Raw genomic sequence first — 57,671 nt, 5'->3', positions numbered from 1 at the left:
GACGCCGCCGCCCCCGCCCGGCCCCATGCCCGCCCACGCTTCCCCCCGCTCCCCGCCGGCTCCGCTTCCCGCGTCGTGCGCCGCCTTCCCGCGTCGCGCGCCGGCTCCCCCTGCGTACGCTACGACGACGCCCGGCGCGGTGATCCGGTTCCCCCGGCGGGCGGGCGGCCGGGGACCGCGCCGACCCGCGCGAGGACCAGGACGGTGTCGTCGGTGGCCGTGTCGGGCAGCAGATGGGCGAGGATCCGGTCGGCGCCCTCCTCCAGCGAGCCGAGCGGCGCCCGCAGTTGTTCGCACAATGCCTCGATGCCGGTGTCGATGTCCTGGCCCCGGGCCTCGACGAGCCCGTCGGTGTACAGGGCCACGGTGGCGCCCTCGGGGATCTCGACCTCGACCGACCGGTACGGGACGCCGCCCACCCCGAGCGGGACCCCGAGCACGTCGCCGACGGCGTGCACGGTTCCGTCCCGGTGGCGTACGAGCGGCGGCGGGTGGCCCGCGTTGGCGATGCGGGCGCGCCCGGTGTGGGGGTCGTACAGGAGGTACAGGAAGGTCGCCCACTCGATGCCGGCCTCCTCGGCGCAGGCGTCGAGCTCTTCGAGCAGGGCCACGGGCTCGGCGGTGTGCCGGGCGAGGGTCTTCGCGGTGATCCGCAGCCGCCCCATCGCGGCGGCCGCGGGCACGCCGTGTCCCATCACGTCGCCGACCACGAGCGCCACCCGGCCGTCGGGCAGGGCGATCGCGTCGTACCAGTCGCCGCCGACCTCCGTACCGCGACTGCCGGGCAGGTAGCGGTGGCTGATGTCCACGTAGGGGCCCGCCGCGGGGGCGCTGGGCAGCAGGGCCCGCTGGAGGGTGAGCGCGATGTCCTGGACCTTGCCGTACAGCCGGGCGTTGTCCAGGCACAGGGCGGCCCGGGAGGCCAGTTCACCGGCGAGTGCGAGGTCCTCGTCCCCGAAGGCCGGGCGGGCGGCGGACCGGCCGAACATGGCGATGCCCTGCACGGTGCCGCGGGCGATGAGCGGTGCCATGAGGATGCAGGTCAGGCCGCTGTCCAGCAGCAGTTGCGCACGCTCCTGGTGGACGATGGTCCGGGTCGCGAACTCATGGTCGACCGTGAAGCAGAGCGGACGGCCCGTGCTCAGCATCTGGTGGGTGTGGGAGCCCGGCGGGTACGTGACCTCCCGCAGACCGCTCACGAGCTCGACGGCGGGCTCGGGAAGGGTGGTGCCGGAGGCGATCCGGCGGGTGGTCACCGGCAGTTCCGGGTCGAACGCCTCGGTCTCGTCCATCCACTCCACCAGCTCCACGACGGAGGCGTCGCAGAACTCGGGGACCACCGCGCCGACCAGCTCGCGCGCGGTGGTGTTCAGGTCCAGGGTCGTGCCGATGCTCGCGGCCGCCCGGTCGAGCAGGGCCAAGCGCCGGCGGGCCGCCGTCGCCTCCAGGATGGCCTGCTCGCGTTCGGTGACGTCCAGGAGCAGGCCGCCCACGCCGCGACGGGTGTCGCCCGCGCCGGTGAGCGGGAAGAAGCTGACCGAGCGCACCTGGTCGCGGTCGGGGTGGCCCGGTGTGCGCAGGCCCACCAGGGTGCCGATCACGGTCCGGCCCTCATCGGCCACGGAACGCAGCATGCGCTGGTACTCCCCGCCGTCCGAGGTGATCATGACGTCGGCCATCCGGCGCCCCAGGTGCTCGGTGAGCGGGACTCCGTCCATGTCGGCCAGGGCCTGGTTGAGGTGGACGTAGCGCAGCTCCTCGTCCAGCATGACCAGGCCGATCGGGCAGGTTTCGAAGAGGGAGTCGAGGAAGGAGAGGTTGGTCTTCACCCGGTCGAGTTCGTCGCCCCGGCTCGCCAGCCCGATGACCACGGTGGCGCCCGTGGCCCCGGTCATCGGGAAGACTCGGAAGCCGCAGTCGAACACGGAGCCGTCCCGGTGCAGCGCGGGCATTCGTACGCGCCAGTAGCCGAGGGTCCGGGCGCGCTCGGTGAGGTGGGCGGCCCCGCCCGGGGCCTCTGCGCGGGCGGCGCCCGAGGAGGGCTCGGGAAAGAGGGCGGCCGCGGGGCGGGCCAGGATCGATGCGGCCCCGTGGCCGAAGAGGCTCTGCGCGCCGGGGCCCCAGTAGCAGATCCGGTCCTCGTCGTCGATGCCGAAGACGGCCACCACCACGTGTTCCAGCAGGGACCCCGGTTCGGACCTGATCGGGCCGGGGTCGTCCGTACCCCCCAGCCGGTCCGATGGCATCGGCGGGCCCCCTTCTGCGCGCCACTCGCGCGCGTGCGCGGCTGACCGGCGCCCGCACGGCGGACACGGGCTGCCTCCTCAATTCTGCCCGCCCTCGGGGCGCAGGACATCACGGAGCCGGACGGGATCCGCCCGCTCACCCGGGGTGACGGGTTGCCCTCCGTATCACCGAAGGGCAGGTCGGAGCGGGTTTCCCGGTCCGGGCCGGAGATGGGCAACGGGAAACCCGTCGACCCCCGGAGGCCGCCGGGGAAGGCTGAAGACGTCAGCGAGACGGGGCGGCGGGCCGGTACGGCCGGCCCACGCTCCGACGTCAACACAAGGACTCACCCAACAGGGGGACACGATGCGCAAGATGATCCGCGGCGCCGCCGCGCTCGCCACCGCCGCGGCGGCCTTCGTCGCACTGAGCGGCTCGGCCGACGCCAGGCCCGCCGACGACTGGGCCGGCTGCCCCTACGGGGCGGTCTGCATCTACCCGCAGGACCAGAACCCGGCCGTCAAGCCGACCCACGTCTTCACCAGCTACGGAGCCCATAACCTCAGCAACCAGTACGGCAACCACTGGGTCCTCAACAACCAGTACGGCGGGGCCACCGCGAGCCTGTGCACGGGCTCGGGCGGCGCGGGCTGCGGCGCCCCCATCGCCCAGCAGCGGGGTGTCTACGCCAACCTGACGCCGATCAACTCCATCACGCTCAACCGCCCGTAAGCGGGCCGGTGTTCACGGCCTTCCGGGTCCGCCGCTCCCCCGGCGGCCCCGGCGGGCCGGTGTGGCGCGCGCTTCGCGCCACACCGGCCGGACGCGCCCCGCCCCCTCCGACCTCCGCGGTAGCCTGGGACGTTCCATCTCACAACCTGGGCGCGCTGTGCCATGGGGGATGCCGTGGGGGACCCGGACCGCGGACGCGACACCGATCACCACAACGATCACCACGCCGATCACCACGCCGATCGAGAGCCCGATCCGCTCGGAGCGGCCGCGGTCGCCGCCGGCGCCGCGGCGTTTCCGGCCCAGTTGCGCCGACTGCGGGTGCAGCGCGGTCTGTCGCTGGCCGATCTGGCCCGCCGCACGCACTACAGCAAGGGCTATCTGAGCAAGATCGAGACCGGCGCCAAGCGCGTCACCCACGATGTCGCGCTGCGCTGCGACCGGGTGCTGGAAGCCGGGGGCACGCTCCTCCAACTGGTTCCGGAGGCCGAGGTGCCGAAGTCCCGTACCGCGGCGGCCGGCGGGCCGGCCGGGCCCGCCGGGCCGGCGCAGTCGCCCGGCGAGTGCCCCTACCGCGGGCTCGCCGCGTTCACCTCGCGCGACGCGGGCTGGTTCTTCGGCCGCGACCGCGTGACCGCGGCCCTGATCGAGCGGGTCTTCGACCGCATCGGCGCCGGCCCGCTGGTACTCGTCGGCCGGTCGGGCGCCGGAAAGTCCTCCCTGCTCAGCGCGGGTCTCGTACCGGCCCTGCGGCGCACCGGCGGCTTCCCGATGGCGGGCGCCGACGGGTGGCCTGTCGTACGGTTCACCCCGACCGCGCACCCCCTCCGGGAGCTCCTGGACTCCACCGCCAAGGTGCTGGGAGGCGATCTGGGAATCACCGTACGGGAACTGCGCGAGCGGCCGCGGCGCCTGCTGGAAGTCGTCCGGGGTCCGGCGGACGGCTCCCCCGACGGGGCCGGGGAGACCGGGCAGACCGGGCAGACCGGCGAGGGAAGGCCGGCCTCCGTGCGGCCGGTGGTGCTCGTCGACCAGTTCGAGGAACTCTTCACGCTCTGCTCCGACGAGGACGAGCGGCGCGGCTTCGTCCACGTCCTGTGCGCCCTGGCCACGGCGGAACCGGGGACGACGGCGCCCGCCCCGGCCGTCGTGGTGCTCGGCGTACGGGCCGACTTCACCGGCAGCTGTCTGGACCTGCCCGAGCTGGCCGCGGCCTTCACCGACGGGCTGTTCGTCCTGCCCCCCATGTCCGTCGCCGAACTGCGCGAGTCGATCACCCGCCCCGCCGAGCTCGCCGGACTCACCCTCGAACCGGGCCTGGTCCAGCTGCTGCTGCGCGACGCGGGCCTGCGGGAGGGTCCCGCGACGGCCGCCGACGCCCCGGCGGCCGGACCCGGTGACACGCCGTCGGGTGCGCTGCCGCTGGTCTCGCACGCGCTCATGGCCACCTGGCAGCGGCGCTCCGGATCCACCCTGACCGTGGCGGGGTACGAGGACTCCGGAGGCATCCAGGGGGCCGTCGCGCACACCGCCGAGAGCGTGTTCGCCCGTCTGTACCCCGAGGAGCAGCGGACGATCCGCCGCGTCCTGGTGGCGCTGGTCCACGTCGCCGAGGGGACGGGGGCCACGCGGCGGCGCACGTCCCGGGCCGAGCTGATGGGGCAGCTCGCCGGCGCGGACCGGGCCGCAGCGGCCCTCGACGCGTTCGTCCGGGCCCGGCTGATCACGATGGACAGCGACACCGTCGAGATCACCCACGAGGCCCTGCTGCACGCCTGGCCGCGGCTGCGCGGCTGGATCCACGCCGACCGGGACGGGCTGCTGGTCCACCGGCAGCTGTCCCGCGCCGCCGAGGAATGGGAGCGCGAGGGGCACGATCCGTCCGTGCTGTACCGCGGGAGCCGGCTGGACGCCGCCGCCGCCTGGGCCGGGGAACTCGACGGCAGGAGCCGGCTCGGTCCGCGGGAGACGGCCTTCCTGAGCGCGAGCCGCGCCGCGCAGGACGTGCGGCGGGCACAGGCACTGCGCCAGGTCCGGCTCCGGCAGCGGATGACGGCCCTGCTCGGGGTCCTGCTGGTGCTGGCCCTGACCGCCGGGGCCGTCGCGTACCAGCAGCGGTCGGCCGCGCTCCGCCAGGAGCGCACCGCCCGCGCGCAGGCCCTCGCCGTCCGCTCCACCTCCCTCGCCGCCGGTCAGCCCGAGGCCTCGATGCGGCTCGCGGAGGAGGCGTACCGCACGGAGGCGGACCCCGAGGCGCGGGGCGCGCTGCTGAGCACGCAGTCCCAGCCCTTCCTCGCCCGGCTCGGCGGGCACCGGGGGCCGGTCAACGCGGTGGCGTTCGCCCCGGCCAACGGGCTGCTGGCGAGCGCCGGTTCCGACGGGCAGGTGCTGCTGCGGCGGGTCGCGGACCGGCGTACGACGGCCACGCTGACCATGCCGGGCCAGGTGCGCGCGATCGCGTTCGGGCCGGGCGGCCGGACCCTCGCGGCGACCTCCTCCGAGGGTCCGGTCCGGGTGTGGGACACGGACGGGCACGTCGTCGCGGTGCTCCCGGCGCGGACGGCGGACGCCCGGGCCGTGGCCTTCGCGCCCGACGGGCGCACGCTCGCCGTCGCGGGCACCGACGGGACGGTCCGGCTGTGCGATCCCGCCGGCGACGGGTCGGCCGTGCGCGAGATGACCGGCCATACGGGGAAGGTCAACGGCCTCGCCTACGCGCCGGACGGCCGGACACTGGTGTCGGCGGGCGCCGACCAGACCGTACGGCTGTGGGATCCGGTGGCGGCCCGTCAGATCGCCGTCCTCTCCGGGCACACCGCCGAAGTGCTCGCGGTGGCCTTCGCGCCGGACGGGCGGACGGTGGCCTCCGGGGGCGTCGACCGGACCCTGCGGCTGTGGGACGTGGCCGAGCTCCGCACGACGATGGCGCTGACGGGTCACACCGACGACGTCAACGCGGTCGCCTACACCCCGGACGGCACCACGGTCGTCAGCGCGGGCGGCGACGGCACCACCCGGCTGTGGGACGTGCGCGGCGGCCGGGCGGTCGCCACGCTCGCCGGGCACACCGACTACGTGCTCGGGGTCGCGGTGGACTCCGGCGGCACGATGCTGGCCACCGCCGCCTTCGACCAGTCGGTGGTGCTCTGGGACCTGCGCGGTCCGGTGCTGACCGCGCGCCCGTTCACGGAGATCTGGCAGGCCGCGTACAGCCCGGACGGCAGGCTGCTGGCCACCGCGGACGGCGATCACACGGTGCTGCTGTGGGAGGTGGCGGGGCGGCGGGTGGTCGCCTCGCTCGCCGGCCACACCGAGACGGTGTTCTCGGTGGCCTTCTCCCCGGACGGGCGGCTGCTGGCCTCGGCGGGCTCGGACGGGACGGTCCGGCTCTGGGACGTGGCCTCCCGTACGGCGCTGGGCACGCTCACCGGGCACGGCGGGATCGTGTACGCGGTGGCCTTCTCCCCCGACGGCCGGCTGCTGGCCTCGGCCGGCTCCGATCGGACGGTCCGGCTCTGGGACGTGGCCTCCCGAACGCCGCTGGGCACGCTGAGCGGTCATACGGACTTCGCGAACGACGTGGCGTTCAGCCCGGACGGGCGGACGCTGGCCAGCGCCGGCGACGATCTGACCGTACGTCTGTGGGACGTGCCCGGGCGGCGGCCGCTGGCCACGCTCACCGGCCACGCGGGCGCGGTCCGGGCGGTCGCCTTCAGCCCCGACGGGCGCACGCTGGCCAGCAGCGGCAACGACGGCACCGTACGCCTGTGGGACGCCCGGCGGCCGGGGTCGGGGGCCGAGGCCGTGCTGTCGGGCCACACCGGCTCCGTGCGCGCCATCGCCTTCTCCCCCGACGGACGGTGGCTGGCCAGCAGCGGCAACGACCGTACGGTGCGGCTCTGGGAGGTGGCCGGACGGCGGCCGTGGGCCGCCCTGACGGGACACACCAGCGCGGTGTGGGGCGTGGTCTTCTCGCCCGACGGGCGGACGGTGGCGAGCAGCAGCAACGACGGCACGGTGCGGCTGTGGAACCCCGACCCGGGGGCCCGGCTGGCGGAGATCTGCCGGCTGCGCGCGGGCACCGAGTGGCTGAAAACCGCTCCTGACTGCGGGTTCTGAGGCAGCAGGTGCACGTACCGGACCAGCGGGGCACGTACGATCGCAGCCCGCGGACTTGACCGCCCCGCGGCGGCGAGTTCGCGACTGCGACTTTGAAACCCGTCTTCCCGTCTCGTAGTTGAGGAACCACGTGCGCCTGCCTCTCGACCGACGCCTGTCTCTCAGTGCCGCCCTGCTCGCCGTCGTGGCCGGCGTGGTGCCGGCGACCGCCGCCCAGGCGGCCGCGAGCCCGTTCGCCGCCCCGGCGGCGGCGCCCACCACCGCCGCGCCCGCCCCGGCGCCCGACATGGAGGCCGTGACGCAGGCGTTGAAGAACACCCTCGCGGTCGGGGCTCCCGGCGCGATGGTCCGCATCACCGGCTCCGGTGCGCCGCTGACCAGCGCGGTCGGCGTCCAGGACCGGACGACGGGGGCGGCCATGGATGTGAACGGCCGCTTCCGGATCGGCAGCGTCACCAAGACGTTCTCCAGCGTCGTCCTGCTCCAGCTGGTGGACGAGGGCAAGATCAGCCTGGACGCCCCGGTCAACCAGTACCTGCCCGGCCTGCTTCCGGACGACCGGATCACGGTCCGCCACCTGATGACCCACCGCAGTGGCTTGTCGGACTACACGAACGCCATGTTCGACAAGACCGTGCCCGGCTTCGAGGCCGTCCGGAACAAGGTGTTCACCTACCAGGAGCTGGTCGCCCTCTCGCTGCGCGAGCCGCGCACGACCGAGCCGGGCGTCTCGTACCAGTACTCCAACACCAACTTCGTGGTCGTCGGCATGCTCATCGAGAAGGCCACCGGGCACGGCGTGGCCAAGGAGTACGAGAAGCGCATCATCAAGCCGCTGAAGCTGAAGAACACCTCGTACGTCCACCCCTCGACGGAGATCAAGGGCGCGCACCTGCACGGCTACCTGCACCCGGACGAGGCGGGGGCGCCGCTCGTCGACTCCACCGAACAGACGGTGTCCTGGGCCCAGTCCGCCGGTGCGATGATCTCGAACACGGCGGATCTGAACACCTTCACGTCGGCTCTGCTCGGGGGCAGGCTGCTGAAGCCGCGCACCCTGGACGCCATGCTCACCATGACCCCGACGGACGCCGCGAACAGCCGCTTCTACGGCCTGGGCCTGCGCCGCTACGACCTGTCGTGCGGTACCTCGGTGTACGGGCACACCGGCACGGTGCAGGGCTTCTACACGTACGCCTTCACCACCCGCGACGGCAAGCGCAGCCTGGCGGCGGTGGCGAACACCTCGAACAAGGGCGCGGCGAACACGGCCCTCGGCGGCACGCTCGAAGGCGCGTTCTGCGGGAAGAAGACCCCGGCGGCTGGCCCGGCGGCCGCGCCCTCGCAGCGCGGCTTCGCTCTGCTGCCGGCGCTGACCGCGGCCCCGGCCGAGCAGGACCTGCCGGAGCGCGGCTCGCGCTGACGGGTGCCGGAGGTGCCGCCGGGCCGGACCCCGTGGTCCGGCCCGGCGGCACCTCCCGTTTCAGGCCGTGACCCGGATCTTGGACTGGCCGTGGCCGAGGCGCTCCCAGTCCTCCATGAACCGGGCCTTCAGCCCGTGCCGGGCCGCGAGGTCGACGAGGGTGCGGGTGCGGTAGTAGAAGTCCTCCCGCAGGACCTGGTGTTCGGTGCCCTCGGTCCGGTCGAAGGTGAAGTCGAAGAAGCCGCCCGGGGCCAGGATCCGGCCGACGTGGGCGAAGCACTCCTCGATGATCTCGATCGGCGAGTGGGAGAACACGCTGTGGGCGTGCACGACGTCGAAGTACGCGTCGGGCAGGAAGTCGAGCGTGAGGTCCTGGGTGAGCGTGAGGTGCGGCAGCTTGTCCTGGAGCTGTTGGCGGGCCAGTGTCTGCTTGGCGGATATGAGGATGTCCGGCGAGATGTCGATCCCGTAGTAGTGGCCGGGTTCGAGGTGCTCGATGAACCGCCAGCCGGCGCGCAGGTTGCCGCAGCCGATGTCCAGCATCGTGTGGTGCGGGGCGAGACCGTGCTCCACCAGGTACTCGAACTGCATCTTGCCGAGGGCCAGCCAGCGGTCGTGGGTCTGGCTGCCGACGGCGGCCTCGGGATTGCGGGCGGTGTCGGAGGCCATGACCGCCCGGTAGTAGCCCACGTGGTCGGGGTGCTTGAGCCGGAGCCAGCTGTCGCGGGCGGCGCGGCGGACGTACGGGCCGATGCGCGCGGGGTTGCGCGCCGCGTAGCGGACCTTGTGGGCCAGGGTGGTGCGGTTGGCGATGAGGTTCTTCTTGGTTGCCATGGGAGGTTCCTCGGGAAGAAGCGGTGGGGTGGACCGGGTGGGCGCGCTCAGCCGAGGCGGCGGCCGCGCAGCCGGACGGTGGTCAGCGTGACGAGGGCCAGGGCGAGGAGCAGGTAGACCGTGGTGTCGATCGCCTGGAAGGTCCAGAAGTCGGAGCTGGGGTACACCTTGTGCACCCGGCCCGTGAAGCCGTGCTCGTCCATGCACGCGCGCAGCCGCTCGCCCGAGAACAGGCAGTTCTCCAGGGGGTGCTGGGCCCCGTCGGGCGTGAGGTAGCGGTATCCCGCCGACCAGGCGCTGCCGATGAGCTGCTTGGGCTGCGTTCCGGGGGTGATCCGGTCGACGGGGGTGACGAAGTCCCGGCGGAAGAAGGTCAGTACGGCGGCCACGGCAAGGACGGCGGCGAGGGTCACGCCCATCGCGGGCAGCGTGCGGCGGACCAGCAGGCCGATCGCGGTGCCGGCGGCCAGGGCGAACAGGGCGGCGGCGACCGCCGAGGGGCCGGAGGCGTTGAGGATGTACGGATCGTGCCAGTACACCCCGTCGTACATGTTGGCGATCGGCGCCCACCACCAGGCGAGGAGTCCGGCGACGGCGGTGGAGACGGCGACGGCGCAGAGCGCGGCCAGGCCGAAGCGGGCTGCGAACCAGCCGCGGACGCCGGTGTCCTGGGTGAGGACGACCTTGATGGTGCCGCTCTCCAGCTCGCGGCCGATGAGCGGGGCTCCCCAGAACATGCCGATGGCGGCCGGGAGGGCCAGGCCGATGGCGCCCAGGAGGCGGATGCCGCCGCCGGCCTGCGACATGGCGGCGTAGGTCTGGGGCGGGCATTCGCCGTTCCAGCCCTTGCACTGCGAGAGGTCGTAGCCGCTGATGGCCTCCATCAGGTCGGCGCGCCGCAGGGCGACCCAGACCGTGAGGGCCGCCACGAGGAGGGCTCCGGCGAGGACGAGCAGGCGCTGCTGGCGCCAGGCGAGCCACAGGGTGCCCGTCATGCCGCGGCCTCCGCCCCGTGTGCGGCGCTGCGGGGGCCGGAGCGCAGGTGGGCGAGCAGGAGCTCTTCGAGGGAGGGCGTCGCGGTGATCCAGCGTTCGTCGACGCCCGAGGGCAGGGGGCTGCCCGGTGCGTTGCGCAGGAGCGCGGTCAGCTGGCGGCCGGTGGTGGTGGCGTGGACGACGGCGCCGCGGTCCGCGCCCCGCGGCAGCCCGTCCGGGGTGCCGGGGTCGGCGCGGCCGGTCAGGCGGGTGTGCGCCTCGCGCAGGTCCTGGGCGTCACCGGCGAGCCGGATCCGGCCGTCTCGCAGGAGCAGGACGTGGTCGCAGACGTTCTCCAGCTCGGGCAGGACGTGCGAGGAGATCACGACGGTGATCCCGCGGTCGGCGGCCTCGGCCATCAGCAGCCCCATCACCTCGTGGCGCACCAGCGGGTCGAGGTCGGCGAGCGGCTCGTCCAGCAGGAGCAGGTCGGCCTGTTTCCCGAGGGCCAGGGCCAGTGCGACGCGCGTGCGCTTGCCTCCGGAGAGGGTGCCGATCCGGGACTTCGGCGGGATCCCGCCCTCACCGACGATGCGTTCGGCCTTGGCCTGGTCCCAGTGGCGGGGGCTGAGCCTGCGCCCCACGGAGAGCATCTCGGCGACGGTGAACTGCGGGTAGAGCGGCTTGTCCTGGCTGACGAAGGCCGTTCGGGCGCGGGCGGCCCGGGAGCCGGGAAGGGCTCCGAAGACCCGTATCTCCCCGGTGGTGGGCCGCAGCAGGCCGGTCGCGAGGTGGAACAGCGTGCTCTTGCCGGCTCCGTTGGGGCCGACGAGCGCGGAGATCCGGCCCGCCGGGATTTCGAAATCGCAGTCGTGCAGGGCCTGGTTCCCCCGGAACCGCTGCCCTATCGCGGTTGCCCGGAGCGCCGGTCGGGCGGTCGGGTCGTTCACGTGGTGTCCTCTCGTGACGGTCGTTGCGTGCCGGGCCCCGCCGACCCCGCCGGTCTCGGCGGCCGCGCCGCCGCCTGCGCCAGCGCCGCCTCGACGAGCGCGAGGACGTCCTCGCGCCCCAGCCCGGCGGCGTGCGCGCGGGTCACCCAGTCGACGAGGTCGGCGCGCAGCGGCGAATCGGCGGCGGCTTCGGGGCGGGAGAGCGAGCGGGTGACGAACGTGCCCTGTCCCGGGCGGGGTTCGACGAGCCCCTCGCGCTCCAGCTCCCGGTAGGCCTTCAGCACCGTGTTGGGGTTGATCGCGGTGGCCTCCACCACGGCCCTGGCTGTCGGCAGCCGGTCCCCCGGTTCCAGGACGCCCAGTCGCAGCGCCTGTTTCACCTGGCTGACGAGCTGCAGGTACGTGGCGACACCGCTGTGCCGGTCCACCTGAAACTCGATCATGCGCCTGCCTCATTCCACTAATGTGTTAGTGGAATAGTGCGGCGAGGGATCACGGTCCGTCAAATCGCGGACGGCGGAAGCGGCGAGAACCCGGAGGGCCGCCCCTATCCGGTCAAGTGGTCCGCAGCCGGGGCGGGAGACGGGGCGGGGTGCTCGGACCCGATGTCGGCGGGCGGCCGAGGGCGGCGGTCAGGTCGCGGATGCGGTCGGTGAAGTCCGGGTCGGGCAGCGGGAGTTCGAGGTCGTCATCGACGTAGCTGACCGCGGCCGAGACGTACTCCATGACGGCCCGGACGGTGCCCGTGCCGCGCCCCGCCCCGGCCCCGCCGGGGCGCAGTGCCCGCAGGACGCGCAGGGTGGTGGGCAGGCTCGCGTCGGCGGCGAGATCGCGCTCCGCGCCGTCGAAGACCACCGTGGACGTGTCCGGTCCGTCCGGGGGAGCCGGTCCGTCCGGGGGAGCCGAAGCGTCCGCCGCCCGTGCCGCGGCGGCCGGCGCCGTCTGGCGCCGCCACCAGACGGCCTCGTGGTCCTCCCCGAGCGCGAGGTGGTGGAGGTAGAGGCAGTACGAGGCGATCGAGTCCCCGGCGCCGGCGGCGTACTGCCACCAGAAACGGGCGGAGTCCTCGGCGTCGGTGAGCAGCAGGATGCAGCCCAGCACGCGCGCCCCGGAGGGCTGGGGCAGTTTGTGCGTGAGGAAGTCCCCGAGCGCGGCGACCGCGGTGCCCGTGACGGCCGTCTCGCACAGGGCCCGCAGGTCGCGGGCGGCTCCCCGCATGTCCCTGCGCGGTTCGCCGGACGCCGCCGCGCCGGGCGCCCCGGCGATCGCCCCGCGCCGTGGTGCGCCGCCGGTGTCCGCGATGTCGGCCGGCGCGTGCGAGACGGGGTGGAGGCGGGCGCGGGCCAGCAGCTGGTCAATCGTCGAGGTCACCGGAGACCTCCTCCTCGGTGGTCGTGTCCGGGTACAGGGCGGCGCGCAGATTGCGGGTGGCGTGTCGCGCCGTGGAGCGTACGGAGGCCGGGGAGACGCCCAGTTCGTCCGCCGCCCGGGCCTCCTCCAGGCCGCACAGGTGGAGCAGGACGATGACGTCGCGCTGCACGGGCGGCAGGCCCCCGACGGCCCGGAACAGGGCCATGGACTCCTCGACCTGCCCGACCGGGTCGGGGGCGAAGTCGAGGGCGACCGTGTCGAAGGCGGCCTCGACGAGGGAGGGCCGGCCGTTCTCCTTCGGGGCGCGTTCGAGCACGGTCCGGCGCAGCATCGGCCATGCGAACCGCTCGGGGTTCTCGCTGGCGAGCGCGTCGTGCCACAGCATCAGCAGGAGCGTGAACACGTCGTCGACGGCCTTCTCGACCAGGCCGTCCCGGCGCAGGAACGCCGAGGCGTAGCGGGTGTAGTGCGGCCGGTGCATCTGCTGGAAGGCCCGGAAGTCCAGCGGGGCCGAGGCGTTCGCGGTGCGGTGGCGGGCCCCGCCCTCGTGGAGGCAGTCCTTGATCCACGAGGTGCGCTTGCCGAGGTCCTGAGCCGCGATCACCCAGCTCAGCCGCATCGAGTCGTACGGCAGGCGGGGCCGCCCCAGCGCCAGGAGCACCGTACGGACGAACACCCAGCGCGGGTAGCGTCCTACGGCCCGCAGCAGTTCCGATATGTGCCCCTTGTCGCGGCCGGTGCGTGTCTGGAGCTCGTCCAGGGTCACTCCCCGGCCGTGGATGGCGTCGCGCAGCGGCTCCAGCCAGGCGCGGTGCGCGGGCCCGGTGCCCTCGGTGATGGGGCCCAGCGGCCGGCCGGGCCTGCCGCGCCGGCCCTCGGGAAGGTCCTGGGGTGCCGAGTGGAGGTTCATCCCCGCGGCTCCTCTTCCCGGTCGGGCACCTGGGCGGCGGTCCGCTCGCGGCGGCCCTCGGCCACCCCGGTGCCCGCCTGCACGATCTGCTGCACGCCCAGGGCGACCGACGGGATCAGGGCGGTGACGGCCGCGACGGGCTGTCCCGCCACCACCATCACCACACTGAAGGCGAAGATCGCTAAGAGCGCCACCACGGTGACGATCATCCGGTTGTTCTTCATCGCGCCGTCCTCTGGCTGCTTTTGCGCCTGGTTGGTGTCTGTCCGGGATGCGGCTCATGGCGTTGCCACGCCCCCCTTCAGGAGCCGAAGCAAGCATGGAGTGAACAGAGTTGGACAGGTGCGAAAAGAGCAGAACGGGGAACAATCAGAACCTGGTGTCCGCCCCGCTCGCGTCAGGTTCGAGGGGGATCCTGGCCACCAGCCGGGCACCGGCCGGCGCATCCTCGACCGTGAGGGATCCGCCCAGGCGGGTGGCGATGTCGCGGGCTATGGCAAGGCCGAGGCCGCTGCCCCCCTCGTCGCGGCTGCGGGCGTCGTCGAGACGGGTGAACCGCTCGAAGACCCGCTCCCGGTCCGCCACCGCGATACCCGGCCCGTCGTCGCGGACCTCCAGTACGGCGGCGCGCGCGGGCCCGTCGACGCGCAGGACGAGCCGGACCCGCCGGTCGGCGTGGCGCTGGGCGTTGTCCAGCAGGTTCGTGACGAGCCGCGACAGCCACAGGGTGCTGCCGCGCACGACGGCCTCGGGAGCGATGTCCACGTCGACGGGGATGCGGTCCCGGCGGCGCGAGCGGGCCGCTTCCCCGGCCACCTCCGCCAGGTCGACGGGGGTGTCGGGCGGCGCCTCCCCGGTGTCCAGGCGCGCCAGCAGGAGCAGGTCGGCGGCGAGGTCCTGGAGCCGTACGGTGTCCTCCAGGGCCCCGCTGACCAGTTCGCCCCACAGCGCCGGGTCCGGGTGGGCCTGGGCGACTTCGAGCTGGGTGCGGAGCACGGTGATCGGGCTGCGGAGCTCGTGCGAGGCGTCGGCGATGAACCGGCGTTGGCGGATCCCGGCGGCTTCCAACCGGTCCAGGGTGGCGTTCATGGTGACGGCGAGGCGGGCGATCTCGTCCTGGCTGCGCGGCACCGGCACCCGCCGGTGCAGATCGCGGTCGCTGATCGCGGCGACCTCGGCGCGGATCGCCTCGACGGGCCGCAGTGCCCAGCCGGTCACCCGCCAGGTGACCAGGGCCACGGTGAGCACGAGCAGCGGAACCACGACCGCGAGCACGCCGGTGATGGCGTCGTCGGCGGTGTCGGCCTCCCGCAGGGAGGTCCCGGCGTACACGGTGACGAGGCCGTCCGCGGTGACGGTGGTGACCTGGACCACGCGGTGGCGGCGGTCGCCGCGCGCCGGGCCCTCCTTCCAGGTGTCGCGAACCGTGCCGGGCCGTCCCGGGCGCGCCGGGGAGAGGGCCGGCCGGCCGGCCAGGTTGGGGCTCGCCGCCAGGACGCGGCCCTCGGCGTCGACGACCTGGACGAAGTCGGTGCCGCGCCCGGGGGTCACGACGGTGTCGAACCGGCCCGCCGCCACCAGCCCGGCGGTGGACAGGGCCTGACGTTCGGCGGCGGCCTGGGCGTCCCGCATCAGGTTGCCGTCCAGGATCCCGAGCAGGGCGAAGGACGCCGCGCCGAGCGCCAGTGCCACCACGGCGGAGGCGCCGAGCGTGGCCCGGGCCCGGACCGACCGGGGGCGCAGGCGCCGGGCGAGGCCGCCGGCGGACCTCGGGCGCGGACCCCGTACGAGCTCGCGGATCCGGGCGGCGGCCCGCGCCGCGAGGCGGCCGGGAACACGGGCCGCGGCGGCGACGGCGCGGCGGCCGTCAGCCACCGTCGGCCGCCAGCCGGTAGCCCGCGCCGCGGACGGTCTCCACGGCGGCCCGGCCGAAGGGCGCGTCGATCTTCCGGCGCAGGGCGCTGACATGGACCTCGACCACGTTGAGGTCGCCCTCGTACGCCGCGTCCCAGACGTGCTCCAGTATCTCCCGCTTGGGAACGACCTCCCCGGCCCGCCGGGCCAGGTACACGAGGACCGCGAACTCGCGCGAGGTCAGCCGGGCTTCGGTCCCGGCGCGCGTGCACCGCTGCCCGGCCGGGTCGATCACGAGATCGCCGAACTCCATGATCTGCGGGCTGCGGCGGCCGGTGCGCCGGATGAGAGCGCGCAGCCGGGCGACGAGGACCACGTAGGAGAACGGCTTGGACAGGAAGTCGTCCGCGCCGGTGTCGAGGGCCTCGGCCTCGTCGTACTCGCCGTCCTTGGCCGTGAGCATCAGGATCCCCGACTCGCAGCCGCTCGCGCGCAGCCGTGCGCAGACCCGGTAGCCGTTGAGCCCGGGCAGCATGATGTCGAGCACGATGGCGTCGTAGTCGTGCTCCCCGGCCAGCCACAGGCCCTGCGGGCCGTCGTGGGCCACGTCCACGGTGAAGCCCTCGGCCCGCAGACCCCGCTGGAGGGCGGCGGCGAGCCGCCGTTCGTCCTCGACCACCAGTACGCGCATGGGGACAGGTTCTCAGGTCGCGTCCTGCGCTTGCTGAAGAGGTCTTCAGCCGGCTTCAGCGGGGCTTCAGCATCGGGCGCGCACCATCTGCCCAGCCGGGCAGCGTGCCCGCAGAACACGAGGAGCATGTCGATGACTCAGTCCAGTCCCCAGCCCGCCGAGCCGCCCGCCGAGCCGGGCGGGGCCAAGACCGCGGCCGGGGCGGGCGGCGGCGCGGCGGACCGCCGCGGCCGGCTGGTCCGCCTCGCCCGTCAAGGGCGTACGAGATGGGTGGCCCTCGGGGCGGTCGTCGTGATCGGCGGCGCCGCGGCCGCGGCGGCGGTGGCCGAGCACGACCACGACCACGTGCGGGGCGGTTTCGCCGCCAAGGTCCGCGCGCACGGCCCCGGCGAGGGGCCGATGGGGGGCCGGCCGGGCCCGATGATGCGCAAGGGCGACGGGCCGGAGGTCGTCGACGGCGACCGCGCGTTCCCGGACGAGCGCGGGGCGGCGGGCCGTGGACCGGCGGGCCGCGGTCCGGGCGGCGGCTGGGCGGGCGGCTCCGGCAAGGGCGCCCCGGCGCCGCTGCCCGCGCTGTCGGCGGCCCAGGCCGTGGAGAAGGCAACCGCCGCCGTGGAGGGCGGCAAGCTGGAATCGCTTCGGCCCGTTGCCCAGCAGGGCGGCGGCAGTGCCTGGCTGGCCGTCATCCTCGGTACGGACGGGGTCCGGCACGCCGTGACGCTGGCCGGCGCGGACGGCGCGATCACGGGCAACACCGCCGTCGGGTCCGGGCCGGCCGGTACCCGCTGACCGGGCGTCCCGGCCGACCGGGTCCAGGAGGGCGAGGTCCCCGGCGGACAGGCCGCGGCCACACCGGGGGTGAGGTGGCCCGGGTTCACCCGGTCCGGGGATGGCCGGGACGTGCGGCCCGCGGTGCAGGGTCCGCGCCGGGCGGATCCCGGCGGCGCCCACCCCACGGGCGCGGGCCATGGCGAGCACCTGCGGGTGCCCGGCGCCGCCCGCGCCCGCTTCGCGTCCCGAGCCGGCGATAGAGCGGCACGGCACGCAGCCCGGCCCGGTTCGGCCCGGTTCGGCCAGGTCGCGGGCCTGACCGATTCCGGCCATCCGGCCCGTCGGCTGATCGAGGAGCACAAGGTCGGCCAGCGCCGTCGCCTCACGGCCATGTGCGGGCGGGCGGGTGCGCAGGCGCCCGACGACGTCTCCGCGGAGATCACCTTCCTCCTGGAGGGCGCCCAGGTCAGCGCGCAGAACCGCAGCGTCGACCGCGCGGGCGACAGGCTCGTGGCGAGGGTGACGGCCGCCCCGGACCGGGGGACGGCGGCGCGGAAGAGGAGCCGATGAGTCCTGATGGGCGCCCTTCAGGACATCTCGGCATCCGCTGGAGCGGCTAGAACGGCTTGGTCGGGAGGTACTTGCCGTCCAGGGTGATCACGGCGCGCTCCCCGCCCTCGGGGTCGGCGACCTTCTTGACGTCCAGCCTGAAGTTGATGGCGCTGATGATGCCGTCGCCCAGCTGCTCGTGGACCAGGGCCTTGAGGGTGGTGCCGTACACCTGGAGCATCTCGTGGAAGCGGTAGATGGTCGGGTCGGTCGGGATGCCGCCCGGGATCGAACCGCGGGTCGGGATGGTCTGCAGGAGCCGCGCCGCGTCGGCGTCGAGACCGAGGAGTTCGGCGACGGCCTCGGCGGAGGCGGCGGGCAGCGGGTGCTGGCCGAGTACCGCGGCGGTGACGAAGGCGACGGACAGGCCGGCCGCGTCGGCGATCTGCTGCCAGGAGAGGTCCTTGCGGATCTTGGCGTCGACGGCGGCGACGGCCAGGGCCTGGCGGGCGGAGGGGTCGAACTGGGCGTGGATCACGGTGGTTCCTTTCGGGGGGGATGGCGTGGTGCGAGGGGGTGGTGCGGCGTCAGGCCGCGAGGGCGGCGGGTTCGATCCGCTCGACCGCGCCGGTGGGGATGTCGTAGACCCAGCCGTGCAGGGTGAGCGTCCCTGCGGCCAGGGCGCGGGCCACCGCGGGGTGGGTGGCGAGGTTCGCGAGCTGCGCGGCGACGTTGTCCCTGATCAGGGGCCCCGGCTCGCACCGCGCCGCTTCGGCCGGGGGCGCGTGGCGCAGCCAGCGGGCGACGGCGGGCAGTTCCGCGAGGTCCTGTCCGGCGGCCAGCGCGGTCATGGCGCCGCAGGCGGAGTGCCCGCAGACCACGATGTCGGCGACGCCGAGGACGGCGACCGCGTACTCGATGCTGGCGGCGACGCCGTCACCGGCGCCCGCCGCGCCCGTGTGGGCCGGTACCAGGTTGCCGGCGGTCCGGATCACGAACAGCTCGCCGGGTTCCCGCTGGGTGATGAGTTCCGGGACGACGCGGGCGTCGGAGCAGCCGATGAAGAGCGTCCGCGGCCGGTGGGTGGTCGCCAGGCGGGCGAAGAGCTCCGCCTTCGCCGGGAAGACGTCCTGCTGGAACTGTGAGAGGCCCTCGGTGAGGTCGTGCACGGTCACTCCCTTCGGTGGGTCGGCCCGGGTCGGGCTGACGAGATCCACCATGCATGACCTGTGCCTATAGCGTCCAAGACGTACAAAACATGATCGCTATTGGTGCGATCTATGCTTGTTCTCATGCCCCTGGAACTGCGCCATCTCCGCTACCTGCTGGCCGTGGCCGAACACGGCAGCTTCACCCGCGCCGCCGAGGAACTCCACGTCTCGCAGCCCACGCTGTCCCAGCAGATCAAACAGCTGGAGCGGACCGTGGGCGTCCAGTTGCTGGACCGCACGGGGCGGGCGGTGCGCCTGACCGACGCCGGCGCGACCTTCGTCCCGTACGCGCGACGCGCGCTCCAGGACCTGGCCGCCGCCGAGCGGGCCGTGCTCGACGTCGCCGACCTGTCGCGCGGCACCCTGCGCCTGGCGATGACGCCGACCTTCACCGCGTACCTGCTGGGCCCGCTCGTCGCGCGGTTCCACGCCCGGCACCCCGGCATCACCCTCGACATCAGGGAGATGACGCAAGGTCAGCTGGAGTCGGGGCTGCTGGCCGACACCGTCGACCTCGGGATCGCCTTCCCGGGAGCGCACCTGCCCGGCATCGCCGCCACCGACCTGTTCACCGAGACCCTCGGCCTGGTCGTGGGCCCCGACCACCCGCACGCCGGCCGCACCGAGCCGCTGCCGGTGGCCGAACTCCCCTCCTGCCCGCTCGCCCTGCTCAGCGGGGACTTCGCCACGCGGGCGCACATCGACGCCTGGTTCCGCCTGCACCGCGTCGCGCCGCGGATCGCGGTCGAGGCCAACTCCATCAGCGCCCTGACCGAGATCGTCCGCCGCACCGGGCTGGCCACGGTGCTCCCCGACGCCCTCACCCGCGGCGACGCCCCGCTGCACCCCGTCCCGCTCGCCCCCGCCCTCCCCGCGCGGACCGTGGTCCTGCTGCGCCGCGAGAGCGCGTACGAGAGCGCCGCCGTCCGCGCCTTCACCTCGCTCGCCCGGCACTGGGGGCACCCCTGAGCCGGCCGGTCAGCCCGTGAACACCGCCGACGCCAGGGCCGCGTACGCGCACGGCTGCCGTTCCTCGACGACCGGGGCCGCGCCGCCCGCGGGCACCAGGCTCCGGGCCTCGTCCTCGGTGGCGTGGCTCAGCAGCCAGGCACGGGACCAGGCCGGGTCCGCGCAGCGGTCGGCCTGCCGGATGCGGGCCTGCGCGGCGGCGTACGCGGCGCGGGGCACCCGGCGGGCGATGACCGGGAGGACGTACTGCTCCTCGGCTTCGATGTGGGCGGCCAGCAGGTCCCGCTGGACGGCGAGCAGTCCGGCCAAGCTCCCCGCATGACGGCCGGGATCGGCGGCGAACCGGGCGGCGGCCGCGTCGCACTCGGCCTGGAGCACGTCGAGCGCCTCGTGGTCGGCGACGAAGCCGACGATGCCGGCGGCCGCCTCGGCGGCGTCGGGCACGGCGTCCAGGACGACCGGCCACAGGATCCGGTCCTCCCGCTGGTGACCGCGCACGGCCTCGTTGAAGCGCTGCACGTACCCGGCGATGGCCCCGGCCCGCGCGGGCGCGGCCGGTTCGGCGGCCGCCGCCAGGGCGGCGAGCAGCCCGGCCAGGCGCCCGATGTCGGCCAGGATCGCGCGATGGGCGACCCGGACGCCGGTGAGATGGGCGGCCACCGGGCCGCATGGCCTCGCGGGGGCGGCGTGTTCGCTGTCCATACGGAGACTGTGCGCGCCCCGCGTCAGCGTCTGGTCAACGTTCGATGAACGCCGTCCGTCCACTGCGCCATGGGCTCGGAATGCGCCCGCCCCCATCCGGCCGCTGCTGCGCCCCCGCAGGCGGGCCGCGGGCTCCTTTTTCCGACACTGCCGGACATACGGCGCGATGGGGATGCGCGGGCCCCGCCGGGGTGCCAGGCTGGTCGGCATGATCTTCATCGCCGTCAGGTTCGACGTCCGTCCGGAGCACAGCGACAACTGGCTCACGCTCGTCGACGAGTTCACCCGGGCCACCCGCAACGAGCCCGGGAACCTCTTCTACGACTGGTCGCGCAGCGTGGACGATCCCACCAAGTACACCCTCCTGGAGGCCTTCACCGACGCCGAGGCGGGCGCCGCGCACGTCGCCTCCGACCACTTCAAGGCCGGGATGGAGACCCTGGCCGGCGCCATCGCCAGTACCCCGGAGATCATCAACGTCGAGGTGCCCGGCCAGGGCTGGAGCGCCATGGCCGAGCTGTCCCCCCGCGACTGATCCGACGGGCCGGCGGCCCCGCCCCTACGAGGACAGCCCCAGCAGGCGGGCCGCCGTCTCGCGCATCTCGACCTTGCGGACCTTGCCGGTCACCGTCATCGGGAACTCCTCCACGACGTGCACGTACCGGGGGATCTTGAAGTGGGCCAGCCGTCCCTCGCAGTAGGCGCGGACGGCCGCCGCGGTCAGCGGCGGCGCGCCCTCGCGCATCCGCACCCACGCCATCAGCTCCTCCCCGTACTTGGTGTCGGGGACGCCGATGACCTGCACGTCCAGGACGTCCGGATGTCCGTGCAGGAACTCCTCGATCTCGCGCGGGTACACGTTCTCCCCGCCCCGGATCACCATGTCCTTGATGCGGCCGGTGATGCTCAGGTAGCCGTGCTCGTCCATCACCGCCAGATCGCCGGTGTGCATCCAGCGCGCGGCGTCGACGGCCTCGGCCGTGCGCTCCGGCTCGCCCCAGTAGCCGAGCATCACCGAGTAGCCGCGGGTGCAGAGCTCCCCCGGCTCCCCGCGCCGTACGGTCCGCCCCGACTGAGGGTCGACCACCTTGACCTCCAGGTGCGGTCCGACGCGGCCCACCGTGGAGACCCGGCGCTCGACCGAGTCGTCGGCGCGGGTCTGCGTGGACACCGGCGAGGTCTCCGTCATCCCGTAGCAGATGGACACCTCGCGCATGCCCATCCGGTCGATGACCTCCTTCATGACCTCGACCGGGCAGGGCGAGCCCGCCATGATCCCCGTACGCAGACTGGACAGGTCGTACGCGTCGAAGCCGGGCGCGGCGAGCTCGGCGATGAACATGGTGGGCACCCCGTACAGGGAGGTGCAGGACTCCGCCTCGACCGCGGCGAGGGTGGCCAGCGGGTCGAAGGCCTGCGCCGGGATGACCATCGCCGCGCCGTGGCTGGTGCAGGCGAGGTTGCCCATCACCATGCCGAAGCAGTGGTAGAAGGGCACCGGGATGCAGACCCGGTCCCGCTCGGTGTAATGGCACAACTCCCCGACGAAGAAGCCGTTGTTGAGGATGTTGTGGTGCGAGAGGGTGGCTCCCTTCGGGAAGCCGGTGGTCCCCGAGGTGTACTGGATGTTCACCGGGTCGTCCGGGCTCAGCTCGGCCGACGCCCGTACGAGGTCGGCCGGATCGCCGCGGCGGCCCCGCTCCAGTAGGTCGGACCACTGCGGCCCTTCCAGCAGGACGGTGAACTCCAGGTCCGGGCAGCGCGGTGCCACCTCCTCGATCATCCCGGCGTAGTCGGAGGACTTGAAGCGCTCTGCCGCGACGAGCAGCCGGATCCCGGCCTGGCGCAGCACGTACTCCACCTCGTGCGAGCGGTACGCCGGGTTGACGGTGACGAGGATGGCTCCGATCTTGGCGGTGGCGTACTGCACCAGCGTCCACTCGGCGCGGTTCGGGGCCCAGATCCCGACCCGGTCCCCCTTGGCGATGCCCAGGTCCATCAGGCCGAGCGCGAGGGCGTCGACGTCGGCGGCGAACTCCGCGTACGTCCAGCGGCGCCCGGCGGCGAGGTCGACGAGGGCGTCGCGGCCGGGGAAGCGGCGGACGGTGCGGTCCAGGTTCTCGCCGATCGTGTCGCCCAGCAGCGGTACTTCGAAGACCCCGGACGCGTAACTCGACGCTGTGCTCGACGCGGCAGACACAGGTACCTCCTGGACTCGGTGGCGGGGCGGGGCCCGGCGGGCCGGCGCCCCCCTCATGATCCTCTTCGTCCGGGGCCCCGGCCACCCTTGCGGCGCCGTCGACCCGAAGGGTGTGCGGCGCCGGACCGTCCGGCTGCGCCCCCAGGGCGTCCGCTAGCGGATGCAGCCGACGATCCTGACGGAGATCTCCGCGCTGCCGGTGAGGCCGGCCGCCGGATCGGTCGCGGTGAACGCCAGCTTGTACGTCCCGTCGGGGAGCAGCGGGACCAGGAAGCGGCCCGACGCGCCCGCGCCCAGGGTCACCGGCCCGTTCGGCCCGGTGATCCGCCAGCTCGTGTACTGCGGGTCGGTGAGGGGCCGGTCGTCCGGGCGGGTCCGGGCCGACCCGGCGAACGACTCCTCGCAGCCGCGCCGCAGTTGGCCGCCGCTCGACGGCTGCTGGATGCTCACCGACGGGGCCTGCGGCTGCTGCCGGGTCGGCGGCCTGCTCTGCGACGGGGTGCCCGGCCGGCTCGGGCCGCCCTTGGTCGGGGCTCCGGGGCTGTCGGGGCCGCCGGGCGCGGGAGTCGTACCGGGCGGGGCGGACGGGCCGGTCGTCGGCGAGGCGCCGGGCGTCGGGGCCGAGGAGGAGGGCGAAGGCGACGCGGGACCCGTACCGTCCGTCGCGCCGGGCCCCGGATCGAGGGCGTGCGGCAGCTCCGGCCGGGCGACGGAAGCCGGGGTGGGGGCCTTGGGCGCCTCGGTGGGCTTGGCGTCGATCTTCGCGCAGACCGCGCTGGCGACCAGCGACTGGCCGTCCGGCACGGGTGCGACGCGCAGGGCCTGGTCGTCCGGGCCGCGCCCGTGGGTGTCGAAGTACCCGTTGCCGGTAAGCGTCTCGCGGTCACTGTGCTCGATCCAGACCGAGTCGAAGTAGTCGAGGCCGGCCTTCTGCTGGTTCCTGCCGGTGACGTGCCAGGCCTTCACCTCGGCCCCCGAGGGCTCACCGGCCGCCGCCGGGGCATCGGTCGGCGCGTACAGCCACCCGTCGCCGAAGAAGCGCGTCGGGGCCTCCGCGGCGCCCTGCTCGTTCTCGGCGGGGAACTGGAAGCCGCCGCCGACCACCAGCTTCCCCTTCGGGCAGGCCACGGCCGCGCCCGCCGTGCCGCCCGCGGCGACCGTCACCTTCGCGGTGGCCACGGACACGTCCTTCAGCCGGACGCAGATCGGACGCAGCGACACCGCGTAGTTCGCCTCCGGCGGTTGCGGGTCCTCGATCCGGGTCTGGCGCACGATGTTCTCGGAGGAGTGCAGCGGGAAGACGCCGGAGCTGAGCCGGGTCCCCGGGTTGAGCGCGGCATACGGCACGGCCTTGGCGTCGCCGGCGAACACCGACTTCGTGGTCAGGCTGTCGAGCGGGACCGGTGCGACGCCCCGGCCCGTCAGCGTACGGCCCGCCCGGAACTCGGTGCCCAGCGAGGTGAAGTCCCCGGGGCAGGAGGGCGATGCGGAGGCGTGGCGGGCCGTCTCCGCGAACGGCCCCGCGGTCGTGAGGTCGTGAATGAGCGCGCCGCCGGTGGCCGTCACCTTGTTGGCCCGGTCGTGGAACGCGTGCGCCTGCTCGGACCAGCCGACGCCGCCGAGGAACTCGGGTTTCGCATTCACGCACAGCGCGTACGAGGTGAGCGTGGCGGGCGCGGGGTCCGGGTTGTACGCGGCCGCCAGCCAGGCGTCGCCCGCGAAGAGGCTGCTCGTGGCGAAGCCCGTACCGGTGATGGCGTACCCGCCCCCGAGCGCCTTCTCGTGGCTCCGGCAGGCGGCGACCGCGGACTGCTCACCTCCCGCAGCGACCGACACGGAGACGCTGCGCTGCACGACCGCCGGCCGGGGGCCGTGCCCGAGCGCCCACACCCCGGCCCCCACCGCGCCGGAGACCACCACGGCGCCCGCGACGGCCACGGCGGCCGTCTTGGCGGTGACCGCGCTCCCCAGTCTCGCCCAGACTCCAGACCCCATTGGCGATTCCCCTCCCCCGGCCCCGCACGGCCCTTGCCTCGCCGCGACGGCGGGGCGTGGGCAATGTAGCGCTGCGTGCGATACACGTCACAGAGGCTTGAAGTATCGGTTCTGCCATGGACTCGCCGCCTTCGGGCAAAGCCCCGCCGGAGGGTACGGGTCCGGGGTGGCACTGGTGCCACCCCGGATGCGGAAGGCAGGGATATCGAGGGCGCGGGGGCCCGCGCGCGAGGATCGGAGGGACCGACCGGATCCCAGGGGGAGTTCGAAGATGCACGTGTTCAACAAGCCGGGTCGCCGACTGGCGGCCGCGGCCTGCGGGCTGCTCGCCGCGGTCGCCCTGACCACCGTCCCCGCGAGCGCCGCGAGCCCCGCGAGCGCCGGCCACGCGAGCCACGCGAACCACGCGAGCCCCGCGGCAACAAGCGGCTCCGCACCCCCGGTTCCCGCCCGCTACCGACGGCAGCAGCTCGACTGGCACCCCTGCGCGGCCGGTGCGCCGGAGCTGGAGTGCGCTTCGATGTCCGTACCGCGGGACTGGTACCACCCCAGTTCCGGGCCGGACCTGACGATCGCGGTCTCCCGCCGCCGCGCGTCGGATCCGGCGAAGCGGCGGGGCGTGCTCATGATGGCGGCCGGCGGCCCCGGCGCCTCGGGGCTCCCCCGGCCGGCCGGGCTCGCCGCGTACAGTCCGAAGCTGGCGGCCGCGTACGACATCGTCTCCTTCGACCAGCGCGGTGTGGGCGCGAGTACGAAGGTCGTCTGCTCGGATCAGGACACGGTCGACGCCATGTTCGGCGGCGGCGACCTGCGCGACCGCTCGGCCGCCGCCGTCCGCCGGACCTGGGAGGGCGCGCGGGAGTTCGTACGGGACTGCCGGCGCGCGTCGGGCGGGCTGCTGCCGTACATCACCACCGATCAGGCCGTGCACGACATGGACCTGTACCGGGAGCTGCTCGGCGCGGCGCAGATCTCGTACTACGGGCCCTCGTACGCCACCTTCCTCGGGGCGTACTACGCGACCGAGTTCCCCCGCCGCGTGGAGCGGGTCGTCCTCGACAGCAACATCGACTTCACCGGGGACTGGCAGTCCTTCCTGACCGGGCAGCCGATGAGCTTCCAGCGCCGCTTCGAGCAGGACTTCCTGCCGTGGCTCGCGGCCCACGACGCCACGTACCACCAGGGGCGCACACCGCAGGAGGCGCAGGCCTCCTACGAACGGCTGCGGGCCGCCCTGCACGACCGGCCGCTGGACGTCGAGGGGACCGTCATCACGCCCGACCACCTCGACGCGGCCGCGACGAACGCCCTGTACGACGCGGACCGGTTCGGTGACCTCGCCTCGCTGCTGGGCTTCCTGGCCCGTCCCGAGCAGGCGCCGGAGCAGACGCGCAAGGCCGTCGCGGACCGGCTCCGGCACGTCATCAGCGCGGATTTCGTCGCCGACTTCTTCTCGGTCACCTGCGGGGACACCCCGTGGAACCGCGACGGCCGGTACTGGGTCGAGCGGAGCGCGGAGGCGACGCGCGCCCATCCGCTGGCCGGGGCACGGGAGTTGACGTACGCGTCGGTCTGCGCGAACTGGCCGCGCTCCGAGGCCCCCCGCATAGAGGTCACCGGCGAAGGCTTGCCGCCGGTGCTGATGCTGAACTCGAAGAACGACCCGGCGACCTATTACGAGGCCGCCGTACGCGCCCACCGGGGGCTGGCCGGGTCGCGGCTGGTCACCGTGGAGGGCGGCGACCACGGCCAGTTCCAGAACGGCAACGCGTGCGTCGACGCGTACGTCGAGGGCTACCTGCTGGACGGCGCCCTGCCGGCCGCGGACACCGGGTGCCCGGCGCCGGGGCGGTGACCCGGCCGGGCCCCCGGCGGCGCCGTCACTCCTCGACGGCACCGCCCATCCGGCGCAGGTGCCGGCGGAAGGTGTACGAGGGGTCGGCCTCGCGCAGCACCAGATAGTCGGCGAAGGCCGTCTGGCTGCGCAGCGATTCGCCCGCGCGGATCCGGCGGGCCTGTTCGCGCTCGGTCTCCCGGATGCCGAGCGCCGTGTCCAGCACCTCCTCGACCCGGTCGGCGGGCACGAACAGCACCCCGTCGGCGTCGCCGAAGACGAAGTCCGAGCCGCCGACGAGGTGCGGGCCGAACCGGGCGGTGACCAGGGCCTCGGGCTCGCGGTCGTCGAGCCGTACCGGGCCGGGCGGGTGGCTTCCGTAGCTGAAGACGGGCAGCCCGATCTCGGCCAGCTCGGGCGTGTCGCGGTGCAGCCCCCACACGACGAGGCCGCTGACTCCGGCGCTCTCGGCTTCGAGGGCGGCGAGGTCGCCGACACAGGCCTCGTCCGTGCGGCCGCCGTTGTCGATGACCAGGACGTCACCGGGCTCGGCGGATCCGTACGCCTCCAGGAACACGTCGACGCTGCCGTAGTGGCGCACCGGCAGCGCGCGGCCCGCGACCCGGTGGCCGGGCAGCACCGCGCGGATGCCGGCCGGTGCCACGCGCACCGGCACTCCGGTGCGCAGGCAGGCGTCGGCCACGAGCGGCGTGGACAGGTCGGTGAAGGCCTTCAGCATGCCGTCTCCCCTTCTTCTCCGAACGGACGGCTTGGGTCAGCCACCGCCCCCCATGGTGCCTGCCCGCTCGCCCGGGCGCGGGAGTTCGGGGCGGGAAGTCACGGGATGTCGGCGTCCGCCGTGACCGGCGGGGCGCGCAGGGCGTGGCAGCGGTAGGTGCGGGTCCAGGAGAGCCGGTCCCTGTTCCGGGGTGATGCCTGCGGGGTCCGCGCGGGCCTCGCGGGCGGGGTCGGTGCGCGCCGGAGGTCATTCGGCGCCGATGCGGCCGCCGAGCCATTCCAGGGCGGGCGCGATCTCCCGGCGCCACGTGTTGAAGCCGTGTCCGCCGCTGTCGAGCGTGATCGACGAGACGCGCGCCGGCTTCTTCACCTTCGCGATGAACTTCTGCGTGTCCTTGTAGTTCTGCTCGCCCTGCTTCGAGCTCGTCACCAGGAAGGAGGACTTGCCCTGCGGCAGGTTGTCCAGGCTCCACAGCAGGTCCGATCGTTTCTCCTCGGTGTTGTTCCCGTGGAAGAGATCACCGGAGTACTGGTCGAGCTCGGGCTTGTAGTCCGCCGACAGGCCCACCCCGGCCGCGTAGTGCTCCGGGTGCTCCAACGCCATCTTCAGCGCGCAGTAGCCCCCGGTGGAGTCCCCCATGATGGCCCAGTTGGAGGGCGAGGTTCCGACGCGGTAGGCGCCGGAGACCGCCTTGGGCAGGTCCGTACCGAAGAAGGTCTCGCTGAGCGGGCCGCCCGGTACGTCGACGCACTGGGTGTTGCGGGTCGGTATCACCGAGGGCTGCATCATGACCAGGACCATCGGCGGCATCTTCTTCTGCTTGGCGAGCCTCCACGCCGTCCTCGGGTAGTCCAGCCCCTTGAGCAGGTTCTCGGCCATGCCCGGGAAGCCCGTGAGCACCACGGCGGCGGGGAACCTCGTGTGCTCCTTCCCGGGCTGGAAGTACTCGGGCGGCAGGTACACGTACGCCTGGACGACGGCCTTGGAACCCTCGCCCCGCACCGTGATCCTCTCGATCGCACCGCCGATGCGGGGTGTCGCCCCGCCGGGCACGTCCGTCGGCTGCCGGCCGAGTACGCGAACCGCCGCGCCTCCGGCGGCGTCCTGGCCCGTGGAGGGCATCGACCCGTGGGTCCCGGTGAGGTCCGCCCACGATCCGTAGAGCAGGAAGGTCCGGTTGGCGATGAGGCCGACGGAGGCGAGCACCAGTACCTGGAGCGTCAGGACGACGCCGACCCGGCCGAGCACCGGCCGCCCGCCGGGGCGGCCGAGGCGCGGCCAGAACCACACGGCGGCGGCGAACGCCAGCGCCGTGCCGAGGAGGACGAGGATCAGGAGCGTGCTGCTGGTGAGACTCACGGATCAGGGAAACTCTCTGCGCTGGCCGGGTCGGCACGGACCTGCGGCCCGTCGGCGCGCCGTCTGTGCGGGCGCACAGGGCTAGACCGCAACGGGGCCCGATCCGTTCCACGTGATGCAAACGAGAAGAGGAAGCCGCAGACATGCTCGCGTCCCTTTTACGCCATCCCGGCCTGCGCCGGCGGGTGCCGGTCACCCCGGGCGCCTCGCGCTGTTCCGGCTCGGCCAGAACCTGCCGCTACCGGGCGCGGCCACGGCGGCGTTGGCCGCAACCGCGCGGGCGGTCCCCCGCGATGACCAGGTGTACGGCCTCGTCGTCGCGCAGGCTGTCCCCCGCGACGACCGGCCGTACGGCCTCGTCGACATGATCACCGGAGGGGACCGGCACAACGGCCGGTCCTCTCCCTGGGCGTTCTGCCGGTCTTCGGCGCTCAGTTGCTCGCCGCGCTCCTGACCCCGATGGCGCCCCGGACGGAGGCGCTGCGCGAGGCGGGCCGGGCGGGTCTCGCCGCCCTCGCCCAGGGGACGCGGTGGCTGACCGTGGACCTCGGGGCAGTTGTGGAGTCTTCACGAAGCCCGGAGCGGCCGCTTCCGCGCTCCCGATCGGGGTCAACACGGCGGGGGGGGCGTCCCCGGCATCCGTCCGGGCGGGCCGACCGCCCGGTACATCGGATACGTACGCACCCGCCCGGCCTTCTCCGGCGCACTGTTCACGGGGCCGGCCGCCCTGGTGCCCATGCTCGCGCCGGCGCTGCAGGGGATCGGGGAGGGGTTCACCTTCGGCGTCACGGGCCTGCTCGTCCTGGCCGCCGTGGGGACGACCGCGGCCGGGCGCGTACTCGCCTCCGTCCAGGGCGAACTCCAGCCAATTTATTGACATGGGCCTGACATTTCAAGGTCCCTGTGGGACGTTCCTGGCGTGTCTCGAAAGCTCTCTCCCCCGGCCGTTTCGGACACCGCCCCCGACGGGCCGGGCGCACGCCGGCGAGGCCCCCCAAGGCCCCGCACCACACCCCCACGAGGACGTGGCGAAGAGGAGCGACAGCATGAAGATCTCGACATGGCCGGGCGCGGCCGTCCTGGCAGCAGCGGTGGTCGTCGCCGGAGCGACGTCGGCGACCGCCCTCGGCCCCACCGCGGACCAACAGCTCGACGGCGTCATCGTCGTCGCCGGCAACACCTGTACCTGGACCAACGCACGCACCGGCGCCAACCCCCCGAGCGCGCTGACCGTCGACCGTGCCACCATCAACACCCCCGGCGGCAACCTCGCCTGCGGCGGCGGCATCACCGCCTCCCTCAACAACAACCCCGCGTTCACCTTCGACGACGCCGCCGGCCTCGCGAAGACGGACGCCATCGACATCACGGGCAAGATGAGCTTCGTCTCCTGCCGCTACAAGGCCACGAACATCACGTGGAACCGTGACGGCGCCACCCGCAAGTACGTCAACCAGGCCTTCACCGCGACCAAGACCTCGGGCAGCTTCCTGTGCCCGGGCTCGGTCACGACGGCGGCCGGTGACGCCTCGATGCTCTTCCACTGAGCCGTATCCACACCTCCGCACGCACCGTGTGCCGCAGCCCTGCCCGGGATGCGGCACACCCGCGGGCTACGGGTCGCAGCGATCAGGGCCTGATGTCCAGCGTGCGGCACTCAGCAATGCCGCAGCGCCTGAGCAGCTCGGGCACGCGATGCCGATCGGGCGCAGGCCGCGCTCGCGCCACTGCCCGGTGAGTCGCTCGGCGGCCTCGGGCAGCGCCATGCCCAACCCATCGCTGACGGCGTTCAGCCCGAAGGCGGCGTCCGGCGTGGAAACGGGCAGCGCGCCGGGGAACGGCGTCTCCAGCAGGGAGCGGCTGCCGGGGGCGACGGCCTCCGGGTGGTACATGATCCCGTCGCCGTCGAGCACGGCGAGCGCCGTGTCGAGGTGGTTGTGGCGCGGGTCAACCAACTCCAGGCCGATGACGGGCCGACCGAAAACCATCCGCGCCTCCTGGTGGCCGCGCTCGTCGCTGCGAAAGCCGTGTCCGGCCAGGGCGGAGCCCCCGGTGGCCAGGAAGTCGCCCTCGCCCTCGTTGACCTACTGCACGTCGTGCAGCTCGGTGAAGCCGTTCACGCGGAAGTAGTCCATGTATGCGGAACCCTCGGCGACGCGCTCGGCGTTGCGGAAGCGGGCGCCGAGGACGCGGCCTCCGACGACGGTGGCCCCGTTGGCCGCGTACACCATGTCGGGCAGGCCGGGCACCGGTTCGATCAGCTCGACGGTGTGCCCGAGCTCGCGGTACAGATCGCGCAGCCGCTCCCACTGGAGGACGGCGAGTCCGGCGTCGACCGGCTTGCGCGGGTCCATCCAGGGGTTGATCGCGTAGACCACCTCGAAGTGGGAGGGGCCACACATCAGGTACCGGCGCGGACGCTGTTCGCGCGGCCGGGCGGAGGGCGTCGAGGCAGAGGTCATGGTCTCTCCCGGGCGGGCCCGGTGGGACCAGGCCAGGCGAACAGGACGCCGCACTCGGCGGGGTCGCCGACCTCCCCGACGGCTCATCCAGCACAGCCATCGTCCGCGGGCGTTGCCGTCAGACCGTGGAAGAGGCCCACCGAGACACAATTTGCTGGGCCTCTTCAGGTCGATCGGCTCACCTCAAAGGAGAAAATTGATTTATTGCGATTCCACAGAGAAAGTGACGATAGGACCGTCCTCGGAAGCCACGATTCGGACGTCGAAACTACGACCAGGGAATTCTGCACGAAGTGCACTTTTCCAAGATTTCGCGATGCATGCCGCAAGGAACTCCATCGCCCCCTTGTCGTCAAACGCATCCCCGGATTCGACGATCTGCCAAACCCTCAATTGATTGAGCGTCGCCTCGATCTTTCGCGCATCGCCGGAGAGGCTATCGCACCAAAGGTTGAAATTCGTCTCCTCATAGGCGCGATCCCACAACACGCAGTTTCCCACTTCGACAAAGCGAGGCCACAAGATGCGAGAAAACGCCACGAGAACGCCAAGGTCCCCGTTGCGCTTCACATAGTCGACATAGTCGACGCGCCCGCCCCACTCATCCACCCACGCCTTGATTCTCGAGTACTCCATTGGATCGTTCAGCACAATAAATCCCCTCTGGCACGTAGAAAAACCAGCCCTGCGCCACAGCAATGTCTCGGGTGCCCGCCGAGGAAACGACAGGCACCCGAGGCTTCTATTCCAGTTACTAAAGAATCGATCGACGACTGACTTTACTCAAGGTGTGCACCCTACCGGCATCCACACAGCTCCTCTTCCGGAAGCAGCGGCCGCGGATATTTTGCCCAGTTCAGGAAAACCTGCCCCGTTCTCGGGTTCGTGTGTTTTTCCATATCGAGAATATGTGGCGCCGGAATGCCCGCATGCGCCTTCGACGTGGGAAGCAAGTCGGCTCGTTGCGAAATTGCCCCGTCCGCGTCGTACCTGGCGTATGCAGTAACCGTCCCATCCTGTTGCTGCCGAAACAGGGTCTCCCCAGGACCGGCAGTCTCAGGGAAGCGCCCACTGACCTGCCGCGCACCCGAGAGGCTTACTCCTACATGTCCGCAGTCGTTGTGAACCAGTACCGGCGCCTCGCCCGCCAGCACATAGTACGTGTGCACGTCCGATACGGTGAAGTTGTACGTCTTCACGAACTCGGTGAACGCACGGTTTGCCGAGACGCGTACCTCCGCACCTTGATCGGTGAGGAGCGTCGTGCCAGGACTGACGTCCCCGGCGTGCACCCAGCCACCGACGCTCGGCGACCAGAACGGGTGGTCGCGGGTGGCGGTGAGTTCCTCCACCCCGGTCGGCGTTTCGATCGACAAAGTGTTGAGATCCCGCTGTCCCTGCGAGCGGATCAGCTGGGTGACCTCATGAGGCGCGGACTCACCGCTCCTGGGATCCGTCGCGAGGACCTGGTCGCCGACATCGACGTCCTCGATCTTCTTCGTCGAACCGTCACTCATGAGAACGAGCGTGCCGGCCAGGAAGCATTGACTGCCCTTACCGCCCCGGATTCCGCCGCCAACACCCGCTTCGCGGTGGGAGAACATCGCCCCCAGGAATACGGGAACCTGATACCAGTCGCTGGAGGTGTCGATTCCCTGGTCCTGCAGCCATTCCTCGTAGTCGCCCCCGTAGTCACAGCCGGGAGCGCCTGCGCCGCCGTTCCAGCAGTCGCCGTCGGCTATCCAGCCGAACATGGAGGAGGCATGTGCGACGTTTCCGATGATTCCGTAGAAGGCCTCACTGACCGGGTTGGACCAGCTGAAGTCGTGCTTCTTCGGAGGCTTCGGAGCCTTCGGCGGGGCGGGCCTGCCGGTGGAGGAACTTCCGGAACTTCCCCTCTTGCAGGCGAAGTCCACACATCCGTAGTGCCTGTAGCGGAGGTAGTCGTCGGACAGCGTGCCGCCGACGGAGTCCACAATGGTCTCGTAGCGGTTGCCGTAGGCGTACGGATCGTTGCCGTTGTGGCACTTGTACATGCCGCTGGCGCACTCTTCGAGCTGCTTGCCGCTCGGGTCCCAGAACGTGAACGGGTTCTGGTTGGCGTAGGTGTAGCCGTGGAGCTGCTGCGAGTCCTTAAGGTCCATGATCGGGTCGACCGAGACGAAGCGTCCGATCAGGGGGTCGTACTCGCGGGCGCCTATGTGCGTGAGCCCGCTGTCCGCGTCCTTCGTACCGCCGACGAAGCCCTTCTCACCCGACCAGGTCGTGGGCTTGGTCCCGCGGTCCTCGCCGAAGAGCCCCGTCTTGCGCCGTGTCACGGCCTGCAGCGCATCGGCGCTGACCTGAGTCGTGCCAGTGCCGTGGTGATCGGCGAGGGTGAAGACGAGCTTTCCGCCAGTCCGCATGGCAACGTCGCCGTAGTAGCGGGTTCCCTTGAGGGCGCCCGCCTTGTCCAGGCGCAGTTCGTTTCCGTTCGGCAGATAGAGGGTGGTGCCGGTGGAGTCCTTTCTCATCAGGCGCTGGCCCGAGGGGTCGTAGGTGAACGCGCTGCTGGCCGGGCCCTGGTCCAGGGACTTCAGGTGGCCCTCGACGTCCCAGGTCAGGTACTGCGTCTCGTCGGTGCCGCTCTTGCGGGTCTTGGTGTTGCCCGAGGCGTCGTAAGTGAAGACCTCGTCGTGCGCAGCGGTGCCCGTCTGGGTGACCTTGAGAAGGTCGTGCTTTCCGGCGGTCGGCGCCGCGTACGTGCGGACGGTGTCAGCCGTCGGACCCGAGACCGTCTTGTGCTTGGTCTCGGTCTTGCGGTTGCCGACCGCGTCGTAGGTGTACGTCGTCCAGTACGGGTCCTCACCGCCGATGACCGAAGTCGCCGGAGCGGCGGCACAGGTCTCGCCCTTGTTGGTCCAGGCCTCGGTGATGCGGCGCAGTGCGTCCAAGTTGACGCACTGGGTGTCGGTGGTACGGGCCGTGTCCTGGCCGTACGCCGTGGCGATGGACGTGAGGTTGCCCGCGGGGTCGGTCGTGTAGTGGGTGTCCTCGATCCGCTGAGGTGCCACGTCCCGGTCCGTATAGGAGCGGGTGGTGGCCCCGGTGTGTTCGTCGTACTCGGTCGACCGGTAGATCCGCTGACCGATCGCGCCCAGTTCCTGACGGGAGGTGCGGCCGTAGTGGTCGTAGGTCATGGCCGAGACGAGACGGCTGCTGCCCGCTGCCATGTTGTTGAGCAGGCCGGAAATGCTCTTGTACGTGCTGCCGACCGTCTCGGCCGGCAGGTCGCCCATGGCCGGCTGCTTGGTCGTCAGGATCTGGCCGGCGACGTTGTACGTGTTCGTCCAGTTGTAGGTGCCGGCCAAGGCGCCCGTGTCGGGGGTGGCCGGGATCGTCGTCTTCGACGTGAGCGGCTGGTAGAGGTCGTTGTAGGCGGTGACCTCCGATTCGAACGCGTTGCCGTCCACGTAACGGATCGACTTCGCGAGCTGGCCCTTGGCCACCGTGTCGTAGATGTTCGCGCTCAGGGTGGTCGCACCCTGCTTGAGGGCGACGGGGCGGCCCAGCTCGTCGTATTCGCTGTGCAGCGTGACGCCCCGCGCATCGGTCACATCAGTGACCCTGCCGCCGGCGTCGTAGGCGGTCTTCGTGATTCCCTTGTCGGGGTCGCTCGACTCCACCTGCTGGCCGCGGACGTCGTACGTGTACGTCCACTTCGCGTTGCCCGGGTCGGTGACCTGGGCGAGCTGCCCCAGCCTGTTGTAGGTGTACAGCGTGGACTGGGACGCCGTACGGGCCGCGTCCGTGTACTGCTTGGTCTCGACCGTGCGGCCAAGGCTGTCCACCACCGTGGTCGTCGCGGTACCGCCCTGGGGCGGGATGACGGTGGTGGTGTCGCCCGTGTAGAGGGTGGTGGCCCGCTTGGTCTCTTCCCCGTACTTCTTCGAGATGACGGCCGTGATCCGGCCGGCGCCGTCGTAGACCGTGTCCGTGGAGGCCGGGTAGTTGGTCTCCTGGCCGGTCACCAGCTGCGGCTCGGGGGCTCCGTCGGCGTAGTACGTACCCGAGCTGCGCCAGGCCTGGCCCCTCGTGTCGTAGAACGTCTCGGTGAGCAGACGTCCCGACAGGTCAGGCGACTGGGTCTGGGTCTGCCGCTCGCGCAGCAGGCCGTCCTGGATGGAGTAGCTGACGGCGTACTTGTAGTCGTGGGTGAGCGACTTGCTGGTGATGACGCTCGGTCCGTCGTTGCGGATCGTGTAGTCGAAGACCCTGCTCGGGGCGTCGGGGTACGTCGCGGCCGGCCGGTTCGGCAGCCACACCTTCGTCACCCGGCCGAGGGCGTCGTACGCCGTCGTCGTCACCTTGCCGTTGGCGTCGGTGGTCTTCGTCGGCTGCGAACGCACCGGGTCGAGCTCGGAGGAGGCGGTGTGCCCCTTCGGATTGGTCACGAGCGTGGCGGTCGGGACCTCGCCGACGGCCGGGGTGTACGCAGTCGTGGTGACCTTGCCGTACGCGTCGGCCGCGACCAGCTGTCGGCCATAGATGTCGTAGCAGAGCTGGTTGTTCGCCGGACCGCAGGTGCTGGGGACCGAGGACTCCGGGTCGTACCCGTCGCCCTTCGCGTTGATCTTCTCGGTCTTGGTGACGAGACCGGGGCCGGGAACGGTGTCGATCGCGCCGTTGTCGTAGTACGTACGGGAGTCGGCGACGACGTCGGCCGGACGGCTCGCGGCCGTGCCACAAGGCACGGCCACCGTCTCGACGCGGCTCACCTTGCCCAGGATCCAGCTCGCGGTGTTGCGCGCGTAGCCGGTGGTGGTGCAGGTCTCGTCACCGGTCTTGGCCGTGTCGCCGAGCTGGGACTCCCAGTCGACCATGCCGTAGTCGTCGTAGTGACGTACGGTCTCGGTCGTGCGGGTACCGCCCGTGACGGTGGTACGGGTGGACTGCCTTTCCGTACCGGTCTTGTACGAGACCAGGTCGGGCAGGCCGCTGCGGGTCCGCTTGGCCACGAGCGCCGAGCGCCACGGCGTGCTGGAGGTCGCCGAGACCAGCTTGCCGGTGTCGTCGCCGTCGTACGTGGCGGTCTCCCTCGACATGCCGGCGAACTCGGGGCGGTCGGTGACCGCGACCCCGGCGGAGTCCTTCACGTCCTTGCCGTCGATGCCCCGGAAATAGCGCGTCTCGCTCAGCGTCTTCGGATCGGACGCGGCGCCGGTGCGGGTCTGGACCAGCTCGTAGCCGCGGGCGAGGGAGTGCACGCGGTCGTTGGCCTTGGCGAGCTCATCCGTGCTCTTCTCCCAGGCGGCTCCGCCCAGGTAGCTGTACGACGTCACCTTGTCGGGCGTCGAGGCCAGGTTGTCGCCCTCGACGACCTGGGTGACCACGTACGAGTTGAACCAGTCGACCTTGGAGGTGTCACCCTCCCAAGCCCATTTGACCGGATAGCAGCGAGTCGTGTTCGTCGCGTCCGGCTTGGGCAGCGTCGTGGCGGTGCAGTCGGGCTGCGAGTACGTGACGCCGATGGTGCCGCCGGTCTCCGTGGTGACCTGGTACATGCGCAGGCGGACGAAGGGGGCGAGACCGTCGCCGAGGGCGTCGACACGGTTGGGCCGCTGCTCGCCCGCGAAGGTCACCGGCAGCATCGGCAGGTCCGCCACGTCGCCTGCCTTGGCGGTGCGGGTGATGGACTTCAGCCACAGCGGTGTCGATATGCCGTCACCGGCGGGCGGGAAGCTGTGATCGAGCGTCCAGGAGTCCGCGTCCTTGTACGCGCCCCCGGTCAGGACCTTCGTATTGATCCCGGTCAGACGCATGCGCGACCAGAAGGTCGGCGAGAACTGGTTCTTGCACTCCGTGGAGCCGTCCTTGCAGAACTGGTCGTACGGGGAGTCGGGCCAGTTCTTGGCGTTCGTCTCGTCGAAGGTGCCGCAGGAGCTCAGGCAGCGCTCGGAGACGTCGAAGGTGACCTGGCCCATGGCCTTGGCCGTGTAGACCGAGTCGGAGCGCAGGCCGTAGTCGATGTGGTCGAGCCAGCCACCGCGGACATACGGGGTGACCGTGCCCTTGCCGGTCGTCGGGGAGAAGTTGCGGGCGTAGTTGTTGGTCTCGGTCTTCCAGTAGTACGCCATCGCGTTGCCGGTCGGCGCGACGACGTAGTCGAGCTGCCAGCGCCAGGCCTGCTGGCACCACGCGCTCGCGAAGGAGGCGTTGTAGCAGGGCTCGCCGGCATGGTTGCCGTACACCGGCACGGTCCAGGTGGAGTTGGTGGTCGGATCGTCGGCGGCGGTGCCGTTGTCCTTCCAACCCGGCAGGCGGTTCAGGCCGAAGAAGTACTGCGTGCCGTCGGTGGCGGTGATCTTCCAGTGCTCACCCGCGCCGTCGACACCCGCGGTGCCCTTGTCGCCGTTGACGGCCCCGGTGAGCTTCTCCACCTTCTCGCCGGTGTCGGTCGCAGGGTGCCAGCCCTTGCCCTGCTCGAACACGAGCTCGGTGGATTTGCCGTTCAGCGACAGTGTGGCGTTGTCGTTGAACCAGCACTGGTCGCCGACCTTGGTGGTGTTCGTCCCGCCTGTCTTGTCGTTCTCGCAGGACTTGTACCGGCGCTCGATGAAGCCCGGCTCCCAGGACCAGCCGTCACCGATCCAGGACGCCTGTGTGTTGGACGCCGCCATGCGGCCGTCGACCGCCTGGGAGCTGTAGCCGAGAGAGATCTTCGGCGCGAAGCCGCCGGGCACGGAAGGCGTGGCGATGTCGTAGGACCAGGAGAACGCACCGGTCGAACCGCCTGCGTTCCAGGACCCGGACGGCTGAAGCGACGTCGCCTTGTAGTCGCCGGTCGGGCCGGAGGCGTCTGCCGTGGCCGCGAGGACCGTGGCGGGAGCCCCCGCCGCAGGGGCGGCCGCCGGCGCGGACTTCGCCGTCTGGCCGGACTTCGCCGACTGCCCGATGGTGCCGGGCGTGGCCACCTGGGCCGTCAGCGTGCCGCCGCGGGTGTCGTTCTCGGTGGCCAGCGGCTTCTGCGTACGGCACTCGGGGCGATCCGGAGTGGTCAGGGCGCAGGCCGGGAGCTCCACCAGACGCAGGCGCGCGGCGTAGTCGCCGCCGTAGGCACCTCGGAAGGAGTTGTAGTCCACCTCGACCTTCGCGGAAGCCGCCTGGGTGGCGTTGTCCACGCGGCCCACCGCCAGCAGGACGCCGTCGACGCCGGCCTTACGCGCGGCGTCGTGCGAGGTGACGGTGACCTTCACCTTGGCCGGGGCCTCGGAGGCCTTGCCGGGGAGGACGTCCACCGCGACGGGGAGCTTGCCGGCCTTCTGCGGGCCCGAGCCGACTGCGGGGGTCCGGGCCGAGCCGGACAGGAACGACTTCGACACGGGGCCCGAGGTGAGGTCCACCTCAGCCGATCCCGCTGCGGGCCAGACGACCTTCGGCGCCTTCCACGGACCGGTGTCGGCGTCGTCCTTCTTCTTCTCGCCGCCCGCGCGGACCCGTTCGACCGGTACGGCCTTCGGCTGCTTGAGCCCCGGCAACGGTGGCCGGTCTTTGCTGTCTGCCACGGCGGCGGCGCCGGGCAGCATGCCTGAGAGGACTGCAGCGGCCAAGGCCACAGAGAGTCCTCGCATGCGAAATGCTCTCACACTTACCTCATGTTTCTGTGCAATTTTCCGCCGCAGAATAACAGGCTGAATTAACCCAACCGGCACTCCGGACATCTCACGGAAGATCGCCCCTAAAATCCCCAACCACAGCAAAATGGATCTTGTTAACCAATCGGACAGTTAGGGTAAGCTTGACATAAAAAGCCCAGGTCAGAGCGGCCAGCTTCGTGATGCGTTCGAGTAGAGTCGCCCCGAATATCTGACAACTGGAGTTTGCGTGGCAATGAGAAACAGCCCCCGCCAAAAGGCCTATCGGCGCAGAATTTCACGCCTGGCCTACATGGTCGCGGCAGGCGGAATTATCGCGTCCGGTTTGAGTGTCCTGCACCCCGCTGCGACGGCTTTGGCCGCGGTGTCGGATCCGGTGGCCGAGGGCTCGATGAGTGCGAAGGACTTCGCTCTCGCCAAGGCCAAGGAGACGGGCCAGCCCTACGAGCTGACGTCCGCGCGTACCGAGTCCTCCGACACGTGGGCGCTGCCGACGGGCAAGTGGTCGGTCAACCGGCACGGAACCACCGTGCGGATCCTGCGTGCCGGCGTGTGGCTGCCCACGGACGCGACCTTGCAGTTCGCCCCCGACGGACGGGTCACCCCCAAGGCGTCCGCCGTCTCCGTCAGCTTTTCGGGGGGCGGCACCGGCGCACTCCTGACCGGCGTACGCGATGGCCGGACCCTGTCCCTGACCTGGCCCAAGGCACTTCCCAAACCCACCCTCGCCGGGAACGTCGCCACGTACGCCAACGTCCTGCCGGATGTCGACCTCCAGCTCAAGGCAGAAGTCGAGGGCTTCTCACAGCTCTTGGTCGTCAAGACCCCCGCCGCGGCCCAGCACCCCGACCTCGCCACGCTGAAGTTCAAGCTCGACACCGTCGGCCTCAACGTCTCCACAGACACGACGACGGGCATGATCAACGCCGTCAACCCCGCCGGACAGAGCGTCTTCACCGCCTCCACCCCCATGATGTGGGACTCCACCACAACGACCGGCGGCACGGCCGCCCCGCTGAAGTCCAATACCTCCGCTCCCCGCATGCTCGCCTCCGCCGGCGAAGGCGGACCGGCACCTTCCGACGCGTTCGTGGCGCCCTCCGGCGCCAAGGACGCCCAGATGCCCACGACCGTCTCCGGCGGAAGCCTGGAGATCAAGCCGGACCAGGCCCTGCTGACCGCCGCGGCCACCAAGTACCCCGTCTACATCGACCCCTCCGTCGCCTGGGGCGAGCGCCAAAACTGGGCTTGGGCTTACCGCAGCTGGCCGAACAACTCCTACTGGAACACCAAGCAGGACGTCCGCGTCGGCTACGAGAGCGAGACGAACGGCCTGTCGCGGTCGTTCTTCCAGCTCGACACCTCCAACCTCAAGGGCACCCAGGTCACCAAGTCGACCTTCCGCGTCAGGGAGACGTGGTCCTGGTCATGCACGGCGACTCCGGTCGAGCTGTGGAGCACCGGAGCGATCTCACCGAAGACGACCTGGAACAACCAGCCCGGCAAGGGCCGCAAGCTGGACACCGTGACGGCCGCGAAGGGCCGCGCCGAATGCGGTGCGGGCAACCTCGAGTTCAAGGCTGACGACCTCGTCAAGGAGGCCGCGTCCAAGGGCTGGTCCTCGATCACGCTCGGCCTCTACGCTCCGAACGAGGGCGACCAGTACCAGTGGAAGCGCTTCGACCCGAAGACGATCACGCTGGAGACCGAGTACAACAACCCGCCGGACACACCGTCCTCGCTCGGCACCTCCCCCTCCACCTCGTGCACCAACGGCGGAGCGATAGGCAACACCCACGTCGGGCTCTACGCCACCTTCTCGGACCGTGACGCGGGCAACCTCAATGCCGAGTACCAGGTCTTCAAGGCCGGCCAGAGCACCCCGACAGCCACCCAGACCCTCCCCGCCAACAACGGCAAGGTCACGACCTGGAGCGTCCCCGACGCCAGTCTGCCGAGCGGCGACTACACATGGCAGGTCCGCACCAAGGACGGCGACGGCGCCACCTCCGTCTGGTCGCAGAGCTGCAAGTTCTCCGTCGACCGCAACCGGCCCAGCAAGCCCCCGGTCATCAGCTCCACCCAGTTCCCCGACGGCAGGAACGGCTGGCCCGCCACCACGGGCAAGGCGCGCACCCCCGGCACGTTCACCTTCAACGCCAACGGCGTCACCGACGTCAAGGAGATCATCTACTCCACGGACTTCGAGCCGTGGAACCGGCCCGTGCCCGCCGGCGGCAGCGTGACCATCGCTCCGGCGGGCTCCGGCCCTCACTACATCTACGCCTACAGCGTGGACAAGGCCGGCAACCGCTCGGACACCACGTCCTACCTGTACTACGCGACGCGTTCGCAGACCGTGGACGGCGCCAAGGACCTCAACGGCGACGGGAACCGCGACATCTGGACCGTCGACTCCCGGGGCACGCTGCTCATGTACGCCGGCCAGGGCAACGGCAAGTTCGCGCCGGCCGCCGACGGCGGCGTGTCCTTCGGCGGAGCACAGATCGACACCTTCGGTGACTGGGACGGTGACGGGTACAACGACCTGGTCGCCCTCCAGCAGCCCTCCGGCATGAACACCAAGAAGCTCTGGGCCTACTCGAACAACGGTCAGGGCACCGCCGTCAACAACCCCGTCGAACTCACCGTCGCCTGCCCCGTCAAGAATCCCGCCATGGGCTGCGACTACGGCGACGACTGGAACGGCGACGACCACTGGTACAACGCCGAACAGATCATCGCCCCCGGCGACCTCAACGGCGACGGCCAGCCCGACCTCCTGGTCAAGCAGGGCAAGCAGCTCTGGGCCTACTACACCAGCGTCTTCGGCACCCTCGACAGCAACGGCGAGCCCGTCCTCGTCGGCAACGGCGACTGGGACAAGTTCACCGTAACCGCCCCCGGCGACCTCAACGGCGACAACATCCCCGACCTCTGGCTGCGCGACAACGCCACCGGCGACCTGCTGCGCACCTACGGCAGCAAGGGCGCCGACGGCAACGTGGACCCCACCACCTGGGGCAACGCCGCGGGCCGCGTCAAGATCGCCTCCGGCCTGGAGCAGGCGGCCTTCCCGACGATCGGCACCTCGGGCGACGTCACGGGCGACAAGCTCGCCGACCTGTGGGCCGTCAGCGCGAACCGGCAGCTCGCCACCCTCGCCGGAACCGGCACCGCTCAGCCTCTGAACGTCACCGGCATCAGCCAGACGCCGGCGTTCCTGGGCAACCTCTCCGCACCCGCCGGACAGTGGAAGCTCACCGGGCAGAGCGGCGGCACCACTCCGAGCGACGTGGGCGACTACCCCGCGACCACGAGCGGGGTCACCTGGCCCACCGCGACCATCGGCGGCCGCAGCACCGCGTACGCGGCTTTCGGCGGCGGTCAGGCGACCATGACCACCAACAAATCGGTGATCGACACCCGCAAGAGCTTCACGATCAGCACGTGGGCGAAGGCCTCCGGCACAGGCGGCCTCGTCCTCAGCCAGGACAACACCCGCAACAGCGCGTTCACCCTCTACGCGGACCCCTCCACCGGGCAATGGCGTTTCGCCCTCGCCAGGGGAGACGTCGACGGCTGGCCGTACGACTGGTCGGACCAGGGGGTCAACGACTCGGCCAGGTTCTACCAGGACGCGTGGACCCAGCTGACCGCCGTCTACAACTCCGACACGGCTCTGATGAGCCTCTACGTCAACGGCACGCTCGCCGCGACGGGCCACCACGTGGCCTCCACCAGCCCCGCCCCCAGCGGCTCGCTGGTGTCCGGCCGCTACAAAGTCAACGGAGCGCCCGACTACTTCGGGGGCTTCACCGGCGGCCTCAGCAACCTCGCCGTCTACCCCTACGCGGCGCCCCTGACCGCCCCCGGCGCCATGAGCCCGATGTCCCTGTCGGCCAAGCCGAGCCACTGCCTGGACAACGACAACGGCCGCAACACGGACGGGAACAAGATCCAGGCCTGGGACTGCAACATGATCAACGGGGGTGACGCGCAGAAGTTCGAGATCCGGGGCGACGGCACCATCCGCGTCGCGGGCAAGTGCATCGACCCCGCCTACGCGGGCACCACCAACGGCACGCTCATCTGGCTCTACCCCTGCAACGGCAGCTACGGCCAGCAGTTCCTGCCCCACGCCGACGGCACGATCTACCACCCCAAGTCGGGTCGCTGCCTGGACACCAGCAACATGAACACCGGCACGCAGCTCTACCTCTGGGACTGCAACGCCACCAACCCCCAGCGTTGGACCATCCCCGCGCTGAGCACCGCGCCGCTGCCCGTACCGCTCCCGTAGCGCCCCACGACGGCTGACGCCGACGAGCAGTGCGAGAACCGCCCCCGGCAGTCGGTGCCGGGGGCGGTTTCGTGTGCGCGGCGAGAGGGTGCTCAGGCCTGGCAGAGGGAGCGTTCGTGGTCGATCGTGGCCGTCGCGCGGGAGTACCGCCACTGCGGGGCCAGGAGCTGGGCGTTCAGCTGGGCCGCGGCCGCCGGGCTCTCCACCACGTACCCGAAGTCCTGGAGCCACGCCGGGTAGAGGTTCTTGGAGCCGATGTAGAAGGCCGAGTCGTCGACGGAGACCACCTTGTGGTGCTGCGCGTACGGGTGGCCGTCGGCCCAGGTCGGGCTCTTCGAGCTGCGGAAGGTGGCCAGCTGGAGGTTCGAGCACATCGTGGCCTTCGCCGCGCCCTGGTCTCCGGTCAGCAGGGCGAGACGGTCGCGCAGGGTGTCGCTGATCTCCGAGAGCGACTTGATCTGCGAGTAGCCGCCGCTGCCCACGGCTCCGCGGTTCGCGGGGTCGCTGACGACGATGCGCACCTTGACTCCTGCCGCCATCCGTGCGGCGAGGGCGTCGTAGACGCGGATGTCGTAGCGCGGCAGGGGCGGGCAGGTCGCGTTGACGTCCTGCTGGGAGATCTCGATGTGCCCCTTCGCGCTGGAGATCAGCGTCCGCAGGGCGCTCTCCTCGGGGTTGACCGTGTCGTAGTCGCGGTCGGCGTTCGTGTTGTCGTGGAGGCCGACGACGCACTTGGTGTCGGCGGCGCTGGGCAGGGTGGGCCGGAAGGCGGAGGAGGGATCGCTTCGCTTGATGCCGACGCCGAGTCCGCCGACGGCGATGGCCGGTACGTCGCCGGGGGCGGCCGGGGGTGCGGCGGGGGCGGTGTCCTTGGCCATCGCGGGCATGCAGGCGGTGCCGTTGGAGGAGGCGAACCAGACGCCGGCGATGTTGTTCCTGTTCTGGCAGGTCCAGGACCACAGCTCGTCCAGGTAGCGGCCGGCGGAGGCGGCGGCCGGCCCGCGCAGGGCGAGGTCGACGTCGGCGACCGGGTGGGCGGTCTCCAGGTAGTCGTCCTTCCAGTCGTTGATGCCGCCGGTGATCACTGACTGGCCGTCGACCACGAGCAGCTTGGAGTGGTTCCAGGAGAACGACGTCTTCGAGGTCGTCATCGAGGCGACGTTGAGGTCGACGTTGCGGGCGTCCGCGCCCAGCTTGGCGACGAGCTCGTCCCGGTACTTCGACGGCAGGACGTTCATGTGGTAGATGGGGGCGGCGCCGACCAGCACGCGCACCGTGAGCTTGTTCCCGCGCGCGGCCGAGGACTTGAGGCCCGCGACGATCGCGTCCTGGAACGCGCCGTTGGGAAACGGCGCCAGGGTCGATATGTCGACGGTACGCGTCGCCCGGGAGACGTTCTCCGTCATCTTCGCGAGCAGCCGCTCGGTCCCCGGGCGAGCGGCGCACGTGTCGTCGCCCCAACAACCGGGGGTCTGCAGCAGCCAGTCGCCGCCGCCGGGCGTCGACGCGTCGAGGACGTTGCCGCCGGTGCGTTCCCACACCTGGCCTTCGAGGCCGGGGGAAACCTGGCGGAGAGTCTGCTCCACCGCGTCGAGGTGGGGCGCCGGGGCGGCGGGACCGGAGCCGGCCGCCGGGGCCGCCGAGGCCGGGACGGCGGCGAACAGGGCCAGCAGCGCCGCCGGGACCGCCGCGCGTGCGGCGAGAACTGACGGACGGTGGGTTGACGGGCGGTGGGCTGACGGGCCGTGGGCTGACGGGCGGTGCGGGGTGTGGCGGTGCACGGTGACTTCCTTGCAGGAGGGATCGCCGTCGCCGCGAAGGGGCGACCGGCAAGATCAACTCGCGGAAGTTACCACTGGGTCAGAAGGCCCGGGAATTCGCGGACATCGGATTCGGCCACCGCCCCGCCGTCCGGCGCGCACGGCCCGGCCGACAGCAACCCACATGGCCGGATTGGACAAGTGACCGATGGACCGACCACGATGATGCGCGCTAGATCGCGGCAGCTCAGGGGGGCAAACCGGATAGATGGTGATGTTCCTCCGATCCATCCGCTACGTCCCCGTTTCCGACACCGGAGAGTTTTCGCCATGAGCTTCGGCGACCCGAACAACCCGTACGGCCAGCAGCCCCCGCAGGGTCAGCCCGGCTACCCGCAGCAGGCTCCCCAGGGCGTGCCCCCGCAGTACGGCTACCCGCAGCAGCCCCCGCAGGGCGCCCAGCCGCAGTACGGCTACCCGCAGCCCCCGCAGCAGACCCCGCCGCCGTACGGCGCCTACCCGCAGCCCCCCGTGCCCGGCATGCCGGGCACGGGCATGCCGCCGCTCGCCCACTGGGGCCAGCGCTTCGGCGCGTACCTGCTCGACGCGCTCATCATCGCCGGTCCGATGTACGCCCTCGGCTTCATCGACCTGGCCGCCAGCAGCGACCCCGGCTCCGCCGGCCCCGGCGTGTTCTTCATCATCGGCTGGCTGTACGCGATGGGCATGGCCATCTTCCAGCTCTACAAGGAAGGCACCACCGGCCAGACCATCGGCAAGAAGGTCCTGGGCATCAGCGTGCGCCGCGAGGCCGACGGTGCCTTCCTCGGCTTCGGCATGGCGTTCGTCCGCAAGCTGGCGCACATCCTCGACGGCATCCCCTGCTACATCGGCTTCCTGTGGCCGCTGTGGGACGAGAAGAAGCAGACCTTCGCCGACAAGGTGTGCAGCACCGTCGTCATCCAGGTCCCCAAGGTCTGAGACGGCCCCTCCCCCGCTCCTCTCCCCACCGCCCACCCGGCAGCGAGCCTCCTCCGCTGCCGGGTGGGCGCGTTTCGCGGCCCCGCCGCGCGGGCGGCGCGCAGCCGGCGTCAGGAGGGGGCGCCACGCGCCGCCCCGGGCCCGGTACCGCGCCCGGCCGGCGGCCTCGCCCTCCGCGCAGGGCCGTACGGGAGCGGGCCGGTCACTCCTCCGGCCTGCCCGGGGCGAGGCGTTCGACGACCTCGGCCAGGTCGTTGCACACCCGCTCGATCTCCTCGCGGATGTTGTTCTGCTCGGTGACCATGGCGGACAGCAGGAGCGCGGTCAGGGCCGCCGAGCCGTTCAGGGCCTGGAGGTTGACCATGATCTCGAAGAGGGAGTGGGAGGCGAACGGCCCGACCTCGGCGGTCGCCGCCGAGATCGCCAGTACGGACACGAGGAGGACGCACGGCGCGCTGCCGGCCAGTTGGAAGCGCACCGCCGACCAGATCAGCAGCGGGAAGACGAGGAAGAGGAGCGACAGCGAGCTGCGGGTGGCGACGAAGACGACGATCCCGGCGGCGACGGTCAGCCCCACCGCCTCGGCGACCCGGTAGGGGTCCTGGGGCATCCGCACCCGCGGCACGACGAGGAGCAGCGGGGTCAGCACCAGCACGCCCATCGCGTCGCCGGCCCACCACGCCGACCAGACCGGCCAGAACGCGGCAGGGGCCAGGTCCCCGGTGGCCACCAGCACCCCCGTGCCGATGGAGGCGCTGAGCAGCATCGGCACCAGTCCGCCCAGGAAGACGAGGGCCAGACCGTCCCGCAGCCGGTCGATCTCGATGCGGAAGCCCGCCCGGCGCAGCAGCATGTACGCGCACAGCGGCGCGAGGGTGTTGCCCACGATGATGCCGACGTCGGCGAGCTGGAAGCTGGCGAGGTGTTCGATGGCGAAGAACGTGCCGAGGGCGATGCCCGGCCAGATCCGCAGTCCGAACCACAGCAGGGCGGCGACCGCGATGCCGGTGGGCAGCCACAGGGGCGTCACCACCGCGCCCTCGACCACCACGCGCAGCAGGAGGCCGATCCGTCCTGAGGCGTAGTAGGCGGTGGCGACGATGAGGATCCCGAGAAGGGTTCCGCGGAAACGTCTCCATTCCTCGGTGCGCACCACAGCATCAGACAACAGCCGCCGCCTCCGGGCGGCCGTGACACGCGCTACCGGCGCGGGGGTCCTGCGGCGTCGTGGCTGAGGACGAGCACGGCCGCGTCGTCCGCGTGGCCGGTGGAATCGGCCACCTTCATGATTTCGGCGGCTATCTCGTCGGGGTCGGCGCCCGCCGCCTCCCTCACCACGCGGGCCACCCGCTCCAGTCCGACGTCGATCGGGAAGGAGGGCCCCTCGACCACCCCGTCGGTGAGCAGGACGATGGAGCCCGCCTGGTCCAGGCGGCGCCGGGTCACCGCGTACCGGGCCCCGGGCTCCACTCCGAGCGGCAGGCCGCCCTCGTCGTCGGTGATGCCGTAGCGGCCGTCGACCGTGGCCCAGACGGAGGGCACGTGGCCGGCCCGGGCGCTCGCCAGCACCCAGGTCTCGGGGTCGAAGCTGAGCAGGGTGCAGGTCGCGAAGAGCTCGCAATCCATCGACAGCAGGACGTCGTTGGCACGGCTCAGCACCTCGCCCGGGTCCACGACGACCGTCGACACCGCGCGCACGCCGACGCGGACCTGCCCCATGAAGGCGGCGGCCTCCACGTCGTGCCCCTGGACGTCGCCGATCGAGAAGGCGAGTCCGCCCCCCGACATCCGGAAGCCGTCGTACCAGTCGCCGCCGATGTCCAGGCCGTGCCGGGCGGGGGCGTAGCGGGCGGCGCTGCGCAGCCCGGGCAGGGCCGGCAGGGAGCCGGGCAGCATCTCGCGCTGGAGCGCCTCGGCCAGCTCCACCCTGGCGAGTTGCAGTTCCGTACCCGCGCGGGCCCGGGCGGTGAGCCGTCCCAGCGTGCTCAGGAGGTCGGCGGCGCTCACCGACTTCGCGTGTCGGCGCGAGGTCATGGACCGCTCCCGGGTGCATCCATAGGTCCCTGCTTGTGTCCCTCTCTCGGCACTCGGCCCTCGGCTTTCGGGTGCGCGCCGCACCGAAGATCCGAGCACATCATATTTCCGCCATCCGGGGGTCGCGAGAGATGCGGCCCGGACCCCTTCTCGGCCCCGGCACCGGCCCGGCCCGACCACAGGGCGTGAGCTATGTTTGAAGACGAGTGACATGAGAGGGAGGCCCATCGGTGTCATCGGGGCAGCAGGCACGCGCCCAGGCGGCTGCGATCACGCCGGGTGGGCAGGCGCCGCCGGTCCACGAGCGGGCTCCCGGCGACCGGGTCCGCGCGCTCTTCGACGGCCACCGGCTCTCCCCGGGGCAGCGGCGCATCGCCCAGTACCTGGTCGACCACCTCACCGAGGCCGCGTTCCTCTCGATCACCGAGCTCGCCGAGAGGGTGGGCGTCAGCCAGCCGTCGGTGACACGTTTCGCCACCGCCCTCGGTTTCACCGGCTACCCGGCCCTGCGCGACGCCCTGCAGCCCATGGCGCTCAGCGCGGTCGCGGGCTCCCCGGAGAGCCGCGAGCAGTTCCGCCGCAACGAGCTCCAGGCGGCGGTGGACGCCGAGATCGTGAACCTGGAGAACGTGCGGCGCCTGCTGGCCGATACCGACCAGGTGCTCGACATCGGCCGGGAACTGGCCCGCTCGGTGCCGCTGACCGTGCTGGGCCTGCGGATCTCGGTCTCGCTCGCCGAGTACTTCGCGTACGCGGCACGGCGCATCCACCCCGACGTCCGGCTGGTGACACGTGGAGGCAGCGTCGCCTACGACGCCCTGCTCCAGTCCCGGGAGGCCGGCGGGACCTGGGCGCTGGCCTTCGCGATGCCCCGGCACGCCAAGGAGACCCTGTCGGCGCTCCGGGCGGCCCGCAGCGCCGGCCTGAAGATCGCGCTGATCACCGACACCACCCTGGGCCCGCTGGTCGACGAGGCGGACGTGGCGCTGACCGCCGGAACGGGGGCGCGGCTGGTGTTCGATTCGTACGCGGCCCCGGGGATGCTCTCCGCGGCCCTGCTCCAGGCAATGGCCGACGCGGATCCGGAGCGTACGCAAGCGCGGCTCGAAGGCTACGAGCAGGTCGCCGACCAGCACGGATTCTTCCTGTAAGCCCGATTTTCAACCGGTACGAGACAGTCCACTTTCACACCGTGTAAGCGCATGTAATTTTTCATTCTCTTGTCTACTCGACGGTATATATGTTTACTGAGCAGCGCGCCGGATCCACGGACGCCAAGGAGAGCGACCCCACGCCCTCCCAGAACGGACACCCGCGCGGGACAGCTCCTCCTCCTGCCCCGCGCCGGGTGCCCGTTCCCGGCGTCGGTTTCCACCAGAGCGCTTGTGGCGGCCTCGGTCAACCCCTGGGCCGAGGCCGCCCACCAACGTCTCGATCAGAGTTCGACACCACTCGGAAGCGACGAGAATGCGCCAGACGGCCTCCACCACGCTCAGCCCGGACTGGCCCTGCCAGGTCAAGACCCCCGGTACCCACGACTGGGAACGCACGGCCATGCGCTGGCTGCGGGATCTGCTCCCGGCCCGCTACGGCAGCTATTCGACGCTGACCCGCAGCCCCGTCCTCCTCACCCGGCACGCCCAGCTCCAGCTGCAGCACGAGATGCGCGCGGTGCGGGTGGCCCTGGAGACCAGCCGGGCCGAACTGCCCGCGATGGGCGTGGCCGAGACCGTCATCGAGAGCTCGATCCGGATGTACGCCGTCGAACTCCAGCAGCTGGGCCGGCTCTCCCGCGCGGTACGCCTGGTCGGCGACGCGCTGCGCGTCACCCAGAGTTGACGCGGCAGCCCCTGCGGCGGGAACCGGCCGGAACAGGCTGGAACCGGAGGCGACCGGCGGGACCGCGCGGCGCCGTGGCAGGCTGTTCCGCATGAGAATCCTGACAGTCGGCGCCGGGGCCGTGGGCGGTTGGTTCGGCGCCCGTCTCGCCCGGTCCGGGCAGGACGTGACCTTCCTGGTCCGCCCGGAGCGGGCCGCCGCCCTGCGCGAGCGCGGGCTGCGGGTGACGGGCCTCGGCGAAGACCTCTCGCTCGCTCCCGAGTTGGTGACGGCGGAGGCGCTCTCGCACCCGTACGACCTCGTCCTCCTCTCGGTGAAGTCCACGGCGCTCGACCGCGCGGCGAAGGACCTGGCCCCGGCGGTGGGGCCGGGCACCGCTATCGTTCCGCTGCTCAACGGGGTGGCCCACCTCGACCAGCTGACGGACCGCTTCGGCGGGGCGCAGGTCCTCGGCGGTGTCGCCAAGGTGGTCACCACCCTGAACGAGCACGGCGACATCGTGCGCATGGCCCCGCCGTCCGTCGTGATCACCGGTGAACTCGACGGCCGGCCCTCCGCGCGCGTGGACGCCGTACGCGCCGTGCTGACCCGGGCGGGCATCGACAGCCCCGCGACCTCGGACGTCGTCGGCTCGATGTGGCACAAGTGGGTGTTCATCAGCACCCTGGCGGCCGTCACCTGCCTGGGACGCGGCTCCGTGGGCGAGGTCGCCGCCGTGCCCGGCGGGGCCGCGCTCGGGACGTCCGTACTCGCCGAGGCGGCGGCCGTCTCCGCGGCGGCCGGGCATCCCGTCCCGGACGCCGAACTCTCCTTCACCGCGCGCACGGTGACCGCGCCCGGCTCCCCGCTGACCCCGTCGATGTACCGGGACCTGGCGTCCGGCCGGCCCACGGAGGTCGAGCACGTCCTCGGGGATCTGATCGCCCGGGCCCGCTCCCTGCACGTGCCCACCCCGCTGCTCGACCTCGCCACCCTGCAGCTGCGGGTGCACCAAAGGCGCGTGTCCCTCGGGACGTGACCTCCGGGCCGCTCCGTCGTTGAACACGGCGGTCAAGCGAAGTGCACCAGTGAAGTCCCGGGTCTCCCCGCGAGGCCCGGGATTTCGCTTGTCCGGATCGGCCCCTCCGCCCCCTGGGACGGAACTCGCTGGTCAGGGGCGACCGCGGGTGACAGACTGGGGCGGCTTCAGCTCGACCCAGGAGGACACATGGCAGAAGAGTCGGACACCCCGCAGGACGAATCGCCGGCCGAGGAGGCCAAGCGCAAGTTCCGGGAGGCCCTCGACCGCAATGCCCGCAGTGCCCACGCACAGCAGGCCCACCAGAGCCGGGCGAAGATCCAGGGCTCCAGCTCGGGCGCGGGCGGCAAGAACAAGAAGACCCGCCGCAAGACGGGCTGACCGCCCGCGGCCGTCTCCACGGCGATGCCCTGAAGATGCCGGACGAAGGGGCCGCCTCCCGCTCACAGAGCCGGGAGGCGGCCCCTTTCGCGCGCCCGGCCACGACGGGCGCACTGGGCCACTCGGGTGACAGCCGATAACCAAGAGCGCGGATTGCAGTTGATCAGCTCGTCCCGCCGGGGGCAGCAGCGATCCCATGCACCAGCGCTACAGAAGGAACATCCTCATGCTCAAGAAGCTCATGGCCACCACTGCGGTCACCGCCTCCGTGCTGGGCCTCGGTGCCGCGGTTGCCGCCCCGGCGATGGCGATCGGCAACGACAACGGCATCAACACGGTCAACGGCAACGACGCTTCGCAGATCTACGGCAACCAGGAGACCAAGGGTGCCATGAGCCCGCAGCTCAGCGCCGTCCAGGGCTCGCTCAACAAGCTCTGCGTCGGCCTGCCCGCGAAGGTCAACGCCCAGTCGCTGGTGGCGGTCATCGCCAACGTCGGCGTCCAGGACATCAACGTCCTGCACAACCCGATGAACCAGCAGTGCACCGAGAACTCCACCCAGGCCAAGGGCGACGACTCCGCCTCGCACATCCTCAGCAACATCCCGGTCCTCTCCGGCAACCTCTCCGCCGGCAGCTGACCGCCGCAGGACGACCGGCGGGGCCCGTATGCGCGACGGCGCGTACGGGCCCCGCCCGTTTGCCCGGCCCGGGCGACCCGAAAGTTGTCCGATACGGATGAATGATGGTCTAGACCTTGACAGGTCCAGACCAGTTTCGGTTCAGTGGCCGGGAATGCCCCCCACGGCAAATCCCCCCACTGAAGGAGCAGTTACGTGATACGTGCGCTTCGCCGCCGAGCACTCGCCCTGGCCGCCGCCGCGGCCGCCACCATCGGCCTCGCGGTCGCCCTCCCCGCCTCACCCGCCGCCGCGGCCGCGGCCTGCGCCTCCCCGTGGTCATCGTCCGCCGTTTACACCGGGGGCATGAACGCCTCGTACAGCGGACACAACTGGCAGGCCAAGTGGTGGACGCAGGGCGAGACGCCCGGCACCACCGGGCAGTGGGGCGTCTGGTCCGACCTCGGTACCTGCGGCGGTGGCGGCGGCACGGACCCGGGCACCCCGTCCGGATTCGTGGTCTCCGAGGCCCAGTTCAACCAGATGTTCCCGAACCGGAACTCCTTCTACACCTACAACGGCCTGGTCGCGGCCCTGTCCGCGTACCCCGGCTTCGCCAACACCGGCGACGACACCGTCAAGCGTCGCGAGGCGGCGGCCTTCCTGGCGAACGTCTCGCACGAGACGGGCGGGCTCGTGTACATCGTCGAGCAGAACACGGCCAACTACCCCCACTACTGCGACGCGAGCCAGCCGTACGGCTGTCCCGCGGGGCAGGCCGCCTACTACGGCCGCGGCCCGATCCAGCTCAGCTGGAACTTCAACTACAAGGCGGCCGGGGACGCCCTCGGCATCAACCTGCTCGCCAACCCGTACCTCGTGGAGCAGGATCCGGCCGTCGCCATGAAGACCGCCCTGTGGTACTGGAACACCCAGAACGGCCCGGGCACGATGACCGCCCACGCCGCCATGGTGGGCGGGGCCGGCTTCGGTGAGACGATCCGTTCCATCAACGGCTCCCTGGAGTGCAACGGCGGCAACCCCGCGCAGGTGCAGAGCCGGATCAACGCGTACCAGTCCTTCACGCAGATCCTGGGCGTGAGCCCGGGCGGCAACCTCGGCTGCTGACCACCGCGACCGGGCCGGCCGGCGCCCTGCGCGCCCTCAGGGGGTGCGCAGGGCGGTGGCCAGCTGGGCCCGGGAGCGTACGTCCAGCTTCTGGTAGATCCGGGTCAGCCTGGCCTCGACCGTCTTGACGCTGACGAACAGCTTCGCGGCGGCCTCCTGGTTGCTGGCGCCCTCCGCGACGAGCAGCGCGAGCCGGGTCTCGGCGTCCGTCAGCGCCGCCAGGGCCACCGCCGCGCCGCCGCCCGGGGCGGGGGCCGCCTCGGGGCTCTCCGCGGCGAGTTCGGCCCAGGGCTTCGCCCCGGCCGCCGTGAACACCTCTGCGGCGGCCCGCAGCGCGGCGCGAGCCGGGGCGCGCCTGCGCCTGCGCCGCTCCACCCGGGCCAGGGCGAGGAGCGTACGGCCGCGCTCCAGCGGCAGCTCCAGGGCGGCGAACCGCTGCGCCGTGGCCCCCAGCAGGTCCACGGCGGCGTCGGCGTCGCCGTGGGCGGACAGGCACAGGCCGCGGGCCCGGTCCAGGGCGGCGACCACGGCGGTGCGGCCCAGCCGGAGTGCCACCGTACGGACGGAGCCGAGCAGTTCGGCGGCCTCGTCCGGCGCGTCGGCGGCCACCAGGGCCTCGGCCAGCTCTCCGTGCCAGCGCAGGATCGAGGGGTCGACGACCTGCTGGGCCTCCTCCAGTTCGGCGACGCGGCGCAGGGTGGCCACCGCCCTGGCCGCCTCCCCCGTCGCCAGCTCGGTCAGGCCGAGCGCGTACAGGCTGCGCGAGAGGAACACCTGGTCGCGCTCCTCCTCGGAGGCCTGGATCCCGCGCCGGGCGTACGCGGCGGCGCGCGCGAAGCTGCCGCCCATGGCCTCGGCCATCGCGGAGGCGTACCAGGCGGGTCCCGGCGAGAGGCCCGCCTCGATGGTGAGTTCGAGGCCGCGGCGCGCGTGCGCGGACGCGGAGGTGCACCGGCCGCGGCGCAGTTCCACCTCGGTGAGGCTGCGCAGCACCTCGAAGACGTCCTCGGCGGATCCGGTGCGCCGGACGGCGGGGAGCAGGACGAGCAGCCGGCGGCGGGCGTCGTCGACGCGGTCGTCGAACAGGGCGTGGCGTACGGCGAGGTACTGCGGGGCGTTGCGCATGCCGAGCGGCACCTCGGGGGCGGGCAGGGCCAGGGCCTCGGCGAGGATGTCCTCGGCGTCCGGGTCCCCGAGGATGCGGCCCATGCGGGCCCGTACGGTCAGGGCCATGGCCTCGGCGACCTGGTCGCCGCCGAGGGCGGCGAGCCGTCCCGCCTCGGCCGCGGCGTCGCGGGAGCGCACGGGGTCCCCGTCGCTGAGGTTGTACTTCGTGGCGATCCGCAGCTGTACGGCCGCCTGGAGGGCGGGGTCCGCGGCGGCGTCGTCCATGGCGTACGCGAAGGTCTCGTCGAGGGCGGCGAGGGCCTGCCCGGCGGCGTCGATCACGGCGAGCCGGGCCCGCACCCGGTCGGCGGGCGAGGCGTCGCGGGCCAGTACGGCGCGGGTGGCCCGGCGGGCGAGGTCGGCGCGACCGGCCCAGCCGGCGTCCTCGGCGGCGGCGACGAGGCGGGCCAGTTCGTCCCCGGGCCGGCCGGTCGGCGTACGTTCGGCGGCGAGCAGGCCGAGTTCGGCGGCCAGGGCGCGCTGGCCGCGTCTGCGGCAGACCGCGGCGGCCTCGGTGATCTCGGCGGCGAGCCATTCGTCGGGGGTGTCCACGGCCAGCGCCCGGTGGCGTACGGCCTGGACCGGGTCGTCGACGGCGGCGGCGAGCGCGGAGTGTCCGGCGGCGCGTTCGGGCCAGCCGGCGTCGGCGGCCAGGGCCATGGGCAGGGCCCCGGCGGTGAACGCGACCGCCCCGTCCTCCCCCACGGTGACCAGCGAGGCCCGTTCGGCTTCGGCGAGTTCGGCCTCGGCGTCGGGGCGCCCGGCCCGGCGCAGCAGGGCGGTCGTCGGCCGGGCCGCGAGGGCGGCGAGCAGCAGGGTGCGGCGGGCGGGGGCCGGGGCCTCGGCGAGGAGCCGGCGGGCGACCTCGCGGGCCTGGCCGGACAGGGGCAGGGGGTCGGCGTGGTGGGCGCTGGCGTCGCGGGCCTCGGCGGCTTCGGCGAGGGAGTGTCCGAGGGCGAGGGCGAGGCGCGGGTTCCCACCGCTGGCCTGGTGGATGCGGCCGGCGAGGCGGGCGGGGAGGCCGTGGCGGGCGAGGAGTTCGGCGACCTCGTCGGCGCCGAGCGGGGGAACCCGTATCGCGGGGGTGCCGGGGCCACAGAGGGGGCCGCCGACGGGGGCACCGCCCTGGACGCACTCGGCGACGAGGACCCGTACGCGCGGCGGGGTCAGCCGCAGGGCGAAACGGAGCAGATCGGTGCTTTCCGCGTCCAGCCACTGGGCGTTGTCGAGGACGAGCAGGACGGGGGTGCGGGCGGCGAGCGTGCGCAGGACCTCCACGACGGCCAGGCGCAGCGCGACGTGGTCGCGGCCGGCGCGGGGGGCGTCGGCCTCGCGGCGCAGGAGGGCGATGGCGGTGCGCTGGGGTCCGGAGAGGCGGTCCAGGGCGGAGCAGGGCACGGAGGCGAGGAGGGCTGCGGCGGAGGCTTCCGGTATCCACTGGTCGGCGGCCTCGGGGGCGAGGCGCAGCACGGTCTCGTGGCGGGCCGCGGCCGCGGCCGCGACGGCGCCGGCCACCTCGGTCTTGCCCGCGCCGGCGGGTCCGGTGAGGAGGGCCCGACCGTGCGCGGTCAGCGCGCGTTCGACCTCCTTGGTCAGTTCACCGTGTCCGACGGTCGTGTCAGCGTTCCCCGTCGCCGCCACCACGCACAGCCACCAGCCTCTCGTCCCCACTTCTGTGCATCTCCTGTGAGACGCGACAATACGAGGTCGGATGCCGGGTGGACCCGGATTGTGACGCAGAATTCAGTCAGCTGTCGGGAAACGGCTGCGGACCTGCCGATACGAGGTGTATCGGCAGGTCCGCGGGGTCATTGGTCCGTACTGGACCGGCCGGTCGGTGCTACCGGTCGGCGCGGCCCTCGGCTCCTCAGAAGCCGAGGCTCCAGTAGTCGATGTAGCCGGTGTCGCCGCCCGCGTTGTCGTTCACGCGGAGCTTCCAGGTGCCGTTTGCGACCTCCGAGGAGGCGTTCACGGTGTACTGCTGGTTGATGTTGGCGGTGCTGCCGCCCGCGCGGTTGTGCAGGTTGTAGACGGAGCCGTCCGGGGCGACGAGGTCGACCTTCAGGTCACCGATGTACGTGTGCACGATGTTCACGTTCACCTTGAGCGCGGCCGGGGCGTTGCCCGCGACTCCGCTGACGGTGATCGGGCTCTCGACGGTGGTGTTGTCGAGGATGTTCACGTTCGTACCGTTCTCGAAGCCCGGGGCGGGCGCCGAGGTGACGGCGGCGATCGTCGCGGCGGCGTCGGCGATGCCGGTGCCGCAGCCGCCGGTGCAGGTGCCGGGCAGCGGGCGGGCGTTGGCCTTGATGGCCGACTCGACCTGCGCCGGGGTCAGCGAGGGCTTGGCGGCGACGACGAGGGCGGCGAGGCCCGCGATGTGCGGGGCGGCCATGCTGGTGCCCTGGTACGGCTTGTAGATCTCCGAGCCCGGGGTGGTGGCGCCGTTGTTCAGCGTCGAGAGGATGCCGTTCTCCGGGGTGGTGACGGTGCCGGGCGTGTCGGTGGCGCGGCGGGTCTCACCGCCCGGGGCGGAGACGTCGACGCGGCTGCCGTAGTTCGAGTAGAACGAGCGGTCGCCGGTGCGGTTGGTGGCGGCCACGGAGACCACGTTGTTGCAGCTGGCGGGCGAGAAGCCGGCCGCGTCCGCGTTGCTGTTGCCGGCGGCGACCACGACGGTGGTGCCGCGGGCGACGGCCGCGTTGATGGCGTTCTGGTAGCTGGCGGTGCAGGCGCCGGAGCCGCCGAGGCTCATGTTGATGACCTTGGCGGGGGTGGCGTTGGCCGGGACGCCCGCGACGGTGCCGCCGGAGGCCCAGGTGATGGCGTCGACGATGTCGGCGGTGGTGCCGCCGCACTTGCCGAGCACGCGGACGGGCTGGATCTTCGCGTTGTACGCGATGCCCGCGACGCCCTTGGCGTTGTTGGTGGCGGCGGCGATGGTGCCCGCGACGTGGGTGCCGTGCCAGGAGGAGCCGCTGGCCGAAGAGCCGGTGCCGCACTCGCCGGCCGCGCTCCAGTCGCCCGCGTCGGAGGGGTCGTTGTCGCGGCCGTTGCCGTCACGGGCGCCGGCGGCGTCGGAGATGAAGTCGTAGCCGGCGACGATGTTCGGGGCCACGTCGGAGTGGGCCACGTAGCCGGTGTCGATCACGGCGACGGTGACGCCGGAGCCGGTGGTCTTGTCCCAGGCGGCAGGAACGTTCATGCCACCGGTGGGCTCGAAGAGGTCCCACTGCTTGGTGTACTCGGTGTCGTTCGGGGTGGCCATCGCGTAGGCGCGGGAGTCCACCTCGACGTACGCGACGTCCGGGTCGGCACGGAACTGGGCCATCACGTCGGCCGCGGCGGCCGGGGCGACGGAGCCGCCCAGGTTGACGAGGGCGGCACCGGTGCCGAGGCGGCGGTCGAACTTCGCCTTCTTGCCGGCCTTCTTGCCCTTGGCGGCCGCGTCGTCGGCGGCGGCCTTGTTGGAGCTGGCCTCGGTGGCCGAGGACTTGTAGCCCACGATCAGGTTCTGTACCGGCGCGGCGTCCGGAGCGGCCGGCGCCCCCGCGGCCGGCAGGGAGGAGGCGGCGGCCGGGGCCGGCGCGGGCTGCGAGCCGCCGAGGGCGACGGAAGCGGTGGCGGAGCCGGCGAGCAGGGTGACGGACATCGCCACCACGGATATGAGCCTGCTGCGTCTCGTTGCGTGCACGGTGTTCCCTTTCGCGGGCCGTTTCCGGGCAGGCCGGAGCGGGCGGTTGGAGCAGTGTGGGAGGTGAACCGGCGACTACGGGGCCGGGAGCGGGTCGGTCAGTCCCGTCCCGGCCGCCGCTGCTCGCCGCGTCGTCCCGGCCGCTTCGGCGGGGCTGGGACGACGGCGGTGCGGGCGATCCATCCGCCCGGACGGCTTCGCACCATGTGGGGTTGGCGCGGGGTCCGTTCGGGGCGGG

General features: G+C 72.1%; 43 protein-coding genes and 1 pseudogene (1 of these 44 only partly in view). 18 read left to right on the top strand and 26 right to left on the bottom strand.

Annotated features, from left to right (window positions below):
* Both ACS04_RS27515 and ACS04_RS27510 read right to left on the bottom strand, forming a co-directional pair.
* Nucleotides 1-37: the start of an endonuclease/exonuclease/phosphatase family protein gene (locus tag ACS04_RS27515; protein WP_048479483.1), read on the bottom strand. Its footprint begins 962 nt before the window's first position; only the first 37 of its 999 coding nucleotides appear in the window; it begins with the start codon at nucleotides 35-37; the stop codon falls past the left edge of the window.
* Between the two features lie 82 nt (nucleotides 38-119).
* A complete protein-coding gene (locus ACS04_RS27510; protein WP_048479482.1) occupies nucleotides 120-2,246 on the bottom strand; it encodes a SpoIIE family protein phosphatase in 2,127 nt (708 codons plus the stop codon).
* A gap of 346 nt (nucleotides 2,247-2,592) precedes the next feature.
* On the opposite strand from ACS04_RS27510, the gene ACS04_RS27505 reads away from it, so the two are divergent.
* From ACS04_RS27505 to ACS04_RS27495, 3 genes are all read left to right on the top strand, one after another.
* Nucleotides 2,593-2,958, top strand: coding sequence for a hypothetical protein (locus ACS04_RS27505; RefSeq protein ID WP_048479481.1), 366 nt, complete (start codon nucleotides 2,593-2,595; stop codon nucleotides 2,956-2,958).
* A gap of 174 nt (nucleotides 2,959-3,132) precedes the next feature.
* Nucleotides 3,133-7,077, top strand: a complete 3,945-nt coding sequence (locus ACS04_RS27500) for an nSTAND1 domain-containing NTPase (RefSeq protein WP_280921032.1) — start codon at nucleotides 3,133-3,135, stop codon at nucleotides 7,075-7,077.
* Nucleotides 7,078-7,213: 136 nt separating this feature from the next.
* Nucleotides 7,214-8,500: a serine hydrolase domain-containing protein gene (locus ACS04_RS27495; RefSeq protein WP_107438716.1), complete on the top strand. Its 1,287-nt coding sequence runs from the start codon at nucleotides 7,214-7,216 to the stop codon at nucleotides 8,498-8,500.
* A gap of 60 nt (nucleotides 8,501-8,560) precedes the next feature.
* Here ACS04_RS27495 and ACS04_RS27490 read toward each other — a convergent pair whose 3' ends face one another.
* The 9 genes from ACS04_RS27490 to ACS04_RS27450 form a co-directional block, all read right to left on the bottom strand.
* Nucleotides 8,561-9,334, bottom strand: coding sequence for a class I SAM-dependent methyltransferase (locus ACS04_RS27490; protein WP_048479479.1), 774 nt, complete (start codon nucleotides 9,332-9,334; stop codon nucleotides 8,561-8,563).
* Nucleotides 9,335-9,381: 47 nt separating this feature from the next.
* Nucleotides 9,382-10,329: an ABC transporter permease subunit gene (locus tag ACS04_RS27485; protein WP_048479478.1), complete on the bottom strand. Its 948-nt coding sequence runs from the start codon at nucleotides 10,327-10,329 to the stop codon at nucleotides 9,382-9,384.
* Nucleotides 10,326-11,258, bottom strand: coding sequence for an ABC transporter ATP-binding protein (locus ACS04_RS27480; RefSeq protein ID WP_048479477.1), 933 nt, complete (start codon nucleotides 11,256-11,258; stop codon nucleotides 10,326-10,328). The genes ACS04_RS27485 and ACS04_RS27480 overlap by 4 nt, the downstream gene beginning before the upstream one ends.
* On the bottom strand, nucleotides 11,255-11,701 hold the full coding sequence (locus ACS04_RS27475; protein WP_078865388.1) for a GntR family transcriptional regulator: 447 nt from the start codon (nucleotides 11,699-11,701) through the stop codon (nucleotides 11,255-11,257). The genes ACS04_RS27480 and ACS04_RS27475 overlap by 4 nt, the downstream gene beginning before the upstream one ends.
* A gap of 112 nt (nucleotides 11,702-11,813) precedes the next feature.
* The gene (locus ACS04_RS27470; protein ID WP_048479476.1) at nucleotides 11,814-12,629 is read right to left on the bottom strand and encodes a hypothetical protein; all 816 of its coding nucleotides are present in this window, start codon (nucleotides 12,627-12,629) and stop codon (nucleotides 11,814-11,816) included.
* On the bottom strand, nucleotides 12,613-13,539 hold the full coding sequence (locus ACS04_RS27465; protein WP_048479475.1) for a sigma-70 family RNA polymerase sigma factor: 927 nt from the start codon (nucleotides 13,537-13,539) through the stop codon (nucleotides 12,613-12,615). The genes ACS04_RS27470 and ACS04_RS27465 overlap by 17 nt, the downstream gene beginning before the upstream one ends.
* Nucleotides 13,536-13,763 carry a hypothetical protein gene (locus ACS04_RS27460; protein WP_048479474.1) on the bottom strand — a complete coding sequence of 76 codons (228 nt, stop codon included), beginning with the start codon at nucleotides 13,761-13,763 and terminating at the stop codon, nucleotides 13,536-13,538. Before ACS04_RS27460 ends, ACS04_RS27465 begins: the two co-directional genes overlap by 4 nt.
* A 145-nt stretch (nucleotides 13,764-13,908) precedes the next feature.
* Nucleotides 13,909-15,282 (bottom strand): sensor histidine kinase, encoded by a 1,374-nt coding sequence (locus ACS04_RS27455; protein ID WP_048479503.1) that lies wholly within the window; start codon nucleotides 15,280-15,282, stop codon nucleotides 13,909-13,911.
* A gap of 124 nt (nucleotides 15,283-15,406) precedes the next feature.
* A complete protein-coding gene (locus tag ACS04_RS27450) occupies nucleotides 15,407-16,084 on the bottom strand; it encodes a response regulator transcription factor (protein ID WP_048479473.1) in 678 nt (225 codons plus the stop codon).
* A gap of 132 nt (nucleotides 16,085-16,216) precedes the next feature.
* Between ACS04_RS27450 and ACS04_RS27445 the strand changes: the two genes are divergently transcribed.
* Both ACS04_RS27445 and ACS04_RS39005 read left to right on the top strand, forming a co-directional pair.
* Entirely contained in the window at nucleotides 16,217-16,873 is a 657-nt protein-coding gene (locus ACS04_RS27445; protein WP_048479472.1) for a hypothetical protein, read from the top strand.
* Between the two features lie 111 nt (nucleotides 16,874-16,984).
* On the top strand, nucleotides 16,985-17,425 hold the full coding sequence (locus tag ACS04_RS39005) for a hypothetical protein (RefSeq protein WP_209441790.1): 441 nt from the start codon (nucleotides 16,985-16,987) through the stop codon (nucleotides 17,423-17,425).
* Between the two features lie 46 nt (nucleotides 17,426-17,471).
* Here ACS04_RS39005 and cynS read toward each other — a convergent pair whose 3' ends face one another.
* Both cynS and ACS04_RS27430 read right to left on the bottom strand, forming a co-directional pair.
* Entirely contained in the window at nucleotides 17,472-17,942 is a 471-nt protein-coding gene (cynS, locus tag ACS04_RS27435; RefSeq protein WP_063839316.1) for a cyanase, read from the bottom strand.
* 49 nt (nucleotides 17,943-17,991) lie between these two features.
* Nucleotides 17,992-18,573: a carbonic anhydrase gene (locus ACS04_RS27430; RefSeq protein ID WP_048479500.1), complete on the bottom strand. Its 582-nt coding sequence runs from the start codon at nucleotides 18,571-18,573 to the stop codon at nucleotides 17,992-17,994.
* A 123-nt stretch (nucleotides 18,574-18,696) separates the two neighbouring features.
* On the opposite strand from ACS04_RS27430, the gene cynR reads away from it, so the two are divergent.
* Entirely contained in the window at nucleotides 18,697-19,584 is an 888-nt protein-coding gene (gene cynR, locus ACS04_RS27425; RefSeq protein WP_048479471.1) for a transcriptional regulator CynR, read from the top strand.
* 9 nt (nucleotides 19,585-19,593) lie between these two features.
* Here cynR and ACS04_RS27420 read toward each other — a convergent pair whose 3' ends face one another.
* The gene (locus tag ACS04_RS27420) at nucleotides 19,594-20,286 is read right to left on the bottom strand and encodes a hemerythrin domain-containing protein (protein WP_158977550.1); all 693 of its coding nucleotides are present in this window, start codon (nucleotides 20,284-20,286) and stop codon (nucleotides 19,594-19,596) included.
* A 208-nt stretch (nucleotides 20,287-20,494) separates the two neighbouring features.
* Here ACS04_RS27420 and ACS04_RS27415 point away from each other — a divergent pair, with 208 nt between their 5' ends.
* Nucleotides 20,495-20,821 (top strand): putative quinol monooxygenase, encoded by a 327-nt coding sequence (locus ACS04_RS27415; RefSeq protein WP_048479499.1) that lies wholly within the window; start codon nucleotides 20,495-20,497, stop codon nucleotides 20,819-20,821.
* A 24-nt stretch (nucleotides 20,822-20,845) separates the two neighbouring features.
* On the opposite strand, the gene ACS04_RS27410 is transcribed toward ACS04_RS27415, so the two are convergent.
* A complete protein-coding gene (locus ACS04_RS27410; RefSeq protein ID WP_245236561.1) occupies nucleotides 20,846-22,543 on the bottom strand; it encodes an AMP-binding protein in 1,698 nt (565 codons plus the stop codon).
* A 96-nt stretch (nucleotides 22,544-22,639) separates the two neighbouring features.
* The gene (locus ACS04_RS27405; protein ID WP_048479468.1) at nucleotides 22,640-24,481 is read right to left on the bottom strand and encodes a hypothetical protein; all 1,842 of its coding nucleotides are present in this window, start codon (nucleotides 24,479-24,481) and stop codon (nucleotides 22,640-22,642) included.
* Between the two features lie 271 nt (nucleotides 24,482-24,752).
* Between ACS04_RS27405 and ACS04_RS27400 the strand changes: the two genes are divergently transcribed.
* Complete coding sequence (locus tag ACS04_RS27400) at nucleotides 24,753-26,336, top strand: alpha/beta hydrolase (RefSeq protein ID WP_078865382.1); 1,584 nt, start codon at nucleotides 24,753-24,755, stop codon at nucleotides 26,334-26,336.
* Between the two features lie 25 nt (nucleotides 26,337-26,361).
* Here ACS04_RS27400 and ACS04_RS27395 read toward each other — a convergent pair whose 3' ends face one another.
* Both ACS04_RS27395 and ACS04_RS27390 read right to left on the bottom strand, forming a co-directional pair.
* Complete coding sequence (locus ACS04_RS27395; protein WP_048479467.1) at nucleotides 26,362-27,054, bottom strand: RraA family protein; 693 nt, start codon at nucleotides 27,052-27,054, stop codon at nucleotides 26,362-26,364.
* 246 nt (nucleotides 27,055-27,300) lie between these two features.
* A complete protein-coding gene (locus tag ACS04_RS27390; RefSeq protein WP_048479466.1) occupies nucleotides 27,301-28,413 on the bottom strand; it encodes an alpha/beta hydrolase in 1,113 nt (370 codons plus the stop codon).
* A 556-nt stretch (nucleotides 28,414-28,969) separates the two neighbouring features.
* On the opposite strand from ACS04_RS27390, the gene ACS04_RS27385 reads away from it, so the two are divergent.
* Both ACS04_RS27385 and ACS04_RS27380 read left to right on the top strand, forming a co-directional pair.
* On the top strand, nucleotides 28,970-29,290 hold the full coding sequence (locus ACS04_RS27385) for a hypothetical protein (protein ID WP_048479465.1): 321 nt from the start codon (nucleotides 28,970-28,972) through the stop codon (nucleotides 29,288-29,290).
* A 169-nt stretch (nucleotides 29,291-29,459) separates the two neighbouring features.
* Complete coding sequence (locus ACS04_RS27380) at nucleotides 29,460-29,960, top strand: hypothetical protein (RefSeq protein ID WP_048479464.1); 501 nt, start codon at nucleotides 29,460-29,462, stop codon at nucleotides 29,958-29,960.
* 82 nt (nucleotides 29,961-30,042) lie between these two features.
* Here the strand turns inward: ACS04_RS27380 and ddaH are convergent.
* From ddaH to ACS04_RS27365, 3 genes and pseudogenes are all read right to left on the bottom strand, one after another.
* Nucleotides 30,043-30,875: pseudogene (ddaH, locus tag ACS04_RS27375) on the bottom strand (dimethylargininase).
* Between the two features lie 201 nt (nucleotides 30,876-31,076).
* The gene (locus ACS04_RS27370; RefSeq protein WP_158977546.1) at nucleotides 31,077-31,526 is read right to left on the bottom strand and encodes a hypothetical protein; all 450 of its coding nucleotides are present in this window, start codon (nucleotides 31,524-31,526) and stop codon (nucleotides 31,077-31,079) included.
* Between the two features lie 146 nt (nucleotides 31,527-31,672).
* A complete protein-coding gene (locus tag ACS04_RS27365) occupies nucleotides 31,673-38,470 on the bottom strand; it encodes a polymorphic toxin-type HINT domain-containing protein (protein ID WP_245236564.1) in 6,798 nt (2,265 codons plus the stop codon).
* Between the two features lie 364 nt (nucleotides 38,471-38,834).
* Between ACS04_RS27365 and ACS04_RS27360 the strand changes: the two genes are divergently transcribed.
* Nucleotides 38,835-42,812 carry a ricin-type beta-trefoil lectin domain protein gene (locus ACS04_RS27360; RefSeq protein WP_158977540.1) on the top strand — a complete coding sequence of 1,326 codons (3,978 nt, stop codon included), beginning with the start codon at nucleotides 38,835-38,837 and terminating at the stop codon, nucleotides 42,810-42,812.
* Nucleotides 42,813-42,904: 92 nt separating this feature from the next.
* Here ACS04_RS27360 and ACS04_RS40130 read toward each other — a convergent pair whose 3' ends face one another.
* The gene (locus tag ACS04_RS40130; RefSeq protein WP_280921031.1) at nucleotides 42,905-44,593 is read right to left on the bottom strand and encodes a phospholipase D-like domain-containing protein; all 1,689 of its coding nucleotides are present in this window, start codon (nucleotides 44,591-44,593) and stop codon (nucleotides 42,905-42,907) included.
* A gap of 309 nt (nucleotides 44,594-44,902) precedes the next feature.
* Between ACS04_RS40130 and ACS04_RS27350 the strand changes: the two genes are divergently transcribed.
* Nucleotides 44,903-45,553, top strand: coding sequence for an RDD family protein (locus ACS04_RS27350; RefSeq protein ID WP_048479462.1), 651 nt, complete (start codon nucleotides 44,903-44,905; stop codon nucleotides 45,551-45,553).
* Nucleotides 45,554-45,755: 202 nt separating this feature from the next.
* Here ACS04_RS27350 and ACS04_RS27345 read toward each other — a convergent pair whose 3' ends face one another.
* Nucleotides 45,756-46,709, bottom strand: coding sequence for an MASE1 domain-containing protein (locus ACS04_RS27345; protein WP_048479461.1), 954 nt, complete (start codon nucleotides 46,707-46,709; stop codon nucleotides 45,756-45,758).
* 44 nt (nucleotides 46,710-46,753) lie between these two features.
* Nucleotides 46,754-47,587, bottom strand: coding sequence for a PP2C family protein-serine/threonine phosphatase (locus ACS04_RS27340; protein WP_048479460.1), 834 nt, complete (start codon nucleotides 47,585-47,587; stop codon nucleotides 46,754-46,756).
* Between the two features lie 230 nt (nucleotides 47,588-47,817).
* On the opposite strand from ACS04_RS27340, the gene ACS04_RS27335 reads away from it, so the two are divergent.
* The 6 genes from ACS04_RS27335 (at nucleotide 47,818) to ACS04_RS27310 (ending at nucleotide 52,572) form a co-directional block, all read left to right on the top strand.
* Complete coding sequence (locus tag ACS04_RS27335) at nucleotides 47,818-48,738, top strand: MurR/RpiR family transcriptional regulator (RefSeq protein ID WP_048479459.1); 921 nt, start codon at nucleotides 47,818-47,820, stop codon at nucleotides 48,736-48,738.
* A 316-nt stretch (nucleotides 48,739-49,054) separates the two neighbouring features.
* Complete coding sequence (locus ACS04_RS27330) at nucleotides 49,055-49,426, top strand: hypothetical protein (protein WP_048479458.1); 372 nt, start codon at nucleotides 49,055-49,057, stop codon at nucleotides 49,424-49,426.
* A gap of 91 nt (nucleotides 49,427-49,517) precedes the next feature.
* A complete protein-coding gene (locus tag ACS04_RS27325; RefSeq protein ID WP_048479457.1) occupies nucleotides 49,518-50,444 on the top strand; it encodes a ketopantoate reductase family protein in 927 nt (308 codons plus the stop codon).
* A gap of 189 nt (nucleotides 50,445-50,633) precedes the next feature.
* Nucleotides 50,634-50,825, top strand: a complete 192-nt coding sequence (locus ACS04_RS27320; protein WP_048479456.1) for a DUF5302 domain-containing protein — start codon at nucleotides 50,634-50,636, stop codon at nucleotides 50,823-50,825.
* Between the two features lie 226 nt (nucleotides 50,826-51,051).
* A complete protein-coding gene (locus ACS04_RS27315) occupies nucleotides 51,052-51,465 on the top strand; it encodes a rodlin (protein WP_048479455.1) in 414 nt (137 codons plus the stop codon).
* Nucleotides 51,466-51,660: 195 nt separating this feature from the next.
* Complete coding sequence (locus ACS04_RS27310) at nucleotides 51,661-52,572, top strand: glycoside hydrolase family 19 protein (protein WP_048479454.1); 912 nt, start codon at nucleotides 51,661-51,663, stop codon at nucleotides 52,570-52,572.
* A 36-nt stretch (nucleotides 52,573-52,608) separates the two neighbouring features.
* Here the strand turns inward: ACS04_RS27310 and ACS04_RS27305 are convergent, their stop codons facing one another.
* Nucleotides 52,609-55,410, bottom strand: a complete 2,802-nt coding sequence (locus ACS04_RS27305; RefSeq protein ID WP_342449555.1) for a helix-turn-helix transcriptional regulator — start codon at nucleotides 55,408-55,410, stop codon at nucleotides 52,609-52,611.
* Nucleotides 55,411-55,606: 196 nt separating this feature from the next.
* Entirely contained in the window at nucleotides 55,607-57,391 is a 1,785-nt protein-coding gene (locus tag ACS04_RS27300; RefSeq protein ID WP_048479452.1) for a S8 family peptidase, read from the bottom strand.
* Nucleotides 57,392-57,671: the final 280 nt, after the last annotated feature.

The sequence above is a fragment of the Streptomyces roseus genome, from assembly GCF_001044425.1.
Lineage (GTDB): Bacteria > Actinomycetota > Actinomycetes > Streptomycetales > Streptomycetaceae > Streptomyces > Streptomyces roseus.
This window is presented reverse-complemented; position numbering and strand designations above follow the sequence as displayed.

Bases quoted from the DNA above. Each gene is read 5' to 3' on its own strand.
- ACS04_RS27510 (WP_048479482.1), bottom strand. From the start codon at position 2,246: ATGCCATCGGACCGGCTGGGGGGTACGGACGACCCCGGCCCGATCAGG.
- ACS04_RS27505 (WP_048479481.1), top strand. From the start codon at position 2,593: ATGCGCAAGATGATCCGCGGCGCCGCCGCGCTCGCCACCGCCGCGGCG.
- ACS04_RS27490 (WP_048479479.1), bottom strand. From the start codon at position 9,334: ATGGCAACCAAGAAGAACCTCATCGCCAACCGCACCACCCTGGCCCAC.
- ACS04_RS27485 (WP_048479478.1), bottom strand. From the start codon at position 10,329: ATGACGGGCACCCTGTGGCTCGCCTGGCGCCAGCAGCGCCTGCTCGTC.
- ACS04_RS27475 (WP_078865388.1), bottom strand. From the start codon at position 11,701: ATGATCGAGTTTCAGGTGGACCGGCACAGCGGTGTCGCCACGTACCTG.
- ACS04_RS27465 (WP_048479475.1), bottom strand. From the start codon at position 13,539: ATGAACCTCCACTCGGCACCCCAGGACCTTCCCGAGGGCCGGCGCGGC.
- ACS04_RS27460 (WP_048479474.1), bottom strand. From the start codon at position 13,763: ATGAAGAACAACCGGATGATCGTCACCGTGGTGGCGCTCTTAGCGATC.
- ACS04_RS27450 (WP_048479473.1), bottom strand. From the start codon at position 16,084: ATGCGCGTACTGGTGGTCGAGGACGAACGGCGGCTCGCCGCCGCCCTC.
- ACS04_RS27445 (WP_048479472.1), top strand. From the start codon at position 16,217: ATGACTCAGTCCAGTCCCCAGCCCGCCGAGCCGCCCGCCGAGCCGGGC.
- cynR (WP_048479471.1), top strand. From the start codon at position 18,697: ATGCCCCTGGAACTGCGCCATCTCCGCTACCTGCTGGCCGTGGCCGAA.
- ACS04_RS27420 (WP_158977550.1), bottom strand. From the start codon at position 20,286: ATGGACAGCGAACACGCCGCCCCCGCGAGGCCATGCGGCCCGGTGGCC.
- ACS04_RS27415 (WP_048479499.1), top strand. From the start codon at position 20,495: ATGATCTTCATCGCCGTCAGGTTCGACGTCCGTCCGGAGCACAGCGAC.
- ACS04_RS27410 (WP_245236561.1), bottom strand. From the start codon at position 22,543: ATGAGGGGGGCGCCGGCCCGCCGGGCCCCGCCCCGCCACCGAGTCCAG.
- ACS04_RS27405 (WP_048479468.1), bottom strand. From the start codon at position 24,481: ATGGGGTCTGGAGTCTGGGCGAGACTGGGGAGCGCGGTCACCGCCAAG.
- ACS04_RS27400 (WP_078865382.1), top strand. From the start codon at position 24,753: ATGCACGTGTTCAACAAGCCGGGTCGCCGACTGGCGGCCGCGGCCTGC.
- ACS04_RS27395 (WP_048479467.1), bottom strand. From the start codon at position 27,054: ATGCTGAAGGCCTTCACCGACCTGTCCACGCCGCTCGTGGCCGACGCC.
- ACS04_RS27380 (WP_048479464.1), top strand. From the start codon at position 29,460: ATGAAGATCTCGACATGGCCGGGCGCGGCCGTCCTGGCAGCAGCGGTG.
- ACS04_RS27350 (WP_048479462.1), top strand. From the start codon at position 44,903: ATGAGCTTCGGCGACCCGAACAACCCGTACGGCCAGCAGCCCCCGCAG.
- ACS04_RS27340 (WP_048479460.1), bottom strand. From the start codon at position 47,587: ATGACCTCGCGCCGACACGCGAAGTCGGTGAGCGCCGCCGACCTCCTG.
- ACS04_RS27330 (WP_048479458.1), top strand. From the start codon at position 49,055: ATGCGCCAGACGGCCTCCACCACGCTCAGCCCGGACTGGCCCTGCCAG.
- ACS04_RS27325 (WP_048479457.1), top strand. From the start codon at position 49,518: ATGAGAATCCTGACAGTCGGCGCCGGGGCCGTGGGCGGTTGGTTCGGC.
- ACS04_RS27320 (WP_048479456.1), top strand. From the start codon at position 50,634: ATGGCAGAAGAGTCGGACACCCCGCAGGACGAATCGCCGGCCGAGGAG.
- ACS04_RS27315 (WP_048479455.1), top strand. From the start codon at position 51,052: ATGCTCAAGAAGCTCATGGCCACCACTGCGGTCACCGCCTCCGTGCTG.
- ACS04_RS27300 (WP_048479452.1), bottom strand. From the start codon at position 57,391: ATGTCCGTCACCCTGCTCGCCGGCTCCGCCACCGCTTCCGTCGCCCTC.